Raw genomic sequence first — 57,671 nt, 5'->3', positions numbered from 1 at the left:
GCAAATTGTTGTAGGATCGGCTCTCGGGTTTTCACCCGGGAGTGCGGTAGCCGTTCTTCGGTGGGACTAGGCGCTGTCTGACGAGATCGTCTCGTCGGCGCTGATGAGAGTACGCGATATGCGGATAACAATGATTGGTGCCGGCTATGTAGGGCTCGTCTCGGGCGCCTGTTTCGCCGACTTTGGCCATCAGGTCTGCTGCGTCGACCGGGATGCGGAAAAGCTTGCCATGCTCAAACTTGGCAAGATACCGATCTATGAGCCAGGGCTCGACGACCTCGTCACCACGAATGCCGCGCAAGGTCGCTTGCGTTTCGACGACAATCTGGCCGATGCCGTTTCTCAATCGGATGTCGTCTTCATAGCCGTCGGCACGCCGTCGCGGCGTGGCGATGGGCACGCCGATCTGTCCTTCGTTTACGATGCGGCCGCCGAAGTTGGCCGCGCGCTCAAAGGATTTACGGTCGTGGTGACGAAATCGACCGTCCCTGTCGGTACCGGCGATGAGGTGGAACGGATCATCCGCGAGCAAAATCCCGCCGCCGATTTTGCGGTGGTCTCCAATCCGGAATTTCTTCGCGAAGGATCGGCAATCGAGGACTTCAAACGGCCCGACCGCATCATTGTCGGGACCGATGCCGAACGGGCCAAAGCCGTCATGGGCGAGATCTACCGTCCCCTCTCGTTGAATGTCGCGCCGATATTCTACACGAGCCGGCGTACGGCGGAGCTTACCAAATATGCCGGCAACGCGTTTCTGGCCATGAAGATCACCTTCATCAACGAAATTGCCGATCTCTGCGAGCGGTTGGGGGCCGATGTGCAGGACGTCGCGCGCGGCATCGGCATGGACAACCGCATCGGTGCAAAGTTTCTTCATGCTGGACCGGGCTATGGCGGCTCCTGTTTCCCGAAAGATACGCTGGCACTGGTCAAGACCGCGCAGGACGCGGCAAGCCCGGTGCGGCTGATTGAAACGACGGTCTCGATAAACGACCAGCGCAAGCGGGCGATGGCGCGCAAGGTGGTTGAGGCCTGCGGCGGCTCTGTGCGCGGCAAGACTGTCGGTATCCTTGGCCTTACGTTCAAGCCGAACACCGACGACATGCGCGATGCCCCCTCATTGGCCATCATTCAGGCACTCCAGGATGCAGGCGCTTCGATCAAGGCCTATGATCCGGTCGGCATGGAGCACGCGCGCAAGATGATCGAGGGCATTGAATTCGGGGAAAGCGCCTACGCGGTGGCCGACGGCGCGCACGCGATCGTCATCGTCACCGAGTGGAATGCGTTTCGGTCACTGGATCTGAAGCGGCTTCGTGCAGTCATGGCGACGCCGGTGATGGTCGACCTGCGAAACGTCTATCGCGGCGAGGACGTCGTGAGGGAAGGCATAGCCTATTCCAGCGTTGGCCGAGAGCGGCATCTTGTCAGGTGAACATCCAGGTTTTCATGGGGCCTGATTCGCGGGATTCAAATTGATCGCCACCACCATCCATTTACCCAACAAACGGCATCTCCTGCTCCGGATGCGCTTTCAGCTGCTTGGCGGATTGACATTCGCCATCCTGCTGCCGGCGTTGTTACGCCTGTCGGTTGATCAACAAGTGATCTGGCAATCGAACATGCAGGTTACGATCTTCGCGGCATTCATCGCCCATACGACAGGCTATCTGTTTTATAAGCGCATCGGCAATTTCCCGGGCGTTGCAGCGGCTGGCTACATCCTGCCAACCTTCGCCCTGACCTACGGCCTTGTGTTCGCGACGATCTTCTTTTTCAGATTCGACTACAGCCGGTTCCAGGCGGCAGCGAGCTTTATTCAGTCGACATTGTGGTATTTTGGCTTGAGCCTGGCGACGCGTAGGCTGGATGTATACCGGCTGGCGATAATTCCCGGCGGAGACGTCGACAGGCTGGAGAGTGTACCAGGTGTGAGCTGGCACAGGATTCATTCGACCAGCACGGTTGTCGAGCACGCGAGCGGCGTGGTGGCCGATCTTCGAGCCGATCTTTCGGATGAGTGGGAGCGGTATATCGCCGATCGCGCTCTCTCGGGAACGCCGGTCTACCATGTCAAGCAAATCAGCGAATCGCTCACCGGCAGGGTAGAAATCGAGCATCTTTCTGAAAATACACTGGGTTCCCTGAACCCAAACCAGGCCTATCTGAAAATAAAGCAGGCGATAGACTGGGCTTCCGCGTTATTTGTGCTTGTTGTTTTCTCGCCATTGCTGTTGTTCGTCGCAATTGCCGTAAAGATCGATTCGCCTGGACCTGCGCTGTTTAGACAGAAGCGAATGGGCTACCGAGGGCATCCCTACGAGGTCTACAAGTTTCGAACGATGATGCTCAGCGATACAGCTGTCGACGAGAAGGAAGCGGCCATCACGAAGCCCGGCGATACACGCATCACCCGTTTGGGGCAGTTCTTGAGAAAATCCAGGATCGACGAGTTGCCGCAGGCCTTCAACATCCTGCGCGGCGAGATGAGCTGGATCGGACCACGGCCCGAAGCACTTGTACTGTCGAAATGGTACGAGGCGGAGCTGCCATTCTATCGCTACCGTCACATCGTTCGGCCCGGCATTACCGGATGGGCGCAAGTCAACCAGGGCCATGTTGCAGCCGTGGACGACGTCCTGGAAAAGCTTCACTACGACTTCTACTACATCAAGAATTTCTCCCCTTGGCTCGACGTGCTGATCGTGTTTCGTACCATCCGAACCATGCTGACGGGATTTGGCGCGCGTTGACAAAGCGGCAAAGATCGCTAGTCGACACAGCCAAACCAGCACTCACGAGCGCTACAGATGGGGATAAGCACCAGCTTTTTTGAAAGGGATATTTGGAATGTCTGACGTCACGCTGATCAGCGTTGAAAATACCGTCGTATCGACCTCGGAGAAAGCACAATGACTAGGAAGACCGCGCTCATTACCGGCATCACCGGCCAGGACGGCGCCTATCTGGCGGAACTTCTCTTGGCAAAGGGCTATGATGTCCACGGCATCAAGCGGCGGTCGTCGTCGTTCAATACGGGTCGCATCGATAATCTCTATCAGGATCCGCATGAAAAGAACGTAAGACTGTCGCTGCACTATGGCGACATGACCGATGCCACCAACCTCATCCGCATCGTCCAGGAAGTGCAGCCAGACGAGATTTATAATCTCGCCGCACAATCGCATGTCCAGGTGAGCTTCGAGACCGCGGAATATACGGCGAATGCCGACGCAATCGGTACATTGCGGCTGCTCGAAGCCATCCGGCTGCTTGGCCTGACAAAAAAGACGCGTTTCTATCAGGCATCGACGTCCGAGCTCTACGGCAAGGTGCAGGAGATCCCGCAGCGGGAGACGACGCCTTTCTATCCCCGGTCGCCTTATGCGGCTGCCAAGATCTATGCCTACTGGATCACAGTGAATTACCGCGAAGCTTACGATATCCATGCTTCCAACGGCATCCTCTTCAACCACGAGAGCCCGATGCGCGGCGAGACGTTCGTCACCCGCAAGATCACGCGCGCGGCTGCCGCCATAAGCCTCGGCCTTCAAGACAAGCTCTATCTCGGCAATCTGTCAGCCGAGCGGGATTGGGGGCATGCCCGCGACTATGTCGAGGGCATGTGGAGAATTCTTCAGAACGACGTACCCGACGACTATGTCCTTGCAACCGGAGTGAAGAACTCGGTCCGTCGCTTCGTCGAGCTTGCATTCAATGAGGTTGGGACCGAGATCCAATGGGTTGGTTCCGGCATAGATGAAAAAGGCATCAATGCGAAATCCGGCGCCGTTCTGGTCGAGGTGGACCCGCGCTATTTCAGACCCACCGAAGTAGAACTTCTGATCGGCGACGCCTCGAAAGCGGAGCGCGTTCTCGGGTGGAAGGCGACGACGTCGCTGGCAACAATGGTCCAGGAAATGGTCCAGTCCGACCTCGAAACGGTAAAGCGGGAATCCGAGCACCGGCGTCTTGACGAAGATCGGATACGCGTTGCGGCCCAGTGAGCAGCCTCGGACCCGGTTGACATGAAAATCTCGGTCTTGACCGTCTGTTGGAACTCGGCGGTGACGATCAGGTATACGATCGACAGCTTCCTGGCCCAGGATCATGGCGCCAAGGAGCTGGTGATCATCGACGGCAATTCGTCGGACGAGACGCTGGCAATAGTCCGGTCTTACCCACAGGAAGAGATCCGGCTGGTCAGCGAGCCCGACAGCGGGATGTATGATGCGCTCAACAAGGGGTTGCGCCTCTATACCGGAGACGCGGTAGGCGTGCTGAATTCAGACGATTGCTTTCACGATCGTGCGGCGCTGGAGCGGATCTCGGCAGGGCTCGAACAGGCCGATATCGTGCATGGCGACCTGGATTTCGTCGAAGACCATCTGAGCAAGCGCGTCGTACGGCGTTGGCGTGCCGCGGCCCGACCCGCCAAGGGTTTTCGGGCCGGATGGATGCCGGCCCATCCAACGTTCTACGTCAAGCGAAAGGTTGCGGACGCGGTCGGTGCATTCGACCTCAGCCTCAAAGTTGCATCGGATTATGATTGGATGTTGAGAGCTGTTGAACTCCACGGTTTCCGAATCGCTGCCTCCGGCCACGTCTTGGTGGACATGATGGTCGGCGGGGCCAGCACGAGGAGCTTGGGCGCTTACATCGGGCACAATTTGGAAGCATTGCGGTCGCGACGCCAATGGCTGAGTTCCGGTCCGATCGACTATGCGCTTGTTGCCAAGCCGGTGCGGAAATTGGGGCAGTTTTTCGGCATTGAGGGTGGCAGCACCGCCAAGCAAAGCCGCGCGGAGTAAATTGAACAGTGGTTTCGTTAGATAGTTCAAATGCATCGAAGGTCGATCCAGAGGTGAAGCGCGATTACGCTCACGTCTCTGCTCCAAATGGCCATCGCCAATTCTATCGGGATCTCCTTGCCGGCCTCTTTGACCTCGAACCGGTAACAGGACGCCTTGGACCTCGGCTGTGGCTTGATATGGTTCGGGCCCGCCACCTCCTGTTTGGCACCATAGATGACGATTACGTTGGTTTTATAGCAGTTACGTTGGCAAGATCGCTGATCGGACGGCGGACGGTTGGGCTTTTTCTGAGGCCGTCCGGTTGCTTCGCGAACGGAAGGCTCGTTAGCCGCCTCAAGAGATGGATTTTCCGGTGCTTGCGGTATCTGCCTGGACTGTCGCTCTTTACGATTTTGCCGTTCAAATTCGATCGCAGATTTGCCCAGGTCGCCCACGGGTGGGTGCACGACCCCCAGATGTGGGACGTTCATGATGGCGCGGCGCTTACCGAAACCAGCCAGCTGTCACGCGACGTGCTGGCCGCGGCTGGCGGGCGCGCAATTTTGTGCTTCCTGGGCAGCGTGAGAAAATCAAAGGGCTTCGGATTCTTGGTCGATGTTTTTTCCGACCACCCAGACCTCGCTAAAGATGTTTTTGTGGTTGCTGCGGGGCGCGTCGATCCGGCCTGTGACGGGGACTGCGCTCGTTTGATTGCTGCCGGCGGAATGGTGGTTGACCGGTTCGTGTCGGACGACGAACTCCTGAGCCTGTACAAAACCTGCGATTTCGCCTGGTGCTGCTACGGGCCGGACTACGATCAGGCCTCGGGTATATTCGGGCGAAGCATACAATTGGGCACGCGTCCGATCATCCGTAAGGGCGCGTATCTTGAGAAATATGCGCAAGAAGGTGTGGTTGCGCCAATATGTCTAGCTTATGGCGATACCGTTGACGCTGCCGCCCATATTGCAACTGCCGCAGCCAATCGATCTGACAAGCCCGAGCGGCTGGGTGAAATCGTTGGCGGGTGGCGGTCCGATTTTGTCCAGAAAATCCGCGCGGCCCTTTGACCTGCAGGCGGATGTGCGTCAATACCGCTGATAGCCGGTATTTGGCAGGCTGCAATGATAAGTGCTGACGATTGAGATAAAGGCTGATCATGTTACACCTCTTGGGTCCCAAGGCGAAGATATCATTGCGTGACGTGGGGCGGCGGTTCGGGTTCGACGTGCGCCTGAATGGCATTAATTCGCGCGATGATTTGCGTCTTGTGCATTTTCTTCACATGCACGAAATCGATCTCGTAATCGACGTTGGTGCCAACAAAGGCCAGTTCGGCACGATGCTGTTTGCGGCGGGATACCAAGGTTCGATGATTTCGTTCGAACCGCTCCCAGACGCGCATTCCGAACTCATACGCACGGCCAAGGCGTTTGACGGGCGCTGGACGGTCGGACCGGCTGTTGCGCTGAGCGACACTACAGGGACGGCGACGTTCCACGTCACGGAGGCAGCGACGAGCAGTTCGTTGCACGAGCCGCGCGAGTCGTTTGTTGAGCATACTCCTCGAGTGGCCGTCGCCAAACGGATCGAGATCGAGACAGAGCGGCTCGATGCTTTCGCCAATATGATCGACCTCGCCGGTAAACGAGCGTTCTTGAAACTTGACGTGCAGGGCGCTGAAGCGGCCGTTCTTGCAGGTGCTTCCGCCGTCCTGCCGCAACTGCGAGGCGTCCTGTCGGAACTGTCGCTGGTCGAACTCTATGCGGGGCAAGCGACAGCTCTGGAGGTGCATCAACTCATTGCCGGCGGTGGGTTCGAATTGTGGGATGTCTGGCAAGGGTATCGAAACCCGCGGACGCAGCGCTTAACCCAGATTGATGCACTGTATTTTCGCGAAAGCCAGACTTGAAAGTTGAACAATGTGCAAGTTGGTTTGAGAGTGAACCCAGATCCAATCAGGAGCTTTCCAAACATCAAAGCGACGAGTGGGACGGTTGCCGCACAGATTGTTCGAATCCCATGAATGTTGTCCAGATAGTCGGCTGCGCGCTCAACACTGGTGCGGGTCGAGGAATCCGCGCTGTGCACGAAGCCTTATTGGATGCAGGAGTTCGTTCACGCATCCTAGGGAGGGTTGAGCGAGACCTTCCGGAGGACTTGTTCGCTAGAAGAGTTCCCTTGCTGCAACGTCTGCCTGTTGGTGTTAAGAACCGTTTCTACATGTGGCATTTAATGCGCCGGTTCGGCGAGATCCCACCGAATTTCCACCCTATTTCCCACGGCCTCCACCTCCACAATTCGCGTGAATATCGGAAAGCTGACGTTATCCATGTCCAATGGGCCCACGCACCGACGCTTGGGCCGGCATTCTGGCGCGCGATCAGACATGAAAAGCGGCCGGTAGTCTGGACGCTTCGCGACATGTGGCCGTTCACTGGCGGGTGTCACTTCTCTGGTGCCTGCGAGAAATATGCCAGTGGTTGTGGCCAGTGCCCACTCTTGGGTGGAGGAGGCGAGAGGATCACATCCGACGATGTTGCATTCAAAGCCGAGCACTACGGGCCACAGTCGGTATTCGTCGCGATTAGCGAGACGATCGCCGAGCAGGCCCGAAAGAGTACGGTCCTGTGCGGGCGCACTATACATGTCATCCCCAACAGTGTGCAAATGAGCCAGCTTCGAGCGATGGACAAGGCGCAGGCGCGTAGCGCATTGGGGCTCCCAGCGAACACATTCATAATCGCCTCCGGTGCTTTGAATCTGGCCGATCCGCGCAAAGGCGCGGATATTATGCGTCACATGCTCAACGTTTATCGAGGTGACAAAAAAGTTCACTGGTGTTTGTTTGGCAACGGACTTGCAGAACTAGTCGATCCGGCGCCTGAAAACTGCACAGGTCTTGGCCTCATCCGCGACGATGTCATTCTCAACCAGATATATTCGGCCGCCGACGTGTTCGTGATGCCCTCACTTCAGGAGTCGTTCGGCAAGGTCACGGTCGAGGCGATGGCATGTGGAACTCCTGTAATCGGGCTCATCAAAACGCCAGCCGAGGAGATCATTAGCCACGGGCAGACCGGGTGGTTGGCAAAGCACGGTGATGCTGACGCGGTAGTGGCTGCTGTTGAGACAGCACGCGCCCTGCCAGTTGCATTATTAAGGAGTGTTGGAGTGAGCGCACGCAGCGCCGTGATCGACAGATATTCACCAGAGGCTATCGCCCATCGCTATATCGACCTGTATGAATCCCTGCTAAGTGCCAGTTAGCGGCCGTCGGTGGCCTGAGGCGCGACGTAATAAGAACAGACTGTGCGCTGATTAGATTCTTTGTCGGAGGCTAAAAATGAATACGTTAAAGCCTTGTGGCGAGGCGAAAGGAATTTTGTGTGCCGCAAAGGCTGAGGGGTGCTAGTCAAGAGGTGGGCGGCTGTTATGCCATCCGGTGATCACGCGCGGCCCGCGTATCGCGAGACCTCGATTGTGCCGTACATAAGAGCTTCATGATGCTCCAGAAATTGTCAGGTTTTGTCGGACGATATTGGAAATACATTTCAAACTCACTCTGGTTGATTGCTGAGAAGCTGCTAACGAGTTTGATGACGCTTTTTGTGGCTGCCGCGGTGGCGCGCTATCTCGGGCCTAGCGATTTTGGATTACTTTCCTACGCATTCTCTTTGGCACTCCTCTTTGCGGTCGCCGGACAACTTGGGCTCGACGGGCTGGTCATTCGAGAAATCGTCAACCGCCCCGATGACGTGCCACGCGTACTCGGCACCGTGTTCGTTTTGAAGTTCGCTGGGCATTTGCTCGGAGCCACAGGTCTGGTCGTTTATGCGCTGTCTGTCAGCATGCATTCGACGGAGCGTATATTGTTATTTTGGGCCGCCGCCTTCATACCCTTGGCGGCGCTGTCCGCGTTCCTCGGACTCTGGTTCCACGCTCGCGTTCAGGCCCGGTACAATGCCGTCTCCTCCAGCATATCGACGCTGATGGTCGGCCTGGGGAAACTAGGGCTTGTGTGGACAGGCGCTGGAGTAGTGGCGTTTGCTGCTGCAAATGTGGTCCAGGTCTTGATCACGGCCGCGCTCTCCCTCCGCTTTTACAAGCAGCAGAAAGGTCCGCCTTTATCGGCATTGCGGTTCTCACCGGCATTGGCCAAGACCCTGCTCTCAGAGAGCTGGCTGCTTTTCCTTGGGTCCATCTTTGCGCTCATTTACCTGAAGATCGACATGATCATGCTTCGCTGGCTGGCAGGGCCGTCAGAGGTTGGCACCTATGCAGTCGCAGCCGCCCTGTCCGAAGCAGCATACTTCGTGCCGGCCGCGTTGGTCGCCAGTGTGTTTCCTAAGCTGATCGAGTCCGCGAAAACCGATCAAGATTTGTTTGACAGGCGGCTTCAGGCGGTTTTCGACGTCTTGTGGCTGGCAGGGCTTGGCCTTATCGCGACGATGCTCCTGTTGGGCGGTCCTATTATCCGCCTTTTTTTTGGAGCTCAGTACGAGGCATCGATCCCGGTGCTGCTGGTCCATGTCCTGTCTGCGCCGTTTTATTTCATGCGGATCGCATTCACGCGATGGACGATCATAAAAGGTGGCGCGACATTCTTCCTTATCACTGAAGGCCTGGGCGCGCTGACCAACGTGGCGCTTAACCTCCTACTCATCCCCCATTATGGGAGTGTGGGTGCCGCTCTTGCTACGTTCCTCTCATACGCGACGGCCTCCTACCTCACCTTGGCCATCCCGCGCCGAACGAGGCCGGTTTTCATGATGATGTCGCGCTCTGTGTTGAAGCCGTGGCGGGCTCCCAAAGAATTTTTGAAGTTTGTAAAACGAAGCGCCTATGCCTGACCGGGCAATTCCAAGACAGACCAGAAGCAAAAGCGGAGCTATGAGCGCATGACGGTGTTGAACAGAATGGCGACAAAGTGGAACCACTTTGCGCAAGCTTCGAACAATACGAGAGCCGCCGTCGAGTTATCTCGGTTGGGTCTCCCGTACATGCCGTGGTCCGATGCGTCCCTTCTTCCTTCAGCCCTGCAGGTGGTGCTCAACGAAATTGAAATCAATTCCCGCAAGACAATCGTGGAATTTGGAAGTGGTATTTCGACGGTCTACATTGCCCAAATCCTGTCACGGCTTGGGGGCCGGGTTGTCAGCTTCGAGAGCGACGCGGAATGGGCAACATTCGTTGAAGATCGGCTCGCAGCACTGAACCTGTCCGAATTCGCCTCGGTCGTTCACGCGCCATTAGGACCTTGCACCTTGAGCAAGAATGGCTTGGACTGGTATGATCAAGCGGCCGTTGCAGCGGCTGTGCAGGATCTGTCGGTCGATTGTGTGCTTGTCGATGGTCCGCCTGCCTACAAGACTGGATATGAACTGGCGCGCTACCCCGCACTTCCGGCACTCCAGGCGCAACTCGCGCCAGATTACGCCGTGTTTCTCGACGATATCCATCGCCTTGGCGAAAAACAGATATTGCGGCTTTGGGCCGATCTCTTCGGCATCAAATTTCTCTCCTTTTTTTCTAAAGGGAACATAGCCCGCGGTGTCCACGGCGTGGCACACTTCACTGTGTGATTGCTGAGGTGCGACCAGTCTCATGATTCAGAGAGCCAACCTTCGCTACGGCGCATCCGCCGGTTTCACTCGAGGAGGCATTGGTCATCGACTTGCGCACTTGAGGGGTTACGTTGACCGGCGAATTTTGTTTTCTCCAGCAGCAGCCTTCGCGCTCGCGATCGGCGGCGTGTATGCTTTCGCTGGTTTGGTAAACAAGTTTGATCCAGAAGGCAGTACTGGGTCGATCCTGGTAAGGTTGGCCATTGCTCTGATAACTATCGGCTCCTATGTACTTCTTCCAGCAAAGTTGAAGTCGTCAACGGCCGCGCTTATTCCAATGAAGTTATTTTTCGTACTGTATCTGTGTAGACTTGTGGAGAATGTTTATTTATCTTCGATAAACATTTCGCCGGGCCCTATGATGGTGTTTGGCATCTTCCTGGTAACCGGTGTCGGCTCTACACTTCTTATCGCGTCGATGGACAGGGCGATAAGAAATTCAGATCTGATTTTCGTTATGAATATTCTTTGCGTCATTTTTCTCGTTGGACTGTACCTAAACAGGGATATGCTGTTCATGAGTCAGGATGAAAGGATGTCCCTCGACAAAATCAACCCGATTGCAATGGGGCATACGGGTTTCGCATTTTTGATATACTTTTTCCTTGTGTTGGGAAAGACAAAGAAATTAACTATCCAGTCTGTTATACTTGGTCCGATGCTATTGTTGGCGGTCGTATTTTCCAAGTCTCGCGGTGCATACATTGCTGGCGCGGGGGCTCTATTAGTCTACATACTGTTGCTTAAAGGCTCAAAAAGAGTGTTCGCCGTGTTGGGAGCATTGGTTGTCGCCATGGCAATTTTGGCGACCAGCGGCGTGGAGCTCATCGACGTTGTCATAGCGAGACTTCAAACGATCAACGTGGATGCCGATCAATCGACAATGATACGCAGCCAACTGTACGCTGGGGCCTGGCGGCAGTTCCAAGAAGACCCTTTGTTCGGGCGTTATGCTGTCGAGATGCAGTTCAATTTCTATCCCCACAACATTTATCTTGAATCCCTGATGGCGATGGGGGCGCTGGGATCATTGCCGTTTGCGGCTCACATAGTTTTGGCGCTCAGATCGACGGTTGGTATCATTCGATCCGGCAAATTCCCGCTCGCTGCCGTGCTGGCTGCGGTGCTATTTATCAGGGAAGCGATCGCCGGCATGGCAAGCGGCAGCCTATGGGGAAATTCGCTTTTCTGGGTTACCTCCGCTCTGACGATATCGTTCTGGTATGGATATCAGGGATTTCTTGCCAAAACGGGCAATGCGGAGATTAGGGTTTATTAGGATTCGAGCGTCGCTGTTTCGATGGGCTGGGATTTTTTTGCAGCCAAGTGATGGAGTGGATGCCCCCACCCGACGGCATCGCAATGTGCCAAATTGGTGATGTCGGAATCATCCAACACGGAGAGGGCATCCATGAAGGAAGTTAACATTATCGCCGTTGACCTGGCAAAGCAGGCTTTTCAGGTTCATGGCGCCGCGGCTGAGGGGTCGGTTGTCTTTCGCAAGAAGCTGTCGCGTTCGCAGTTTCTGGCGTTCCTGAGCCGGCAGCCGGCCTGCCTCGTGGCTATGGAAGCTTGCGCGACGTCGCACTACTGGGGACGCGAGATCATGAAGCTGGGGCACACCGTCCGGTTGATCCCGCCAATTTACGTGAAGCCCTTCGTGAAGCGGCACAAGAATGACGCGGCGGATGCCGAACCCATCGCGGAAGCCGCATCGCGCCCGACCATGCGCTTTGTTGCCGTGAAGAGTGAGGAGCAGCAGGCCCGGGCGATGATCTTCCGCGCACGCGACCTGCTGGTGCGCCAACGCACGCAGTTGATCAATGCGCTACGCGGTCATCTGGCCGAGGAGGTCGCGAACGGTAAGGGCAAATGTCGATCAGATCGGGATCAGGAAAGCCAGTGTGATTCACGGAGCCACGAGCTCGCCCACAGTGATTTGGAACCTGATCCGCGCATCTCCATATCGGCCCGCGGCCATGTCAACGAGCCGCAATTGTGAGGCCTGAAACATGACCGCACTCGATCGCATGCTCTGCGCTGTTCAAAACCACTTGCAAAACCGGGGGCATCCACACATGGAATCACTTTGCGTCGCAGAAATGCTGCTAAAACAAAATGATAGACCGGATCGTCCGACCATCCGCCTTCGAATTTCGAAAGGGCGTGAGCGCCACGCGCAAAAGTTGCGGCCTATTGATAAAGCTCTGATTTGCAGGGATTGACTATTTTGCCATGCGGGCGTTTTTGTCGCGCTTGCGCAGACGGCGGGTTGCGTTGGTTAAGAGGCGCGCAATGATCGTTTCTCTACAATATGGCCGGGCTCTCGCGGCGTTCATGGTCCTCGTCTATCACGTCGACCTGATCGTTAGGTCGCCGAAATATTGGGGCGAAACCCCTTTCGGGGAGTGGCTGACCCAAGGGAAAAGCGGCGTCTTTTTCTTTTTTGCGCTTAGCGGATTTATCATTGCATACACCCATCGCAACGATATCGGCGATCCAAGCAGGGCGTGGAAATACATCAAGAAGCGGACAGCCCGTATTTATCCCATGTATTGGGTCGTGGCAGGTGCTACCGCGTTCGGGCATCTTTTCATGGGCGGCGGCACCGGATCAGATCATTACGGCTCAACGGCCGCTGTGGGGGGAATTTTCACTCTGATCCCGTTTGTCGGAGCCCAAGGCAACTTGGCCGTGGCATGGACCCTCTTTTACGAAGTGGCCTTTTACGCGTTCTTCCTCACGACAATCGTTTCGAGAAAGTTCGGCATGGGCATTCTGGCCGCATGGTTGGGAATTAGCGCGTTCGGAGCTTTCACGACGAGCAACACGTCTTTTATCGCTACGGTTTTTAATCCTATCAATTTGATATTTCTCTTCGGCATGGCCGCAGCTCTTTTGTTGTCCACGGCAGAGAAGAAAAATTGGGGCTTGCCCGTGGCCATTAAAAATTGGGGCTTGCCCGTGGCCATTGTGGCGACGTGTTTGTATTTCGCCACTTGGGTTGCGGCCGTTAACGGAATGACACAAGGAACTTTCTTGGCCTACGGCTTAAGCGCCGCTGTCGCGATATGGGGCTTCGCGACGCATGAAAGGAACTTCCCATTCAGGCCGAACAGGCTGCTTTGCCTTTTGGGCGACGCCACGTTTTCGATATACCTCGTCCACTATCTGGTAATCTCTGCGATCACCCGCGTTCTGATCCTAATGTCGGTTCCGGCCCTCGCCGCCGCTCCCTTCTTGGTCTGCGCCGGCATGCTCGCCGGGGTCTTTGCCCACCTTTATGTCGAGAAGCCTCTGGCGAGGCTTTCCCGGCCAAGGCCGCCCAAGAAAGTGGCCGTGGCTTGAACACCGTCGTTCCGCGTAGCTTCTCCGCGTGGAGCTCTTGAATTGGTATAGTGATGGACGATTCGACGTTGGGATATGGCTCCAAACCGGTCACTCAGCCTGCCCCACGTGACACATAATTCAGCCTACAGAGTCTTGCCCTGCTCCCGAAGGAATCTCAGCGTAGCTTGCCACCACTCCGCTTTTTCATCCCATTTCGCTGGCCGATAGGGCGAATTGCTGCCGATGGTCCCCCATACAACGATTCCGTCGGCTAGCCTCCTGCATGTATCCAGCTGGGAATACCAAAGGTCGCCCGGCAGAAAAGCAAGAGTCTTGTGAAACTGCGGCCATAGAAAACAATAGACTGGCTTCCCCCGGGCGATTCTTCGTGCTTCCCCAATGTTGGCTTGCGCATAGGCCACCCAAGCGTCCTTATCGCCGTAAAATGTGTAGAGGGAGGGGAATAGCGCGTCGACATAGGGGACGAGAGACGACGCGATCGTGGTGTTTTGCTGTTTCCAGTCATCCAGCGCCGCGGCCCCATCGTGGCCGATGGCTCTCCAATGATCCCTGATCGGCAAAACACTATAGAGCCCAATCTTGACGCTCGGGTCTGCCTTTCTGAAGTTTCTGAGCGTCTCTTGGTATTTCGCGAGGGACGATGCCTGATCCGGACCCTCCAAGGGCCAGCTTTCAATGTCTATATTGAGATATTCGTTGCTCCTCGGCCGTGCCAAGGCTTGCTGCACTTGGCCGGCGTCGGGAATATCCGGTCCTAGAACATGAGGGTCCACAATCGTAAGATGCTCGAAGCCGAACAAGCGGAAATCGGGGCCGCCAGCGAAGTTGATAGTCTCGAATAGCCTGAACGGAGCGTTCGTTTCCGCCGTCACCGGCCATGAGCTCGTTAGAAGGCATACCATCCAGAATGCTGCCTTGAAGAACACGATATTTGGTATCCGGCTTCGCCAACTGACAAATGTTTGCGCGGCGGAAATTTGCATGGTTTGAATTCCTCGTAACCTGAACTTGACGACTCGAGAAACGGTAGCGTAGCTGGAGGCTTCGAACAACGTCCTCACGGGACGTGATCGAGGTAGGCTACCCTCAGGTAAAGGCGCAGACGCTGGAGATCAATCTGTGCAGATAGCGGGAAGCTCATTCGAGAGTATAGCGACTCCAGAGGCGCTGGATGCGGAGCGTGACCAAGGTTTTTGACGCGTATTGCGCCGGTCCGAACGATAGGCCTCGGTGATGTTACATTCGGGGACGATCGACATGAAACGGCGCATCACCATCGTCCAACCTGCTATACCGAATTACCGGCGCGCTCTATTCGAGCGTATGGCGAACAAACTCGGGACAAACTTCGTTGTCTATGCGTCAAATCAGCGGGAGCTAGGCGTTCTATCTGACGTTCTATCTGAAGAAGATAGGCCAAGTTGGCAGCGCAACTTGGGCCCCATGCGGCCGCTCCTGCTCGGACTGGATTGGCAAGAAGGTGCAAGCTCAGTAGCGGTCAGGCGTGGCGATGTACTGGTTATATGCGGTGCGCCTCGCAACCTCTCGACCATTGTCCTGCTCTTCAAGGGTCTGTTGTTGGGCGCGCACACAATCTGGTGGGGGCACTATTGGAGTTCCACAAGCCGGTCGTGGGGCGCCGCAATCCGTTACGCCCTGATGCGTGTGCCAGATGCCATCGTCTTTTATACAGAACAAGAAGTTGATGAATTTTATGCTGGCGGTGGCAATCGGAGGAAAAAGCCGGTATTTGGACTAAACAACGGTATTGAAACTGGCGAAATTGTCCGCCTTCGGACGGTTTATTCGATAGCACATCGCCCGCGCGATCTTTTATTCATTGGTCGAATCACGCCAAAGGCGGAGCTCGACATTATACTAGATGCGCTCTCTCTCCCCAGTTGTCAGGGTGTCACGTTGGATGTGATTGGGAGCGGACATGACGAGGCGCGCTTGCGCAACCGATGTGCTGATCTCGGTATGACCGATCGTGTTGCATGGCACGGTGGCACTGTGGATGAGAAGCAAATCGCGGCTGTTGCCAATCAGTGCAAGGTATTCGTCTATCCAGGCAGCGTGGGACTTAGCTTGTTACACGGCCTGAGTTATGGTCTGCCGGCCATAGTGCATGACAACCGCTGGGCGCATATGCCCGAAATTGGGGCCTTAAAGCCTGGCAGGAACGGTGTGACGTTCCAGCGAGGCGAGGCTGGTTCTCTGGCAATCACCATTGCCGCCCTACTAGCGAATCAAACTCTACTGACTGAAATGTCGCGTTCAGCGGCCGATACAACCGCCCTGACATTCAATGCCGCCGACATGGCGGAGCGCTTTTGCTCGGCAATTGAGCAGGTTGTTGCTGGAAGTAAGACGGAGTCACCGTTGTGAGAGTGGCGTTTGCGACAAGTTGGCTGTCGAAAGCCGGCGGTGGTGTTTCTGTTGTGGTGGAGGCGTTATCGCGCAACCTGGCCGATGCTGGACTCGAAGTGTCGGTATTTGGGCTTGAAGATCGGCTGTGGCTTGATGGCGACCGCGAAGCCTGGTCAGGCGCCCCAGCCGTCGCACTACCGGTACTCGGACCCGCCGCCCTCGGTTATGCACCGGAGATGGCTCGCCGTGTCATCGAGTGGGCACCCGATGTCGTTCACGTCCACGGACTGTGGATGCACCCGTCGCGCTCTGTCCTGCAGTGGTCCCGCTCAACGAGCCGTCCCTACATGATCTCGCCGCATGGAATGCTAGGAGCTGCGGCATTGCGTTATTCGCGCTCGAAAAAGCGGCTCACAAGCGCACTTTACCAAAATGCGGTTTTTGCTTCCGCCAAGTCCATCCATGTTACGAGCGAACAGGAACACGCGGAAGTTCGAGATTATGGGCTCTCTCATCCAGTTGCAATTATTCCGAACGGGATTGTGCTGCCAAGCGCGGCAAAGCGTGCACACACGGATAAAGCCGTGTGCCCCTATGTTCTTTCGCTGGGCCGCGTGCATCCCAAGAAAGGGCTCGACCGCCTCGTAATTGCCTGGAAGGATATCGAACTCAGCTTTCCCAATTGGCATCTAAGAATTGTTGGACCCGACGAGGTCGGGCACATGAAAGCACTGCGGGAACTAGCTCACAGTGCCGGCCTAAAGAATGTCCAATTTGAAGCCCCCGTTTATGGTGACGCGAAGTACGCGCTGATGCGCGAGGCAGAGATTTTCGTGTTGCCGACACTCAATGACAATTTTGCACTGACGGTTGCCGAGAGCCTGGCGTGCGGAACTCCTGTTATCTCTACGAAGGGAGCACCTTGGAATGGGCTGGAGGATAACCGTTGCGGCTGGTGGATCGACCACGGCATCGACCCGCTATCTGCAACACTGCGCCAGGCTATGTCACTGACCTCGGAGCAACGGCACACCATGGGTGTCCGTGGAGCGGAATGGGTTGCCCGAGACTTTTGCTGGCCGGCAATTGCTCAGTCCTTAGTGGGTGTGTACCGCTGGCTGAACGATCGCACGGCCGAGCCGCCTTGCGTTTGCATCGATTGATCGCGTGGCTGACAGCACGTCGCCCATTCGTAAGGATAGAGTTTTTCATGATCAGCAGGATTGTTACAAAATTACGACAAGAGGGTGTTGGCCCACTGGCGAATGCTGCGCGCAGAAAGCTTCAGATTTGGTGGTATTCGCCAAAGATTGAGATTAGTCCGACAACACTAACTTTGAAGCGGTTCGGTACTCGTTACGGAGGCTGGACGGTGTTCGAAACCCCTTCATTGCGGGGCAGCAAAATCGTCAGCTGCGGGGCTGGTGAGGATATTTCCTTTGACGTCAGCATGGCCAGCGAACTTGGTTGTTCGGTCGTAGTCGTTGATCCGACGCCGCGCGCAGTCGAACACGTTACATCGGTGATACAGCGTGTTAGCCAAGATCGCCCGGGCGACGAACCGTCCGGGCACCGCGGGACCCAATCGGACGGAAACTACGATCTAAGTAACGTCTTTCCAGGCCAAATCGTGTTGGTCGAGAAGGCGATTTGGAGCAAGCGCGAGGTGGTTAGATTCTTTGCGCCTCAAGACGTTCGCCATGTTTCTCACTCGATAGTCAATATACAACATGGCCAGCGACTGGATCAGCCGGACCGCTATATTGACGTTCCTGCTGTCACCCTTCGAGATATACTTGAAGATAATGATATTGGGCAACTTGAAATGCTGAAACTTGACATCGAAGGAGCGGAGATTTCCGTTCTTCGGGACGTCATCGAAAAGGGGATTCGCCCGAAGCAATTGCTGGTTGAGTTCGACGGCCTGCTTTTTCCCTCAAGAAAAACACGGACTGATATCAAGTTCAGTGACGGTATTCTGCGGGAGGCGGGCTATGACTGTTACCACCGAGACGGACAAGCTAACTTTCTCTACGCTCTTCGTGCGGAGATCGCCAAATGGGAACGTGCGGTCGACGGGTTGTTTTGATCTTGATTGCGGCAGCGACAACAATGGGGCGAATTGTCGCATCTTATTGATGGATGATGTAGGAAGCATCAAGTGAAAAAAGGCATGGCTTCTTTCATAGATGATGAGGCTCGAACTTCTCAGCGCGTGGCGGTCCGCCTGCGGGATTTTCGTAATGCAGAATTTGAGCGTGGACGTAGCCTACCGATCGAAGTGCTATGGACGCTTCTGTCTGCCCTGTTCGTAAGTTCTTGGGTGCCGGGGAGCGCGCACCGGCGGTTTCTGTTGCGGTTGTTCGGTGCAACTATCGGGCATCGTGTTGTTATTAAACCGGGTGTGCGGGTGAAATTTCCTTGGCGACTCACCGTCGGCGCGGACACCTGGATTGGTGAGGAGGTTTGGATCGACAATCTCGCTACAGTCTTCATAGGCGACAACTGTTGCCTGTCACAGGGTGCCTATCTGTGTACCGGGAGCCACGATTGGAATTCTCCGACATTCGATCTGAAGACTCGCAAAATACAAGTCGACAACGGAGCTTGGATAGCGGCGAAAGCTGTCGTGGGGCCGGGGGTGACAGTCGGCGAGGGTTCGGTTCTGACAATTTGTAGTATTGCGACCAGCAATTTGGCAGCTTGGACCGTTTATAGGGGAAACCCTGCAGTGGTCGCCGCCAGCCGCGAGCTTCGACAAATTCCTTGATCGAGTCATGTCCTCCGAACTACGGGATCGAAGTCGCGATGCGGGGACCGAGGCTTTCCCGTGCGGCGACAGGTCGAACTGACCATACGCGGACGACATCCAACATTGTAGGAGCCACTACGGCATCACGTCACATTTCGAAGTCGCGGCTAAACCCTTCCCACTTCGAGGGGGCTTCGAGGGGTGGTCAACGACGGTCGAGGAGAGGCGAAGTCGGTTGGCACGCCGATGTTGCTGTCCGATATTCCACTGCATCGCGAGCAGGCATCGGAATCGCTCTTCTTCGCACCCGATCGTGCGTAAGCACTGACGGAGCGGCTCTTTGAAGCCGGGCAGCGCCAACGCTTCGTCCGCGACAGTGTCGCCGTGCTGGGGCCACAGACCCGCCGACGGGACTATGCGGCGGCACTCGCAGCCTTGTTCGAGAAGACCAAAACTGCCGCGCATTGATCATTGAAAGGGGAGTAGGGCCTTTGTCGATCGGGAAGGTAGCAGCACTTGGGTTCATAGCGTTGCTGTTTGCGGGCGGCTTTCTGTTCATCGTCATCAACAAGGGAACGAATATTCGCGCGCAGGCGCCGAAGCCGGCGGCAGCTCTCACATCGTTCGATGGCAAGCTTGACGTCCAATCAATCGACGATCTGCGGGTCGCCAGCCGCAAGATCGTGCTGTGCGGCGTCGCATTTGCCAAGCCCCCGTCAATGCGGGTCATGGTCACCGAGTCCATGCGCCGGGACTATCAAGGACTCGCATTGACATGCAAACCCGTAGGCTTGGGGACACCGTGCGACGGCAATGTCGCGCCGAAATTCCGTGACGCCGTCGTCGTGCAGTGCCTCACCTCCGACGGCACGGATCTGGCTGCAAAGCTCGTCGAGGCAGGCATTCTGTGCGGGCAGCCCGCGCAGGCGGGCTCGACCTACAAGTCTTGCGCGCCAGGCTCGTAGTTCTTGCCTCGAATGGAAGAAGGCCGGCTGGATAGCAAATCTCCACTTTGCAACGAAGTGGTCTGGCTGTTCTTTCAGCTCCACAGGCGGCGACAGTATCCTACTGCTGGCGGAAACAGTACGGCCCTGGAAAACTGCTATGCCTACAACTGCGGCGAAGGTGAAGTCGGCTTCAGTATCGGCGGTCACGCCACGGTCATTGAGTGTCTTGCCTGTGATAAAATTACAGGTAAAAATTATATTTTTCGCTTGGTGGCGATCCTTTTTACCGGCACAACTGCCTGGCTATGGTCGCCCGCGCTACTGGAACCTTTGTCACAGCAATCGAGATCTTGAGCGGAACCGGGTGCAACGTCTGGATACGTGGCAACACCCGTTTTACAACCAAGGGGGCGACCCGAAGCGGCAATTCTTATATTCAACGTACCGGCGGTTCGTTCCTCGTTGAGAACAACTCCAATACGACGACAGGGGCGTTCCCGGACTTCTATAATACATCTTCGCTGCTTACCGACATCGATATCGAGTAAGCGCTGTTGTGGGACCACTCCCGAAAGGTGGTCCCACAACAGCGCTTACGCAAGTATAACGAACGCTTGAAGTCGTTCCACTCAAACGGCTTCATCAACGAAAACAGCTTCTACGGCGGCGACTACGGAGAAACGTCCGTTTCTAATGCGCTTGGCGTGGCTTACGGCACCCATATTACAGTAGCGCCAAACGCCTATGACGGCCACAACAACAACCGTTGGATTTCGCCGAACTACGAGATGGGCGGATCGGTAGGCGTCAACCGCGTTCCAATCTTCTTCGACGGAGCAGGCGGGCTCAATACATGGCATGATGCTCGGGCAGAAGCCTGCTTCGGTCCACTGGTGATATGCAAGGGCTCAAGTGTCCTGTTCAATGAAATCGGCTTCTCCTTCGCATCGACGGCCGTCGCCGGGCAATTGAACACCATTCAGGAGACCAACGGCGCCAACAGCAACCGTTTGACAGGCCGTTACGGTGTCGAGGTGCGAGCGTCATTGAACAATCTGCATCGGTTGCTGTCTTCGAATGGCGGGGCCAATTCCCCTTATTTGCGCGGGGATTTGTTCCTCATGGCGCAAGCCGGCGGAACGGCGCTGCGCACGACTACGCTTTCGAACGTTCTCCGCTCCAATGCGCTTGCCTTGGACCTCAACGCCGCCTCCGTCATGGTCGCTGTGGACACGACCAAAATCAAGCAGTGGCGGGTCAATATCGGTTATGTCGGCGCTCTTACCGGAAGTCTTCTGGCAATTGCCTTCGATTCATCAGGAACCTTGCTGACCGGCAATTCCCTCGATATCGACGGGACAGCGTGGGCGATCAGTACGGCGTATTCAACGCTGAACCAGGTGGTGACGAACGATACTGGCAAGCTCTATCAGCTGGTCACGGCAGGCACGTCAGCCGGGGCTGGCGGCCCGACAGGAAGGGGCTCTGCCATCGCTGACGGAACGTGCGTGTGGAACTACGCCGGGACCGAAAAATACATCAAGAATTCCAGTGCCGCATGGGTCGCTACTACGACTTATGGCGGGGGCTATTTAGGGTCAGCGTTTGTTGGCGGGATGGTCAGTGTTCGCCCCGATGTGGCGACGATGTGGATTGGAATAGCCTCCGGCGCTCCCCGATCGATAGAGATCATCGGCTATTCGACGCAGGAAACCATCGGCAACATCAACGGCCTCACGAGCATTATCCCTTCGTTCCGCTGGACGATGATGGTTCGGTCAGGCTGGCGACTGCAAAGCCTGACACCGCCGGCACTCACGGCCAATATTCAGTCGGCCATGTCGTTTATAATTCCGGGGCTGCAAGTGGACAGCCGATGGGCTGGCAATGCACCACAGCAGGCTGGTTGGCGGCGGCATGGGCAATCAGCACCGCATATTCAGTTCCCGGCCGCATCGTGACAAACGATACAGGAAAGATGTATCAGTTGGTCACGGCAGGCACGTCAGCCGGGGCGACCGGGCCAACGGGAACGGGATCTGCGATCACCGATGGAACCTGTGTTTGGAACTATGTCGGCGTCAAAGCGGTGTTTGCTGCTCTGGCAAATCTTGCTTGAGCGGCACGATCCGGATGGCTCGTGCAATAGCCGCCTTGATGAAGGTGCGCACCGGCTGCGTGTCTAGAAATGCCCCTATGGCGAGGGCTGCAATCGTTATGACCACCATGCTCGAAAGCAGGGCGACGTAGCGTCCAGCCCATGCCATGAGCGTCATGATCCATGCGCCGGCGATGTCGTGAAGGAGGTAGAGCGGGTAGGTTGCCACGCCCATCCTGGCGATGTTCCGTTTCGCTCTGTCGCTTAGAAATTCGGAGATCCTCGCATCGAATGTCACCGCCAGCATCATCAGAAGAACACTCGCCACCCAGACCGTCTGCGGCACCAACGAGGGGATGCCGATTGTTTCCCGCGCCTGGAACGCTATCGGCAGGACACCGCCGGCAAGGAAGACGGCACAGAATGCAGCCCGCCATTTTGTCAGTCCATTGGTGTAGGACGCGCACAAGACGACGCCGAGCGCGAAATGCATGCCGTGGTGCAGGAGCAGAAGCTGCATGTAGCGGGTTGGCAAAAGGGCAGGCGCCGCAGCGCCGCTGCCGATCCATAGCGCCATACTCACCAGACCTATGCCGATCATGACAGGTTCGATGAGGTTCTTGCGTCGCAGGCACAGCAGCAGAAACACCAGCGAGTAGAAGGAAACCTCTATCCCGAGCGTCCAGTACACGCCGTCGATCCACGGCCCAAGCGGATAGAACAGGATCGACTTCGCATATTGCTTGGCGATCTGGAACAGAGGCAGCGGCGTTGCGACCAGACAGATTGCAGCCGTGATCGTTGCGCAGATGACGGCGGATGGCAGAAGCCGAAACACGCGCCCGGAAAAGAACGATGCCGGCGTTGCCTAGGAAGCCGAAAAGGCGATGACGAAGCCGGAGATGACAAAGAATATCTCGACGCCGACCCAGCCCCACCAGCTGAACGGGATCAACTCGGGGTATTGCAGCGCGCCGCCGGTGATGGATTTCGGGGTGCTCGCCACGGTCGGGGCCCACGACCAATAGGCAAAGTGAAACAGCATTACTGAAAAGGCGGCGAAAATCCTGAGTAGGTCAAGCCCTACAAGCCGGCCGCTCTGACGCATCTTATCCCCTCTCGCTGCTCGCTGCCCAATAGCAGCAAACCGGCGGCATTCCAATCCATCAACCAAACCTGCCCGGAAGGGTAGAAAACCATAGGAGATACGCAAATGCCCATGTCGGAATCCGCTTACGACGCCATCTTCGGCTCGGCCTGACACGTCGATGGCAAGGACATCAAGGATAGTTTGACCTTCTCGACCAGCGCCGCGTCGCCGTCTGGCGTGGTGACGCCAACCTTCATCGGCAAGTTCCATTTCGATACCGCCTTGGCCGAGTGGTACATGTCGACCGGGCTGACTGTCAAACGACTGGAAAAAGGTCACAAACTGATCCGGCGAAAAGGAGGGACGCAGTCATGACCCTTAGCAGTGGAACGGATCGGTCCGGCTCGATCACCATAGGCGGCACCGCACAGGTCCTGGCTGCGGCCAATCCCGATCGCCGTGGCTTGAACGGCCAGAACATTTCTGCCGGCGATATCTGGATCAATGAGACCGGTGGCACCGCTGCGGTCGACGGCACCGGATCCTACAAGATTCCGACCAACAGCATGTTCGAGATCGAGACGGTCTTCGCCATCTCGATCATTGGGGCCACTCCGTCGCAGAAGTTCACTGCGACGGAGTGGTAGGCGATGAGGATCTGGCAACTATTCACCGATCTGGCCAACCTGCCGGCGATCGTATGGAACAATATCGCCACGACCTTCACTGCCCTCAAGGTCAGTGTGACGGACACGGCGAGCGCCGCCGGTTCGCTGCTCGCCGATTTCCAAATTGGCGGCGCAAGCATGCTGACAATTTCCAAAACAGGAAGCGTGCGCGGCTGGTCAACAACAACCGCTGGCACGCCATCCTTCTTCTACCGAGGCACGAGTGGCAGCGCCAACGGATATTCTGCAGCGCAGACGGTATGCTAGGTTCAGTGCAACTGGCATCGAGCGTGGTCGGGTGAATTCAACCGGCTTCCTCACTCACCTCGCTTACCAGTTCTCAGCGACAGCAGGCGCGGCTGTTGATCTTGGGCTAGCGCGTGATGCTGTCTCTCTGGCTCAGCGCAACGGCGCGAATGCGCATAATATCAGGCCGTGGTCGACTGCAAGACCCTGCGCAAAGCGTTGGAGCGATGATGATGTCGGCGGGCGACAATGAACGCTAGTTGCGGCTTCTGGCAACCCGCTCTTGCGGCCGACTGTAAAGACGATACGTTTCGATATTCTAATGGTGTGTTTAATCAACCACACCGAAACCAAAAATTATCTCGCATATGCGAAGTGGGTTGGAATTGGCGCAAAAAGCTGTTACGCGCTGATGAGTAGCTTGGTGGTTGGGCGGGCCTCAGGTAACGTGGGACAGAAGGATTGATGCGGATGAACCTAGTTTTGAAAAGTGCGTTGGCCGGAGTTGTTGTGTTGGCCGGCTTCGCCCCGGTGTCGTCTTTCGCGCAGGACGGGTCGTGCACCTGTGCAACCGCCTATAACGGCGTAAATCCGATTGGATCGCTCGGCCGCGTCAATGGCGACGTAATGGTCTCGCAGGTGGCTGGCTACGGCCCGGGGCAAGCGGGCGGCGCGCTGGATTTCGGCAGTCGTGTCGTGGTTGGCGCCAAGGGCTCGGCTTCGGTTCAGGTCGGTGGCTGCAATCTGAGCGTTCCGGCGAATTCGACGCTTGATATCTCGCGGGTCGAGAATAAGATTTGCCTCAATGTCCTGGGTTCTGAGAAGACCGCCCAGACGGGCAATCCTAACACAAACAACAACACGCCGCTCTTCATTTTTGGCGGCATGGCTCTTGGGGCTGGTGTTCTAGCTGCAACGGCGGACAAAGATCACGGCCACGCCGTTAGCGACTAAGTTGACCGCGTAGTTAAATAAGGCAACGGCAGCAGAGGCGTGTGGCGCTTCTGCTGTGTCTGTTGTTGGCGACAGAGCGACCCTGGCGTGTATGCTGGTATCGCGACTGCCGCATCAGTCGGATCGCGTAAGCCAAGGCGAGGCTGGCGAACACGCCGGGATGAGGGGCGAAGTGCCGGTCTATCCAGGCAAATTTGTTGAATCGCAATCTTTTGCTGCTGCGTGTTGGTGCAAGTTTCGGATACTTCGGATACGACGAACACGACGGTCAAGATCAATCCTGCGGAGGGCGGCATGTGTCTAGCGCTCGAAACATCAGGCGCCGCCTTTGCCGCCGGTGCGGCGCTGATCATCGGCCCGCATGATGACGACGACTCTGTCCGCCAGTAGCTGGGACCTGGCATCCATCGCATCGCGTGAACTTGACAAATGCGTCATTCGCCGTTTTGCGGGTGACGCATTTATACTTTTTGGGGATGACGTCGCCACGTTGCTTCGTTGCAGTCACAAACGCCCATGATCGATCTGCATTCCCATATCTTGCCCGGACTCGACGACGGCTCGCCTAGTCTTGCCGAATCGCTGGAAATGGCTCGACTGGCGGTGGCCGACGGAACGACCCACATGGCGTGCACGCCGCACGTGACGCCGGGCGTATATGAAAACGGAACATCGAACATTGTTCGGGCGGTTCAAGAGTTACACCAGGCGCTGCGTGACGCCGCCATACCACTTGCTCTCTACGTCGGTGCAGACGTTCACATAGCGCCGGATCTTCCGGGCCAATTGGCGGCGGGCAGCGTGCCGACCTTGAACAGGTCCCGCTATTTTCTGTTCGAGCCGCCGCATCATGTCTTACCTCCACGAATGGAGAATCTTGCCCTACGCCTGATAAATGCCGGCTTTGTCCCGATTCTCACTCATCCAGAGCGTTTGACCTGGATCAAAACGAATTACGAGGTTATCGAGAGGTTGAATGCAATGGGCTGCCTGATCCAGCTTACTGCCGACTCGATTGTTGGTGCTTTTGGGCGCACGGCACTTTATTATTCGGAAAAGCTGATTGACGAGGGCAGGGTGGACATTATTGCATCGGACACTCATAGCGCTACGCGCCGGCGTCCTGGGCTTTCGCAGGCCGTCGCTGCCGCTGCCAAGCGATGTGGGGAAGACGAGGCCCGCAACATGGTGTTGAAACGTCCAGGCGAAATATTGGCGAACCGACCCGTTGAGCCGGTCGGAAAAGCACGCCCGCAAAAACCAAACGCCGGCAACGCCGGCCGATTTGGAGGATTGGGCCGTCTGTTCAAGGGCGGGACAGCGTGATGGGCATTTTCCGTTTCGCAAGCCATATGAGCACGGCTTTGGTCCTTCTCGTTTCACTCGCGATATCCGCATGCACGAGCACTTCGTCGACGACACCATCTTCGTCCGTTGATGCGCTGCAATTGACATCATCGTCCACGCCACTTTCAGGTGGCGGCGCTCTGCGGGTTGTGAAGGAACTGCCTGCGCCGCAAAATACACAGAACGGCAGCGAGCAGCCTCTATCTCCGAACGATGTGCTCGAGGTGAACGTGTTTCAGGTCGACAACTTGAATAGAACGGTTCAAGTGGACTCTGCTGGCCAGATTTCGCTTCCGCTTATTGGCACCATTACCGCGGCAGGGAAGACCGTCCGTCAGTTGGAGCAGGAGATCGAGACCACTTACGGCGCCAAATACCTGCAGTCGCCTGACGTGACGATTTTCGTCAAGGAATCGATCGGACAGCGCATAACCGTCGATGGCGAAGTCAACAGGGCCGGTATTTATCCGGTGTCGAGCAATTCTTCTCTCATCGATGCGATCGCCCTTGCTGGAGGGTTCAATGCCGTTGGGGATGCAAAAAAAGTCTTTGTCTATCGCACTATCGGCCCAACCACATTGGTCGCCAATTACAACGTCGAGGAGATTCGTGGTGGCAAGAGCGGCAATCCACGGATCTATGGTGGCGACAAGATTGTCGTCTTCGCCTCGAAGTCGAAAATCGCGATGAACAATCTCAAGGACGCCCTCGGTGTTGCCTCAAGTGCTGCCCGAATTGCCGTGATCCCAGGACTATAAATCGCGGTCGTATTTCGGAATACAGACGAAACCTAGGATTACCTCGCACCATGCTCGATCGTAACAGACAGCATCAAATTGCAGGCCCAGGACATAGCCAGGCGTTGTCCGCGGACCTCTATTATGACGGTGCGCAAAACTATAGCCCCTATGGTCGCGACCACTCGGAGCAGGATGAGGGCTTCAGCCCGTTAAAGCTGCTGTTTTACGCTGTCCAGTACCGCTGGTTGATCGTCATGATGGCGGCGGCTGGACTTGTCGCCGGCGTCATCGTTACCATGATGCAGACGCCAAAATATCAGGCGACCACGCAATTGGAGGTGCTTGTTCCTTCGGCCAAGGTCTTCCAGGACATCGAGGTGGTTTCTGAAAACGCGGACGTCCGGGCCTTCCTGACGGCCCGTGAAAAGCTCAAAAGCCGTGCATTGGCCCAGCGCGTTGTCTTCCAGTTAGGGCTTAGTGAAAAACCGGATTTCCTGTTCCCCACGCCGGATTTTTCCCTCGGAAACATCTTCTATCGCGCGTTTGGAATTTCCAAATCGGCCTCCATAGAGGAGAAAACGCCGGAGCAACGCGAGGCGATTGCGATCGGGCGCATTCTAACTGATCTCACCGTCAACGTTGTTCCCAACACGAGCCTGCTGTCGATCACGTTTGTCGATCAGAAACCGAAATATGCAACCGATGTGGCCAACCAGGTCGCGCAAAGCTTTATTGACCAGCGCCTTGACCAGACAAGCGAAACATCCGATCTGGCACGACAGTTCATCCAGGAACAGGTCCTGCAGGTGAAGCAGAAGCTTCAGAAATCGGAAGAAGAACTGGTTGCGTATGCGAAGGATGCCGGCATCACGACAACCGGTGACGACAAGTCTCTAATAGGCTCGAATATCGAGGCGCTGAACACCGCCCTTGCGACAGCGATCCAGGATCGTCTCGATGCAGGGCGGGTGGTAGACCAGATAGATAAAGGCCGCGGTTCGAGCTTGGCCCCCGTCCTGGAAAGCGAAGGTCTGCAGAAGCTCAGTGAAAAGCTGGCGGATTTGACCAGCCAGTACCAGCAGAAACTGGGTATTTTAAAGCCTGGTTTTCCGGAAATGCAGCAGCTCCAGTCGCAGATCAAGGAGTTGCAGCGGCTCTATAACAACGGCGTCCTAGCCATAACGGATTCGCTGCGGTTGAAATACCAGGAGGCACAGAACAAGGAGGCCGATTTGAAGGCCAAACTTGTCGAGATGGAAAAGCAGCAGGTTATCTTCAACGACAAGAACATCAAATACACGATCCTCAAGCGCGAAGTGGATTCAAATCGTTCTCAATATGACAGCCTCATCGCCAAGCTGAACGAGGTTGGTGTCAGCTCCGAACTCAAGACCCAAACCGCCGCAATCGTAGATTTTGCCACCCAGCCGAATCGCCCATATTCGCCGCGCCTAGGCATCAACGTCGCCATAGCGCTGGCGCTTTTCCTGGCTCTGAGCGCGTCTGTCATTTATGTCATCGAACTCCTTAACAACACCTTCACCAATCCCGAGCAGGTTGAAAAGGAGCTCGGCTTGGCGATGCTCGGCATCTTGCCGCTCGTCGATGACCGGGAACTCGTGGCCGCTATTGCCGATCAGAAATCCGGCCTGTCGGAGGCCTATCGTTCGCTTCGAACATCGCTGCAGTTTTCCGGTGCGGAAGGCGCGCCACGATCGCTGGTCGTCACGAGTTCGGAGCCTTCGGAAGGCAAGTCGACCACATCGTTCAAACTCGGCCAGGATTTTGCCGCGCTCGGCGCAAGGGTTCTCATTGTCGACGGCGATCTCCGCAAACCGAACCTTCATCGCCTGTTTGGTCTCGACAATACGATCGGACTGAGCAATCTGCTGACAAACACCGTTCGCAAGGAGGATCTGGCGAGCATTTTCAGGGCGACGAAATATCCCAACGTCACCGTTCTGACCTCTGGCACGATCCCGCCAAACCCAGCGGATCTGCTCTCGTCACCGAAGATGGCTCTTATCATAACCAATCTCGGCAAGCGCTTCGATCTTGTCATCATCGACGCGCCGCCGATCGTTGGCCTTTCGGATGCTCCTATTCTCAGCCGGCTCGCTGAGGGCACATTGATGGTCATCTCTACCAATCAGGTGACGCGCAAGTCGGCCAAAGCGGCGTTGAAGCGCATGCGAGCCGCCGGTGCCAATGTGGTTGGGGCCGCGATGTCCAAATTTGCGGTGAACAAGTTCGACTACAACTACGCCTACAAGTACATGAACTACCAATATTACAACTACGGCGCGGATACAGCGAAGATTGAGGGCAACGTGGATCATGGAGCAGACCAGCCCGCTTATGCGAAATCTCCGGCGTTCAAGCGTTTGGTTCGTCGCATCCGTTCTAGTATTGGCGGCTTCGTCGATCGGGCTAAGTCGGTTACTTGAGACGGAAACGCCAGCCGTTTCTCTTGCGCTGGATCCGCTGAACGTCGATGCGCTGATAAGCGAGATCACCAGCGATCTGAACGACACGAATAACGCTCCGGACCTTGAGGCCTTGCTTGCCAGGGCCAAGGATGCGCTTCGTTTCAATCTGGCCGACGCACGTCTCTACAGCCTGATCGGTGAGATCAAATATCGGCAAGGCGAGAGAGACGAAGCCTATAAGCTTTTCGATCAGGCCCTAGGATTGTCCAAGACGGAAATCCATGCGCTCCAGAGGTCTATCGGCCACTCGACCGAGACAGGTGATCTGTCAAGGGCTGTCGGCGAGATCGACACATTGCTGCGGCGATGGCCAGACCAATTTCCGGCGATCTCCGATGGCCTACCGAAAATTCTCTCAGATCCCGACGGATACCAAGCCGTGCTGACGGCCATCAAGGCGGAGGCGCCCTGGAGGGTCAGTCTGATCTACGCACTTAGCAAAACCTCCGAGGGGCTCGATTTCGCAAATCGGCTGCTGCTCGACTTGACCGGATCAAACGCGCCACCAAATTCGGGCGAACTCAGTGCCGTCATCAACGGCTATTTTCGCCAGAGGGAATATGGACCGGCATATCGGCTATTTCTTTTCAGCCTGTCCGATCAAGAGCGGAAGCTGGTTGGATATATTTTCAACGGCACGTTTGAGCCGGTCGCCGGCGGCAAACCGTTCGATTGGCAGACTCGCGATCAATCGGGCCTGGAAATTACATTTGCGAAATCCCAGGATGCGGTGGAAGGCGAGAGTGGCGCGACGGTCCGGTTTTTGAACACACCGGTCAAGAACACAGCCCTTCAGCAGTACGTCGCGCTGCCCCCAGGCTCCTATAGGATTTCGCTGTTCGCCTCTGCACGCAACCTGAAGCTTCCAAAGGAGTTGTTCTGGTCGATCAGATGTCTGGGGCCGGCCGGTGAGATCGCACGGTTCAACATTCCTGAGGGCACATTCAACCGACAAAGTCTGAGTCAGGATTTTTCGGTCGGGCCGACTGACTGCCCCATGCAACTGTTGACGCTGCAGACGGCCGCCATTGCCGAGAGCTGGCGATTTCGATATGTCGGCACCTTGGTAATGCACAAATTGAGCATCGAGAGACTTCCATCTTGAATGACCGTTCGTCGGAATGGGATAAATATTTCCTCGGCTCGGTCTTGTTCGTATCGCTGCTGATCGGCGGTGGTACTGCGAGCGGCCTTTACACGGACACTCTGATCGAGGTTGCGGCCATTGTTTCGGCGGCGGCCGTCTTTTCGAAAACCCCCGGCCAGAGAATCCCCCGGTTTGTTCTGTGGCTGCTGATCTTCGCCGTGGCGTTGACCTTTCTGCAAATCGTCCCACTGCCCGCGGCCATATTCAACGGGTTGCGGCCGGAACGGCTGCTCGGAGATGCCTGGGTTGGAGAAAGCCGTTTTCGCTTCATCAGCGTTGGGCTCGGCCGCACGGTCGAATGTCTGCTTTACCTTTTGGCCGCGACGGCGTTTTTTTTGGCGGTATTGCGTTTGCGTGCCGAGCAGGTCACCGCGCTCCTGCCGTTTTTCTTCATGGGCGTTATCTGCAACGGTCTGGCGGGAGCAATCCAATATTCGCTCTCCGACGATGTCGCTATTGTCGGGCTGTTGCCTTTTACGATCAATGCCGGGCTTTTCGCCAACGTGAATCATTTTTCGGCGTTGCTTTTTGTGTCTATCCCCTTCGTCGTCTATTACGGTCTGTTCCGTGGACATCTCTTGGCTGGATCCTTCGGCCTGATCGCGCTTTTGTTGCTTCTTTTGGCCGCCGGTTCCCGCGCCGGTGTTCTGATCGGGTTGGCGATCACCGTGTTATCCGTGGTCTTTCTCTCAGCCCGTTCGAGGGTGAGTGGACACAGTGTTCTCCTGATTTTTATCGCGCTTTCGATCTACACGATAAGCGCCTGGACCAAGCTGGATGCACAGGCCCTTGATCCGGCGTTCGGGCGAGGAGAATTTGCGCGAACCACAATCGAGGGCATCAAAGACAATTGGGCGACAGGCATTGGATTCGGGAATTTCCAGAAAGCCTACCAGATATACGAAAGAGCAGGCATGATTTTCAGGGAGTATGTGAATCATGCTCACAATGAATATCTTGAAATTACCTTCGAAGGGGGAATTCCTGCTATCCTGCTTATGGTAGGCTATTTCGTATTGCTTTTGATTGCATTGGCCAGGATTCGCCGTGACCCACTTCAGAAGGCCGCATTCCTCTCGGTATCGTTTCTGCTCATTCATTCCCTCGTCGACTATCCGCTGCGGACCGAGGCGCTGGCCATGACCTTTGCCTATATGAACGCCATCATCTTTCACAAAGGATTTGCGGAACGCCTGAGCCGTAAGAGCGAGATGATCGAGATCGACCACAACGGTGACAAGCTACTTGTTCCCATCGGAACGTCGTCTTAGCGACCTCGTCGCCACGGCTCGTCGCCACGGCTCGTCGCCACGGCTCGTCGCCACGGCTCGTCGCCACGGCTCGTCGCCACGGCTCGTCGCCACGGCTCGTTGCCACGGCTCGTCGCCACGGCTGGTCGTCGGCTGAATGAGGCGGACGACTGGCAGGCAAGCGCCCTGACTGCCGGCTCCTGCTCTCAGCTTCCTAAGCCCAGGCAATATTTTCCTGCCCATTTCAAGCGGCATCCGTCGCTGAGCAGAAATTTCCCGATTTTGCTGGCCGTACGGAAAATTCATTCCCGAACCATTCGGCCGCAAGCCTGTCTTGCATTGTTCTGGACCGGAACGATCTGCTAGAAAGCCCGCACGAGAATAGATTGTCCGGAAGTGCAGTTTGAATCGGGCGGCTGAAGGTCGCCTCCGATGCAGGCCCTTCCGTGGATCGGTACGAAAGAACGCTCGCAGTCCATGAACATCGCACTTACGCACCTTCAGCGGCTTGAGGCCGAATCCATCCATGTTTTTCGCGAGGTGGCCGCGGCTTTCGCCAAGCCGGTGATGCTCTATTCGGTCGGCAAGGATTCGTCCGTGCTCATGCACCTGGCGATGAAGGCATTCTATCCGGCCAAGCCGCCCTTTCCCTTTCTCCATGTCGACACGACCTGGAAATTCCGCGAAATGATCGCCTTTCGCGACCAGATGCAGCAAAAGCTCGGTTTCGACCTCCTGGTCCATGTCAATGAAGACGGGGTGCGCGACAACATCAATCCGTTCGACCATGGCTCCAACACCCACACGCATGTGATGAAGACGGTGGGACTGCGGCAGGCGCTAGACAAATACGGGTTCGATGCAGCCTTCGGCGGTGCCCGCCGCGACGAGGAGAAGTCGCGCGCCAAGGAGCGGATCTTCTCCTTCCGCAACGCCCAGCACGTCTGGGATCCGAAGAACCAGCGGCCGGAGATGTGGAAGATTTTCAACACCCGCATCGCAGCCGGTGAATCGATCCGGGTGTTTCCGCTGTCGAACTGGACCGAGCTCGACATCTGGCAATACATTCTCCAGGAAGACATCCCGATCGTGCCGCTCTACTTGGCCAAGCAAAGACCGGTCGTCGAGCGCGACGGCATGCTCATCCTGAGGGATGACGAACGCATGCAATTGCGGCCTGGTGAGAGGGTGCAGAACCGGATGGTGCGGTTCCGCACGCTCGGCTGCTATCCACTGACCGGCGCGATCGACTCCGAAGCCGACACTCTGGAGGCGATAGTCGGCGAAATGCTCACGGCGCGCACTTCCGAGCGGCAAGGTCGCCTGATCGACCGCGACGAGGCCGGCTCAATGGAAAAGAAGAAGCGCGAGGGGTACTTCTGAAAATGCGCCACATCATGGCCAAGAGCCTCGCCCCGACCGACGGCGTCCGCGACTATCTGGCGGCGCAGGAACGAAAGTCGCTGCTGCGCTTCCTGACCTGCGGTTCGGTCGACGACGGCAAGTCGACGCTGATCGGGCGTCTGCTTTCCGATACCAAGCAGATTTTCGAGGACCAGCTGGCGGCGCTCGAGCGCGACTCGCGCAAGCACGGCACCACCGGCGACGACGTCGACTTCGCGCTGCTGGTCGACGGTCTCGAGGCCGAGCGCGAGCAGGGCATTACTATCGACGTCGCCTATCGCTTCTTCGCCACGCCGAAGCGCAAGTTCATCGTCGCCGACACGCCCGGCCACGAACAATACACCCGCAACATGGCGACGGGGGCATCGACCGCCGATCTCGCCATCGTGCTTATCGATGCGCGCCAGGGCGTGCTGCGCCAGACAAGGCGGCATTCGATCATTGCCTCGCTTCTGGGCATTCGCCACATCGTGCTCGCCGTCAACAAGATCGATCTTGTCGGTTTCGACGAGGCGGTTTTTACACGGATCGTCGCGGATTACGGGCACTTCTCGCGCGAGCTCGGCTTCCAAACGATCATGCCCATACCGATGTCGGCTCGCTATGGCGACAACGTTACTGGTCGTTCCGAGAGGACTGACTGGTATTCCGGCCCGACGCTGATCGAACATCTCGAAACCGTGTCGGTCGACCAGGCCGCGGTCGAATTGCCGTTCCGGTTCCCGGTCCAATATGTGAACCGTCCCAATCTCGATTTTCGCGGTTTCGCCGGCACCATAGCCTCCGGGTCGGTTGCGCCGGGCGACGAGGTGGTCGTCGCCAAATCGGGCAAATCCTCCCGTGTCAGGCGTATCGTCTCGCATGGCGGCGATCTTCAGCAGGCTATTGCCGGCCAGGCCATCACCCTTGTCCTCGACGACGAGGTGGAAGTCTCGCGCGGCAATATGCTGGTATCGCCGGCGGCGCGGCCACAGGTCGCCGACCAGTTCGCCGCCAACATCGTCTGGTTCGACGAACATGCGCTGCTGCCTGGCCGCTCCTACATCCTGCGCACCGAGACCGACCAGACTAGCGCCACTGTCACCGACCTGAAATACCGGGTCAACGTCAACGACTTTGCCCATGAGGCGGCCAAGTCGCTTGAAATGAACGAAGTCGGCATCTGCAATATCTCGACGCGGTCGCCGATCGCCTTCGATCCGTTTGCCGAAAACCGCACCACCGGCGCCTTCATCCTGATCGACCGCATCACCAACGCCACGGTCGGCGCCGGCATGATCCTGCATTCGCTGCGCCGCGCCGAAAACATCCACTGGCAGTCGCTCGATGTCGGCAAGCGCGCCCGCGCCGATATGAAGAACCAGCGGCCGGCCGTGTTCTGGTTCACCGGGCTTTCGGGCTCGGGCAAGTCGACCATCGCCAATCTGTTCGAAAAGAAGCTGTTCGCCACTGGGCGCCATACGTACATTCTGGATGGCGACAACGTCCGTCACGGCCTCAACCGCGATCTCGGTTTCACCGACGCCGATCGTGTCGAAAACATCCGCCGCGTCGCCGAAGTGGCACGCCTGATGGCCGACGCCGGGCTGATCGTCATCGTGTCGTTCATCTCGCCGTTCAGCGCCGAGCGGCGCATGGCGCGCGAACTGATGGCCGACGGCGAATTCGTCGAAGTGTTTGTCGACACACCCTTCGAGGAATGCGCCAGGCGCGATCCGAAGGGGCTCTATGCGCGGGCATTGAACGGCGAGATCAAGAATTTCACCGGCGTTGATTCACCCTATGAGGTGCCGGAAAAGCCCGAAATCCATCTCAAGACCCTCGGCAGATCGGCCGAGGAGATGGTGGACGCCCTGGAACACTGGCTGAACGAGCGGGACATTGCCGAAGACCAATATGACAGCGGCGGCGGTATCTGACGACGAAGCGATGCTCGCCGTCTTCGAGCACCTTGCCTTGGCGGCGGGGCGCGAGGTGATGCGCGTCTTTCGTGCCGGCTGTGCGGTCGACAGCAAGTCGGACAGTTCGCCGGTGACGGAGGCTGACCGCGAGAGCGAAAAGATCATCCTTGCCGGGCTACGCGCCGCATTTCCAGAGATTCCATGCGTGGCAGAGGAGGAAGCCTCTGCCGGCATCATAGCGCCGGATCTCGGCGACGCCTTTTTTCTTATCGATCCGCTCGACGGCACCAAGGAGTTCGTCAACCGGCGGACCGATTTTACCGTCAATATCGCGCTGGTTCGCCATGGCGTGCCTGAGATCGGCGTCGTCTTTGCGCCTTGCACCGGCCGCTTCTTTTCCGGCCGGCCGGGCAAAGCGGAAACGATCGAGATCAATGGCGACTACGAGATCGTCGATCGCCAGCCGATTTCGGCGAGGGCCGGTATGGTGCCGCTGACCGTCGTTGCCAGCCGCTCCCACAACACGCCGGAAACCGACGCCTATATCCGCGCGCTTGGCGCCGCCGAGATCGTCTCGGTCGGCTCGTCGCTGAAATTCTGCCTTGTCGCCGGCGCCGAGGCGGACGTCTATCCGCGCTTCGGACGCACCATGGAGTGGGATACGGCCGCGGGTGACGCGGTGCTACGCGCCGCCGGCGGCATGACGCGCACGCTGGATGGTGAGCCGCTCGCCTACGGCAAGCGCAACCAGAGCGATGACGAGGATTTCGCCAATCCGCATTTCATCGCCAGCGGGGCTAACGGACGCGCCCGGACAAGGTCGCGCACGAGCGCGTAAGTCTCATAGCTGAGGCAGATGCCGCCGGGCTCGGCAATCGACTGCAGCCGGGCCGCCAAGTTCGCCTCGGCTCCAATGATCGTGTAGTCCATCCGATCATCGGAACCGAAGTTCCCAACATTGCAATAGCCCGTGTTGATGCCCATGCGAGCTCGGAAGGGCCGTTCAACTCCGCGGTCATGCCACACCCTGTTCAACTGCTCCAGCCGACGCTGCATGTCGACAGCCATGCGCAAGCAGGCTCTCGCGTCTTCCTCGACGCCTTGCGTCTCGGGGTCTCCGAAGAACACAAGAAGCGCGTCGCCGATGAACTTGTCGACGGTGCCGCCGTGTTTGAGCGCGATCGTCGACATCTCGGTGAAGTACTCGTTGAGGAGAAGCGTCAAGTCCTCGGGCTGGAGCCGTTCCACGATCGCGGTGAAATCCTTGACGTCGGAGAAAAAGATTGTGAGCTTCTTGCGCTCGGTTGCGATGGTGACGTCCTTCTGGCCGCTGAAGATGCTTTTGTAGATTTGAGGCGAAAGGTATTTGGCGATCTTCAATGAAATCGCGGCCAGGAAGTCGTTTGCCTCGGAAAGCTCCTTGTTGATGCCCTGAATCAACGCGGACTGCCGACGCTGCAGGAGAATGAACGCCAGGCCCGCCGCCGCCGCGAAACCGAAATATAGGAGCAGATACTTGAAGGTCAGCACGTTCGCAGCGATAGGCTGATTGACTGATATCTCCTGGATCCCGCGGACATCCCCTACCTTCCAGTCCGTCTTGGGGCTGTCCGGGTGTGAGTTATGGCAGGTCACGCACACTTGTCCCATTATGACAGGGGCCGCGGCGCGGACCTGCCGGTCAAACAGTGAACCCGAGACCTCGATGATCGGCTCCTTCGGGTTGGCGCGCAAAGCCAAGATTGCATTCCGCTCGAACGCATCGAGCTGGTGGGGCGCGCGACCTTTGAAAGGCAGATCCGAGACGAACCGATATTTGACCGACCCGTCGTGAGCGCTGATGCGCTTGCCGAGTTCGATCGAGAGGGTTGCTGGAATAGGGATCGCGCCTGGCACGTCCCGGTAGTTGTGCGTCGCAGTCACGGCGCCGTTAGCTTGCAGCACGCGTCCCACGACGTCGCTGCCGTAGAATCCGCGCATCTCGTCGATGATGCGGCTGATTTCGCTGGCTTGCCTGCGCAGCATCCGTTCCGACAGGTCTCGGAGGTCGAGCCAGGCTGCGACGGGCAGACCGATAAGGCCGATGACCACTGCCGCCACCAGGAGCGGTCCCATGGTGCGCTGCTGACGCGCAATCTGTTCACCCAGTCCAGCCATTGTGCAAGCGCCCGGCCGTCGCAGTATCTGAACTATAGCTCATTCCCAGCACGGTACCAGAGTCAGTCTTGGCTCGATGAAAACATGTCACCCCTGCAACGTCGGACCGACCTCGAGCGGTTGTTGCGAAGCCCCGACCCTCACAGCGGATTTCGCATTCTGGCGCTGGACGGGCAGTGAATCAGTGAAAGGGATGTCGCAACGTCGGTTGTGGCCGGAATGCGCTCTGCGATAACCGCTCAGGGGTCAAAATTCGCTTCTGGCAAAGTTGAGACTTCTGCGGCCGGAGAGCGCGTCGGAAAAGAAAGTGTCCCGCGAAACGTATCCGCGTTTCGGCCACACTAGGGAATGGGACACCGCGGCCGGTGACGCGGTGCTGCGCGCTGCCGGCAGTGTGACGCGCACCTGGATAGTGCGCCGCTCGCCTGCGATAAGCGCAACCTGAGCGAAGACGAGGATTTCGCCAATTCGCATTTCATTGCCAGCGGCAACGCTGCCACGGCCGCTTAGGCATCATAATGAACTCCAATCCCGTCCCGGCTCGTCGCCCCCAATGACGCCGTCGCGGATGCGACGCCTGAGTGAGGCACTTGTTTTCAGGCGAACGCTCGTGGCAGGGAGTAACCATCCGGTGTGGATCGTGGCAGAGGCCCTTTCGCGTGTTGCTTGCATGGAGATCGACACCGACAAGATCGACGATGCGGTTCTGGGCCTGCTTTGGCTGCTGCATGAAGAGAGGCGCGCCTGGAAGGGGTTGGATTGGAATGCTCTGGATCGCTTGCACGAGAAGGGGTTGATCGCGAATCCGGCAAACAAGGCGAAGTACGTGGTTCTGACAGATGAAGGACTGCGGCGTGCGGAGGAGCTATTCCGAACCCTGTTCACCCTTCCGGCGCCATGAGCCATGAGCACTGGGCGGGCGCCGAAGAAATGATGGCGCACACGGCTGAATTTCGATAACGGCGGCGCCCTGACCGCAGGCGGGACGCGCAGTGCTCTCGCCGTGGCGGACGAATTCGTCTTCGTCAGCTAGGCCAACGGGGGCATCCTATCTTTTAAGGCAGTGGCAGAGAACACCGTAGCCGCGAGATGCTTCTCCCGGCGGAATGGGCGCTCCGGGCCGAGTTGCAGCCAGCAGCGGGTCGGCGCCGCTGCTGACACATGGGATGTTGGTGGGGCAGATTGCCACTGGCGATGCGAAATCTCTATGGCTGCGGATTTCCGAAGGCAGGTTTCTCAAGCACCAGCACATGACTACCAAGAGGCGATGTGTGAGTGCTCTTGACCTGGAATCCTTCGTCAGAAAGCGTTTCGATGAATTCGCCATCCGTTCCAGGCGGAACGCGGGCAACGACGTTCGAGGTGCGCCTCACAATATTGGAAAGCACCCTTCGCGCCTTGCCTGGGCCGATGTTGCGCTGCATGTGCTGATAGACGGCCAGCAGCAGGACGATATCGTATTTCGGTAGAAGGATATTGCCGAGGCGCCGGCTGCCAAGATTCAGGCGATCGAACCGGGCATGTACCGGGGAGCCGCTCAACAACATCTTTGCAGTCTCGATATGCGGCTTGGCAATGTCGATCCCATGGATCGAACTGGGTTTCAGCTTGGATATCTCATAGGCGACAACACCCATATTGCAGCCAACATCGAGAATGGATTTTCCGGCGTAGTCGACCTTTGCGGAGAATAGCCCGTCAAGTCTGTCGTCCCACGTTCCGGCAAAACCCCTTTTGAATCTTGACCACCACAAATCATCAGCTCCTTTGAGAAGAGCCCCCTTGAGCGCCTCCTATCACGAGAGAATTAACGGTCGATACCCGTTCAACTGGAATTGATGACATTGACGAACCAAGGCAGGGACGTGTGCGGCCGCCTCACAACCCCATCACCTTGAGTGCCGCGGGAACCGGATAGCGGTTGCCGTCATAGCGCAGCCGGTAGGTCCGCTTCACAGACTTGGCGGGATGGGACTGGCATTCGCCATTCTGGTCGGGGGAGGGATTATCGGTATTCGACCGCTCAACCGCGGTGATATCGTGATAGCCATGATGGCTCGCCGGGCTTATCATCAGGCTGACTTGACTGGAATGAAAGTATCCGGCGCAACTACCATCGCTATCGCCGCTATGGCCGGCCACCACGAGGCCGTCGAGCACCACGCGTAGCGTATCGCCGGTGATAGCGTAGAGCCGCAGGTCGGTTTCAGTGAACGGAGCGGTCAGCGAATGGTGCGCCATTTCGATGCGCAGGCCGAATGCGCTGACATCGGGGGCCAGTGCGTAACGGCCGGTGTCGAATTCCACCTTTTCAATGACAATCATGTCATCGGTCATCAGACCGGGCTGGAGCAGGCGCTGGCGCACACGCAGCGTATTCGTGTCGACGACCAGAAGCTCGATATCGCCGACATGCAGGTGGTCGCCGTTAGCCCTGTCAATCAGCGGCACTGCGACCAACAGCAGGTCGTCATGGGCGGGCCAAATCTTGCAAATCAGACCGAATGGCGCATCGCTCTCCGGGAGCGTTGCGGCGATGCTCGTATGGGGTGCAACCGTGAACGAGGCGCCGTCGGCGCTCTTTCGGGCCTCTGGATAGGCCTGCTGCAGCAGGGCGGCAGCGTCGCCGCAATCGCCCGCCCCGGCGCGGGCGGGCGACAGGCTGGCGAGGGCGGCGCCGAGCAACAGGACAGGCAACACTATTCGCATGGAATTCTCGCCTCGCAGGGCCAGGTTCGGCCAGTGACTTTCTACGCGAGATTGGTGGCGGCGCACAGGGTGCAGGGAAGTGACGGCTAGCTCCACCCGCTGCGTCAGGACCATAGGTATCCTGGAAAGTCGTAAAGTTCGAGCTCGCTTAGGGACGGCGATCATGAGAACGCCGCCCGCGCGGCCAATTTTTGCCAAGGCTGTTCGAGCTACCTGAAACAGATACTGACAATGTGACCTCGATTGCCTTGTCGCGCTCCGATTAGATAAAGAAGCGCTCCGACAAGAAACCTCTACAAAACCGGACCTTGCCGATCCGTCAAGCACACCTTCTAGGGTGTACATTCCAAAATTAACTCGGCATGACCTCCGTTTCTGACCCCCTGAGCCGGTCGCGTTCGCTGTCGGCACGGTATCAAAGCAGAACCAATGCCGCGCCTGCTTCGGCTTTCCGAAACCGCAGCGTGTCTTTCCTTGAGACTTGGCAGCACGGCGCGTTCCATCGGAACCGTGCTGCCTTCAATGTACAGCCAGTTGTCCAATCAGCCGGCGGGCTTGTAAACGCCGGCAGCCTTTTTGGCAGCTGCGAGCGCCGCATTCATGTCGAGTTCTTCGAGGACAACCAGGTCGTTTATCCAGCCGCTTGCCCGGATCGCCAGTGCTAAGTCCATCCCATCGGCTTGGTCCGGAACCTCAGCATTGATGACAATATCATAGGCTTCTGACCAGTAAGACTAGATGGCAGTTGTGCAAGTAGTGACCAGTGATGGTGTCGGGAACTATACCTATTCGGCCGATCAAGGTGCGAAACGCCATGCCGATCTCCTGCATGCCCATCAGGTTGAGTTCGGGCTTTTTCTCCCGGTCTGGATGGCCGAACCACCAGCGCGTGTCGTATTCCCGAAGCCAGTGGCTTTGATGAGAGCACTGCTTTCAAAGACGAATGTGTTCGGCCTGGCTTGGCCGAGTATGTCGAGGGTCACGGTTTTGATCCGCTATTGCGCGCAACAGTCCTAGCACGCTGCCGGGCGCAGGCCCCTTCAGGAATTGGTAGTCCTGAAACGCTGGTTCGCGCCGCCTCATCCAAAAGGAGTATGCCCGCCGATGGCCGAAAGGAGGTCTCGTCCAAGCATGCCCATTTGCAGGCTCCAAGATGCGTTTTGCTCGGGCGCCAACGACAAGGATGGGCTGCAAGCTGCCGCTGACCTCATTCAGGTTTTCCCTTCCCCGAGAATGTCGAAGAAAGGTGTTTTGGACGCCTGGCTCAGCTCATTAAAACATTCCGGTCGAGAGCTATCCGCCGAACTCCGCCCGTCCGGAGAAAGGATGATGGACTGTGCTGCGTTCGTCTTGGAAGGCGATGGGAACACGGCGAAACCCCGACCGCATGTACACGACCATAAATACCCTCGCGCGGAACGGTCCGCGCACGCAGGTCTCTCTGGGACAGCAGATGTCATTCGTCGACAGGACGAGAGTTTTTCGAGCCGATATCGACGACTATGATCTCCGGCGACACGCCGAAACGCACCGGCAGCCACGATACGCCCAAACCCCCGGATACGATAATGTGCCGCCCACCCTCGACGACATGCCCGTAGGCGAAGCGCTGTCCGTAGGCTGAGTTGATGATGGGTGGGCCGATGAATGGCAAGCGCACCTGTCCGCCATGCGTATGGCCGCATAACGTCAGGCTGACACGGTCAGGGACAGTAATGAAGATGTCCGGTTCATGGGCAAGGAGCAATATCGGATTGCCGTCGTCCGGTATTGCGGCCAGTGTTCCAGGCAGATCGTTGACGCCCTTATACACGCCGCCAGACAACTGCACGGCCCACTGGTCGCCAAGACCCGCGAGCCAGAATGCTGGGCCATCCTGCTGACGGATAAGCGTGGCAGTGTTCTCGAGGACCGGAATGCCATTGTCGACGAGAGCTGCGCGGACGCTATCGACACCGTGCCACCAGTCGTGGTTGCCGAGAATGGCGTGGCAGCCGAGTGGCGCGGAAAGTTTCGAAAGTGAATTGCCCCAAACAGTGTCGGGCACGATCCCGGTGGCATAGCGCGGAAGCACGCCCATCACATAGTCGCCAAGGAGAAGGATGATGTCGGGCTGCAGGCTATTCGAAACACCGACGATCTCGTCGATTCTGGAAACCGGCATCCAAGGCTCGCAGGCGTGGATGTCAGCGATCACGACGATGCGCAGGGGCTTGGCAGTGGTCGGCCAGCGCGGCGGTAGGACCTTGTAGCGAGTGACACGCAGTCGAAACCGAGGTTCAATCGCGAGCGCATAACTCGCCAGACCGAATGTCGCGAGCGACACGGCGCCAAAGAGCTTCAGGAATGAGCGCCGCGACGTCAGCACTTGTATTTCCCAGCACAACGAGGTCGGTTTTAGAGATCGCCACGAATTCAGCTGCGGCAGCCTGAACCCCATCAACCGCGTGAGAGGCCTAGCAGGTCAATAGTTTCCCAAATCGGCGTCACCTGCAAGCATTGGTCTTTATTGCGCAGGGGAGGGAGCTGGCTAGGGCCCGTCAACTGCTCCGATTTGCCACTGATCTCGGGCGGATGGTGTAGTCCCACCGGATGAACGCGTCGCCTTAGATGGCGAGCGCCTCCATCTCGACATCGTTCACTTGTTCCCTTTTTTCGTCGCTCGCGGAATCGACCGCGCGCCCAACTTCAGCCCCGTTTGGTTGTCGTTACTGCGATCAGCTCGACCCGCGCGATCGAGGAGGGCGCCGTCCGTGATGCGGCAGAACAGGGGTGTTCGATGTTGCTCCACGTCGATGTGCCCGTCGGATGGTGATGCAATGTGGAGCGCGAGGCCTGTCTCGCGAGCGAGTTGTTGCAGTTCGACCTTCCACACCCGGCTTTGGTCATCCAGCTTCGAGCCGACCGCTTCCCGTCTTTGACGCATCGCATGCTTTGGCTGCGCCTCGACAAGATTGCGGCGCTCTCGAGTTGAAACCGGAGGGCGAACTTTCGTCGGCTGCAAACCGGCTGCTTACCGCTCTCGCAGTGTCTCCTGCTTGTATTGCATCATTGGCGAGAGAAAGTAGCTGATGATGCTGCACGTGCCAGTCTGGGATGTTCATTCGGACCCGAAGCTTGGTAACTCCAGTCTCCTCGGTTCGGTCTGAATGGACAACCTACAGCAACCAGAGCCTGTTCCATCCCGATCTTATCGGGATGGAACCCCATCTCTTTTGCTTGAGCAGATCTTCTCCGAAAACCGGGCTCCCGCCTTTTACTACGCTGACTTCGGTTCACAGGTGCTGTTATCCAGTCCTTATTTGGCCACGGCAGCCCCGCGTTCCTTCAGGTCACATAGAATGAGGCTGCGGTGAGCGACAGATGTGGGGAAAGAGTGGCGAACTGTATTTGAGATTCGCCGCCGGCCCCGTCACTGTCGAAAGAGAGCGCCCCAGTTTCACTGTTGTAGATGATATGATCGGAACTGTCATGCGCGGCTGCACCAACAAAGAAAGCTTTGGATGGAAGCCCTCCCGGCTGAAGCCCGGCAAAAACGGTATCGCTGAGATGGAACGTGTCCTGGGAGCGCTTGAAGTCCGTGATCTTATCGACATTGCCGGCTCCAAGAGCAGTATTGAACGAGAAGACATCGTGGCCTCCGTAACCGGTCAAGACGTCGGCGCCGAGCCCACCGTTGATGACATTGTTGCCGGCATTGCCCTCAATGGTCTGGGCGAACTCGTTGCCGGTGAGGGTCATCGTCTTCGTGCCGGACGGGTTGTTGGTGGCGAGATGCTCGATCTCCGAGCCGGCCGAAAGCGCATAGCTCACCGAGGCGATCACACTGTCGTTGCCGCCGCCCACTGCCTCAACCACCTTCTCGTTGGCATTATCGACATAGTAAGTGTCGTTGCCGCCATAGCCGATCATCGTCTGGCCAGTGGTTCCATGCAATACATCGGCGCCGCTGGTGCCGTACAAGGTGCCATCGCTGGTGTCGCCGGAAGGAGCGACAGTCCCGGTTCCAGACCCAGTCTCGGTCGCGGTCGAGCCAGTGATTGGGGGAGCGACGTTCGCCCCCGTGACAGTGTCGCCGCTACCTATCTTTTGATAGAGCTGCACCTCGTCGATCTGCATCTGCATTGACGATGGGGTCGAGCTGTCGAGAGCCGTACGCCATCCGGTCGCGTTCGAATTCGCGACCGAATTGCTCATCATCAATTCCATCGGTTCATCCGGGATCACTGCCTGTGCGCTGGTCACTTGCGCCATCTGCTTCCCGTCCAGATACCAGGTGATCGATTCACCGGGCACCCAGTTGATGCCGTACGTGTGGAAACCCGCCGTGAGATCGACGCCGCTGTCGACGACGCCACCGGTCGCCCCTGACGGCCCGTGGAGGTGCCAGGCGAAATTATGGTCTGTGGGCCCCGAGCCGGTAAAGCCACCCTCCTGTATATCGATCTCAAAATTGTCGCCGCTGCTGCCCGCGCCTTGGCCGGGCATCATCCAGAGGCCTGGCCATGCGCCGTCGCCGCTCGACGCCTGCATGCTGATCTGAAGGTAGCCGCCGTTGAATTCGAAGTTGCCATAGCTGCTGACGGCGCCGGACGTGATCGGGAATGTTTGTGCCGTCCCCTGAACCACGCCGTTGACGGGCTGTTGGATTGCCGTGAGATTCAACAGCCCGTTGCTCACCGTATCTTGGCTCGGCATAAAGTATTCGGCGTTAAACTGGTTGCCCATCCCACTTCCGCCCGATCCATTGTCGTTCCACGGCCAGCCATTAGCGGCATTGCTGGTGATGTAGGTGTGCCAGTTGCTGTCGAGCGCCGTACCGGAGAAGTCCTCCTCGTAGACCAAGTCGCTAGAGGCAAAGCCTGCAGGTGTGGAAAGTGCCATTCGGTGATCCTCTTTGAGGTTGAAAAAAGGGATTTCTACTGCCGCGCATCGCCGAGGCGCGCGACATGAGCATGCCCGCAGCTAGGCAACGCGAACGGATTGCAAAGTAGCGGAGATTTGGAAGTCCTCGCCCCAGACATATTGTCGAGCGAGCTTAACGTTGAGCCCGCCCTCGAAGGTGAGTTTTGTCAACGGGAATGCCCATCAGGGCCTCCTCCTTGAACCATATACGGTGTCGCTGCCGACGCCCCGCAAGGTGTTCAACGGTTCCAGCCGCAGCCGGATTGAAGTGAGGGCAACTCTTCCGGCAGGCGTACCGCCGAGCTTGTCGTATAGTGTAAGTACCGTATACCATTAGCTCATTGCGTTTTTTTGTTTTAATTAGACCCGCGTCCCTAAGTAAAACGCAGGTATTTTCGTTCTCTAACTTATTCACACACGGCATTGTACCTGCGTGAATTGATCATTCGAGGACGATGTACGTAACCCAACCTGCCATTTGCGGCGAGAATGAGGCTAGACGATAACTTATTAACACCTTCTAATGTAGGCAGTGTGTCGAACGGCCGCACCGAAACAGCCTTCCGGACGCCCTACCAAAACCGTGTCCTTCGGCTGAAATGTTGCGCTGGTTTGGGCATCCGTGGCTCGAGCGCACCGCCCGTGTCCATGAGGTGATCGAGAGGGGCAGCCGGAATATCTGCCGTTGCTGCGTGGCGGACTAGCTGACGTGCTTGTGGCTGGAACTGCAGGCCCGGATGTTCGACCGTGCCGTTTGCGCGGATCGAGGTGGAAGGCTGGCACCGTCATCGAGCGCAGCCCCTACAGCACCGGACAGGCCGTTTGATCGCCACGCCAGCGCGCCTGCATCAGGATCGAATTTTTCAAGATCTGAACAGCGCGAAGACCCAAGGGAAGTATGGTCCTTAAGTGGCTCTTTGAAATGGCTGAAACGTCGCCCTCGGGCGCGAGGGCGCTTCGTAGCCGCGGGCCGGTCCCGCGGATTGTCAAATTTGAACTGCGCAACCAGGCGCCGAAGCTCCACCTTGCGGCCGTCTGCGAACCGCCTGGCCTGCTCTTTCGCCGTATCGTCGTATGTACAGGCAAGGTTGACCCCGCCTATAAATTGGCCGCGTTCGTCCAACTGCGGCATGGCTTGTTCTCGATCAGGGTTGCCAAGCCGTCTCGGCGCCAGCTCGATTTGAATTGAGAGCCTGACTCAAAACTCGGTTACGCACGACGCGGAGCTGCCATGCGGCGAAGCATGAGGCGGATCGAGGCGATGAAGATCCATGCCTCGGCGCTGGCGATGGTCGCCTCGAAGTCCTTGGCGAGCCGGCGACAACGTCCCAGCCAGGCGAAAGTTCGCTCGACGACCCATCGTCGTGGCAGCACCTCAAAGCCCTTGGCCGCGTCGGAGCGCTTGATGATTTCGATGGTCCATGTGCCGAGATTGGCCAGAGCCTGCGACAGTTTTTCTCCGGCATAGCCGCCATCGGCGAACAGATGGCGCAACCAGGGATAAAGCCGTCGAACGGAGGCGATGACGCCGACTGCCCCATCCCTGTCCTGGATGTCGGCCGTGTGCACCGTCAGCCCGACCAAGTGTCCCTCGGTGTCGGTAATGATATGGCGCTTGCGGCCTTTGACCTTCTTGCCGGCGTCGTAACCACGCAAACCGGCAACGTCCGTGGTCTTTGCCGATTGGCTGTCGATGACACCGGCGCTCGGGCTCGCCTCGCGACCAAGCGCCAGGCGTGCCGCAGCCACCAAGTGGAAGTTGATGGTCTTCCACAGCCCGTTGTCCCGCCAGGCATAGAAATAGCGTTGAACCGTCGAAACCGGCGGGAACCGGTCCGGCAATGCCCGCCACTGGCAGCCGGTCCAGGCGATGTAGAGGAGCGCGTCCACGACCGCTCGAAGTTCTGTCGTCCGCGGTCGTCCCGTCGCCTTCGTTCCCGGCAGGAACGGCTCGATCAACGCCCATTCCCTGTCCGTCAACGCGTTTGCATCTCGCTGCCCCGCGCGGCAATATCGCCGGCGGGTGGTCTCCGTCCAACCCAGGTCGTGATCCCGTTCAAGTCTAGACAACTCAAACGAATCACAACGGACGGGGCCACTCAACCGCTTCCACCCCCAAAGCCGAGTTTCGGGTCAGGCTCTGAGGCCTCCAGCAGCGCTGAGCCGTTGTCGCCAATCGCTCCACTGTTGTGTACTTCCAAAACAAAGACGCTGCATAACGACATGCCCGAACATAGAATGTATATCTTCCGCTAGTTGCATGTCATTCACATTCGCCCAAACCACGTGTTGGACGATCTGCTTGAGCGCTCCTCCACTATATCCACAAAGACCCAACGTGACTGCGCTATGATCATTAGCGTATCGAACAGCGCGCAAAACGTTTTCCGAGTTCCCGCTGCCCGAAATGGCAATGACCAAGTCGCCATCGTTCAGGATGTTCTTCAGCTGCTCGACGAATACATCCTCGAAAGAAACATCGTTGGCGTAGGCAAATGTAAGGCCCACATTGTCGATCAGCGTCCGACCACGAAACGGGCGCTTCGTAGAGAGATAGATGCTCTTGTTCCAGTCCGTGATAAAGTGTAGCGCTGTCAGTGAACTGCCACCATTTCCAAGGGTGATTATTTGCTTGCCGTCTTCCTGTGCCTGCGCGACCAAGGCTACTGCGTTATCAAAGCTCTGGTGATCTAATGAAGCCAGAACGGTCTCGAGCTTCTCGAAATATACTTGAGCGCTGCCGCTGAAGTCATTCATTGGGTGGCCTCCGATGTCGGTTGATAATGAACGATGCGACTCCCGACGAAGTCGAACTTCGCAGGGATATGCTTTAGCTCCCCGAGGGCTACTTTGATTGCGTCGTGGCGATCGAGAGGCGCGAAGAACATGAGAAAACCTCCTGCACCTGCTCCAAGTAACTTGCCGCCCGTGGCACCTGCTCGCAACGCAGTTCGGTACCAGCCATCGATTACATCGTTCGTGATTTCTTCAGAGAGGCTCTTTTTTAAGAGCCAGTTCTCATGGAGGATTTCGCCGAAGGCGTCGAGGTTGCATCGATGCAGTTCATCACGAAGGTGATACGTGAGCTCGACCATCCGCCGGAGCGCTTTCCGCTTGTCCGGTGCTCTTGCGATGCCCTCTGACTGTCGGACGAGAATGTCTGAAGCACTACGCGTAATGCCGGTGTAAAACATGAGAACTTGTTTCTCAATTGAAGCGATAAAATCACCTGGGCATATGATTGGTGACACCGAGACGCTTTCATCAGGGTGAAACTCGATAAGATTCAACCCCCCAAAAGCGGCGGCGTATTGATCTTGCTTTCCAATGGGAGCGCCACAAAGTTCGATCTCAATGCGACAACTATCAGCGCCGAGCCTTGCCTTGGAGACATACTGCCCACGAAACGCGTTTAGTGCATGCAGAAGGCCAACGGTAAAAGTGCTTGAGGATCCAAGTCCTGTTCCCTTCGAAGGAATATCGGCAATAGTTGTTATCTCAACTCCTCCAGGGATCCCAAGATATCCCATCGTCGCCCTTACAATCGGATGCTGGATGTGCTCAACACTGTCTACTTCTTCCGTTTTCGAATAAGCGATTCGAGTGCCACTATCGAACTTGCGGTTCACATTCACGTAGACGTACTTGTCGATAGCAACGCTTAGGACGGCGCCACCTTCCTGCCGATAGAAGGCAGCAAGATCGCTACCACCTCCCACAAAGCTGACTCGAAACGGCGTCTGACTAATGATCATTGAACTGCCTCTGTCAGCTCAATCGCCCGCAATTGGACGCAATGTTCAGCTTGCGCCCGCGATGCCAACACGATCGGTGTCTCGTCCTCTTGGCGCGAACTGTAAATACTGGCTGCAGTCCCCCAATCCATACCTCGCCGCAAGTATTCTCGCGCTACTCTGGACATTCGCACCTCCTCATCAATATCAACGAAAAATGTGTGTGCACGACCGCCCAAAACCAGATCGGACAGCCAAAGAGCGACGGTTCCTTCCACGACCAGGACGGTTTCCGGAGAAACGGTTATCCTTTCCGATCTTGGATGCGATATGCGGCTGAGCTTTTCGTAAAAGGGCAGTTCGTGCGTCTCGCGAGAGCGAACTCCCACTAAGCGGCTTAGAACCTGCCTGATCTCGTCCACATTGGTGCGACCCATCACGGTTGGTTCGCGATCCGCGACGGACCGTATCCAGCGATCAAGAGCAACGATTTCCGTCTCAAAGCCGCGCCCGCGAAGAACCTCCGCGATAGCGCTGGAAAGAAAACTCTTTCCGCTCCGGGAGAGGCCCCCTACGAAACAAACATCACCTGGCTTCACATGGGAGATCAGATCAGATGCTGAATTTATCAAGGGTGGATGAACGGCGAGAATGAACTTAGCTGCCTCCAACAAGTCTGAGACAGTATAGTCAGGCGTGACATGATACTTGCTATCCAACCCGCCCGCGCCCGTCTCGACGAGGATCGATCTGATGCCAGACCGCTTTGCAAGAGCGACATCCGTAGATGAATCGCCGATGACCCAGGATTGGCTGCGATCGATATTGAATGCCTCGACGGCCTCATTAATCAACCCAATAGAAGGCTTGCGGCATTCACAGCGGATCTTCAGCTCTTCCACCTCACCGATAAAGCCGCGATCTGGATGGTGCGGGCAGAAATAGATGGCATCAACAAAAGCTCCACAGCGGCCAAGCTCAGTCTCCATCTTGTTATGGATCATCCGCAAGTCTCGTGCAGAGCAATTGCCTCGGGCCACAACGGGTTGGTTAGTGACGACAATCGTCCGGTATTCGGCTCGGTTGAAACAAGCGATCGCGGCCGCAGCTCCGTCAATCAGTTCGAAGCGTTCGGGACGATCGATGTGTCCATAGTCAACATTGATGCACCCATCCCTGTCCAAAAATACTGCTTTCTGCGGAGAAGTGAGGGAAGCTCGGGCTATGCAGCCCGATTCAAAGTCGGCGCAAACCTTGTCAAGTCGCGCCGGGGTCCCAGCGTCTTTTATGTACTCAGGGCTGTTGTAGCTTCTAATTTTCATACCGGCCCGAAGCATTTCAGGAAAAAGGTCTTTGCCAAAGTCGAGCGGAGTTACTGTGGCGCGCCACCGGAATAAAGCGTGTCTTCGAATATAGTAAAGAGCCGCGCTGACCTTGTTGGGGTAATAGCAACCGGGATCGTGTGGATATGGATAGAACGCGGTAACCATGCCGTCTTCTGACGTGTCTATCAGATCGGAATCATGCGGGTGATCATTCGGATGGGTGAAAACTGTTGCGGCTGCTGCCTTGTGTTTTTCATGGAAGCACTTGAAGCGGGTGAGATCGATGTCGAGCATCGTGTCGCCATAGATCGTAAGGAAGTCGTCGTCGAGCAGATCCAAAACGGACAGAACTGCTCCAGCAGTCCCGCGAGGCGCACCGTCATTTACGCAAAGAACGTCAATCCCCCAATTCTCGCGCTGATTGCAAAACTCCACGATTTGCTCGGCAGCGTGGTTCACCAGAATCAAGATCCTCTCGATACCGTGTTGCTTAGCGAGGACGATTTGATGCTCAAGAAGTGGCCTGCCGCCAACGTTGACCAGCGACTTAGGCAAGCCACTTGTCCGGCTCCTGAGCCGCGTCCCTCGACCGCCCGCAAGTACAACCGCCTGCATCACAGGTGTCCTTCCTGTCGCACGATTTCTACGACGGCTTTTCGAACAGCATCAGCCGAACCAAGCTGGGGCCGCCAACCGAGTGCACTGATTTTTGCTATGTCATAGGAAAATCGGGGAACATCCCCCGTCCAACCGCGGTCTTCAACTCCATATTCGATCCCCGCGCCCGGTGCGACAGCCCCGACAGTCGTCTCCGCTATGAAGCTAACGGTTACCCCGTTGTCCCCGGGGCCGATATTGTAATAGCCAAGCCGCTCGGATGCGTTCGCACGCAAGTATACAATTGCATCAATCAGATCATTGACGTGAAGATATGCTTTCTGCTGTCGCCCCGATCCCAAAACATTCAGCTTGTTTGGCGTGATCCGAAGCTTTCTCACGAAATCTAGAATGACACCGTGTGTTGCTGGGACGCCGATCACGTTCGGAAAGCGAAAGAGCAAAGCCCGAGCTAGCCAGTTCTCGACGGCAGCGCTGATTAGCGCCTCCGATGCGAGCTTCATAGCACCGTAATTGGAAACGGGCAGCAGCGGCCCGACATCCTCTCTAATCGGAGCCTCTCCCAAATCGCCGTATACTGCTGAACTGGAAGCGAAAGCAAGGAACGGAACCCCCGCCTCCTTCATCGCGTTCAACACGTTGAACGTCGATAGAAAGGTGTCGCGTAGATCAACAGAGGCATCGGCGATTCCCGCAGCAATGTCCGAATTGGCAGCCATGTGCCAAACTTCGGAAATCGGAATGCGACTGTGACAATTCATAAAGCGGCTTCTCACTGCACCGGCGTCTGAGAGATCCACCTTCTCAAAAATGAACCTCTCATGCGTGAGGAGGCCACTTAGGTTTTGCCGAGAACCTCGTGACAGGTCATCAAAGCCGAAGACCGGATATCCACGATCAACAAAGAGCCTTGCGAGCTTGCTTCCTACGAAGCCCGCAACTCCCGATACAAGAATAGCGTGCGGTTCACCCAATCGGATTTGCCCTATTCGTGCGTAAGCTTTGGCGCCTTAAGTCTTCGGGATTGCAATGACAACTTCCATTTACAAGCCTTGACCGCTGGAGAGCCGGGAGTTCGACCGGGCTTGGCGTTAAGCTCTGCGCTCGTCGTTAAGGTCATGCGTCTCATGCGTCATTCTGAATTCATCGCATGGTTTTCTCCGATCCGCGATCGTTCCTCAGGGGTAGCCCCATTTTGCTGATCCGGACTGAATTGCACCGCGCTCGCCTGTGCGGCGACGCCAACGGCGATCCCAAGAACGGTCAAGGCGCTCCGCAGCCTGATCCCGCGAAGCGCGTGCGTGGCGATTCGCAGGCTCTCCAGAAGACTCATGGGAGCAACCTCATGGCGTTCAGAAGCGAATTCTTGCCCGATGCCACATCGTCGTTGAGGATTCGTGCAGCGTGATCTGTCGGCCCGCGCGATCGGCGAATTCGGTGGCATGCGGAACCGGATGATGGTGTGACCGTCGCGATGAAGGCCCCCGAACAGTGATAGGTTCTCATCGCTGGTACCACTGTCCAGTGAGCCGGTTGGCTCGTCGGCCTCGCGACCGGCCATGTCGGCAAGCCAATCGAGTCGATCCGCCCCGCAGGAACTGATCGAAGTCCGTCGCGCCTTCGCGGAACCGATCGGCGCCGCGGAGACCCTCGCACAAGCTCACCGCCCAACTTGCGAGGCGCTTCAGCTGAAGGCGTCGGGCGCGCGCCGCATCAATCTCATTTGCCTCCGCGTGGATAACCGCCGCCGTGCGGGTCGACGAACCGTGCCGATCGAACCGCTGCCATGATCGATCGCAGGTGATCGAATGGGACAAGGATGACATCGACCTCCTGAGGTTCATGAAAGCATGAAAGTCAATGTGCTCGCTATCGGCATGCTCACCTGCGGGAAGCGCACCGTTGAGGCCGAGTTCGTGAAGCACGTCGCGCCGCTAGGGTGAGAGCATGTCGGTCTGACGGGGGACTACGTCTGGGGCGCCGATCCGACGCCCACCGACGGCTTGCGGCCGCTGCGCCGGCCAGTCTCGCTACTCGCCGCTTAGTTCCTGCTCCGTTCTACGAGCAGTACGCAGCGCTCACTTTCGTATCGTCACCCCTCGATGCTGTCGGTCATGCTCAGGTGGTAGACCTGAACGTCGGTCACCTCCAGTTCGAGCGTTGCCGGGGTCGAACTGTCGTAGGCCGTGTGCCAGCCAGACGCGCTGCTGTTGGCGATACTCAGATTAATGAGCAGGGTCATGGCATCGGTCGGCACGTTCGTAGTGACGGTTCGCTTGAGCACACCATCGAAATAGAACTTGATTGAGACGCCCGGTATGTACTCCATGCCCCAGACGTGGTAGTGGGCCGACAGGTCCACACCAGCATCGAAGAACCGCTGCTCGTTGGTGGCAGCCAACAAAGCGTTTGCCAGCACTCCGTTGCTCGACACGGAGCCGTTGAGGAACCCGCCCTCCTGCGTGTCGATCTCGGCCCCGCCCTCGAGATGCCAGAAGCCTGGCCATCCGCCAGTGCTGACGTCCGGCTGCTTCATGCGTATCTGGGCGTAGCCACCGGCAAACGTGAACTTGCCGTGCGTGCAGATGGCGCCCGACTTCCACGTGTACCCGGCGAACCGGTTGCTTCTCGTCGCAACGATCTTCAAGCCTGATGGGCCAGTGCTGATCTGAGCCGGGTCGAAGTACTCGGCGTTGAATCCGCCAGCGTTCACCGCGGAGTACGGCGACGGCACGCTCTGCTGCCAGATACCGTTCTGGTCCGCGATCGCCGGTATCCACTTCGTGGAGTCGAGCGAGTGCCCCGTGAAGGTGTCCTCGAATATCAGCTGACTGGTAGTGTACCCAGCCGGCGGTAGCAGCGACGATCCACCACCTCCACCACTCGTGCAGCACGTGACGATCATGAGCGCTGTGAAACAAATGTACTTCGATATACTTTTCATATTGCCCTCCTCGTAACGAGGGGCTTGACCAAGATGCGATTGCAATGGTCGCCGCCGCTTACCGATGGCACAGCCAAGCTTATAGTGAAACGACGAGGACTGGTTACCCCGACTTTATTGCGGCGCGGCAGGTGGGCCTCGATGCGACCATAGGGCACCGGGTTATAGAAGTCTCAGTCGGTCTAAGGCTGCTGCCTGACCCTCTTGTCCTCGCCGCGCATTACAATCTTCAGCCCATCATCCGGCCGCAGCAACGCCGTCGCCTCATCCCATGTCGCACGCACATCCAAACGTCGTGCTCCTCATCCGTGGTGTGATTACGGCATGACCTTGGGATGGATCGGCTCGTTCGGCGCCGGCGTGAGGAAGCCATAAACATAGTGCGGTCCGGGCAAGGGTTTGGACTTCGTCCGTCGGCCGCCGTTGAATGCCGTCCACATGCCTCAGGGCGAACCAGACCACGTTTTTTTGGGTCGCCGGGCTGGGCTCGGGAGCGTACTCAGCGAAGCTGTTCGCCGGGACCAAACAATGGTTTTTCCGAGCTGAGCCACGCCAGCCGGTGATGCGAGGAAGTGCTCCTGATGTTCGAATTTGGAAACCTCCCGGCTCGTGGCGGTGGCGGCATTATCCAGCCAGGTGGTCTTGGGGCGGTGTGTCGACGCCGATCCTCGGGAGGTAGCTCCTTATTCCCGCGATCAGGCCTTGATCGAGTGATAAAGTCTGCATAGCCGAACGAAGATCGTTGCGATGCGGCCCTCCGAGCGGGGCCCCTCGACAAGTCACTGTCAACAATCCTGCATCGGTGTCATGGATGGTTCCTGAATGCTCAAAGTTTTCCTAAGAGATTCGGCTATCAGGCTATACGTGCTGACCGCCAAGCTCGGCCTGCAGAGTCTTCCGCTTTTCCACCGGGCCTATCTTGCGCTTTATCCCCTGTACAAAAGGTATTTTGAAGCAGGCCCAATCGATCAGCTCAGGGAATTCGTGCCAGACGGATCGCTGGTCATCGACGTCGGCGCCAATGTCGGCTTCTTCTCGCTCCGCTTTGCTGAATGGGTCGGTGATGGCGGAAAGGTGATCGCCATCGAGCCGGAGGATCAGAATTACAGCGGCCTGATTTGCGCGCTCGAGCGCGCGGGTCTCCTTGGCCGCGTCGAGGCGCTGAGGGTGGTCGCCGCCGCCGAGCCCGGCACGACCTTTCTCGAAATCAACCCGCTTTATCCGGCCGACCACAAGCTTTCCCAGAACGGTACCGGCGTGCCGGTCACCGCCGTGACGCTCGACGGACTGCTCGCGGACAAGGGACCCCGGCGCCCGGCGCTCGTGAAAATCGATGTGCAGGGTGCCGAACTGCTGACGCTTCAGGGCATGATCGAGATCCTGAGGTTCGCCCGCCCGGCCCTGTTCGTCGAACTTTCCGACCAGGGATTGAACAAGTTCGGGGCGTCGGTTTTGGTAGTCCTGCGCCTCTTGTCGGATAACGGATACGAGGCATACTGGCTGACCCGGACCGGGCGCCGAAAGGCAAGCCAATCCGAGATTGAGGCCAGAACAACCGGCACCAAATCTGCCGATGTGCTGTTTCTTCCTGACAGGTCTGCGAGCCAGCGCTTCGCACAGCGACTTGAACTGAACGCCGTTCGTTAGTCTCTTTCGGAAAACCGGCTCCCCGCTGCGAAGCTTCGTCGTACTTCTGAGCGACGGAGGACTCGCGCATCAGGTCGTCCGAGAATTTCATCGCGACTTCCACGGCGGCCTTGGCACAAACTGCGCAACCAGTCGCCAAAGCTCCACCTCATGGCCATACTGCTAACCGGTTGGCGTGCTCTTTCGCTGCATCGTCGTCCGTGCAGGCGAGGTTGACCCCGCCCATAAATTGGCCGTGTTCGTTCAGAACGTAGACGCGATAATGCTTTCCTATGAGCTACCTCCGATAGGCCGCGTGCCGAGCGAGGCTGCATGAAGGTCGTTGGCTCGACGCGCTGACGGCGTCGCGAGGGCCGGCCGCCTCAGCTTCCTCAGCGATCTCGCCGGCCTCGCGCATCCAGACGCCTTCGCTACCGCGCCGACCGCACAATTTCGCTGTTTGCGGGTAATGTCTCTTGGCGCATCGCGCCGGTCTTCGACTGAGAATATCCACGCAATGTGCTAGAGTAGCCATCCACCCGGCAAAGCCGGGGGCCTTCAGACTTGAGCCTCTCAAGCGGCTCAAGCGTGGAGGCTCACGAAGGCGAAAGTCGTCGACGCCCGGAAACGTCAAACTGCTAGTGTCACACGGCAAGGCCGTGGGATCTCCCATACTGTTTAGGGCTCCAGCGAGAAGCTCCGAAACTCGATTCCGAGTTGCTTGAGCCGCTCTACACCGGGAACCTCTGCCGCCGGGTGCACGAGCCCAAGGATGGAGTCGGATCGGAAGGGTAGGGGGACATGCAGGGCCTCAGCTGCCTTGAGGACGCCACTGACAAGCTGCCAGGGCACGGCGACGGCGCGCAGTGTTCTGCCTTGTGATGCGGCGATCTCTTTCATGAGCCGTCGGAACGGTACCGGTTCGGGGTTGGCCAGCCCTACCGGTTCCGGCAGGGGCATGTCCGACTCGGCAATACGCACCATGGCGGCTGCCATGTCCGCCTGATGCACGGTGAACTGATGGGAGCGCGCTCCGATGAGAGGTGTGACTGGCAGGTTGGTGAGCTTGCGGAGCGCGCCTGCCATCCCGCCCCAACCGGGGCCGTACACCAGTCCGAGGCGGGTGGAGACACCTCCCAGACTGCTGGCGGTGCGCTCGCAGGCCAGCTTCGCCTGACCGTACAACTGTCGGGTTCCCTTACAGGCGGACATCGAGGAGATAAAAATGACCCGGCGAACCCCTGCGTCGGCGGCATTACGCAGGAGGTGCTGCGAGCCGGACACATTGACACCCCACACATCGCCGGCGCTGACGAGAGCCAGGTCCCATGCACCGTGGATGAGCACATCTAGGTCGCTCAATGCGGCCCCCGACGGCGGGCGCTTGATCTCGTATGGGCGCCACTCGGCGACGCCAACCATTGCGGCGGCAGAGTCGGAGGTCACCCGGTTCGAACGGGCGAACGCGATGACCTCATGCCCTTCTTCGGCGAAGGCGGCACGCAGGATGGTCCCGACATATCCGTTGGCTCCGGTGATACCGACACGCATAGAACGCTCAACCCGTCAGCTGCATCGCTTCGCAGGCGATGCGATGAGAATTGGCCATCACAGTCAGGGTAAAGGTAGTAGCTGGAACATTTGGGAAAACCGACCCGTCGATGAGATGGATACGGTCCCAGCGCGCCAGCCGCCCGAGGCGGTCTGTCGTCGCACTCCCGGTATCCGGCTCACTGGCGTGGGGAAAGCTGCCGCCAAAGTGGTAGCTCTTAGCCCCGCCCGACCACAGCATCCGCGGCGTGACTGGCCACAAGTCAAGGTAAGGTGCCGCCCTGCGGATCCGCTTTATTACGTCAGGCAGCATCGGAGGCACGTCTTTGCCCCTGACCCTGGCCTCGCCGAAGCCCTCTGAAGTGAGGGTGATCTTGGGTAGCTCATCAGGAGCTGCGGACACCTGGGCGGTGACCCGGACCTTGGGTGATGCCCAGGACGGCAAGTAGCCCAGGCCTACCGTCAACCGGCTCAGGAGCCGATCCGTCACGAAGGCGGCGGCGCGGTGTTGGAGGAAGCCGGGAAGCGCATCGTAGTATGCCTGGTTGAACGGATAGAAGTGAATCTGTGAGACATCGAAGCCTTCGTCGTCCCGGACGATGACCATGTTGAACTGGTTGAGTGTGAACTCGCGCCTTGTACGTGGGTCGGGGGTCGGCTTCATGGACATCATTGGAAGAACGAATTGAGCCGATTCCGAAAGATATACCGGCTGGTCCGATCCGAGCGAGCCCAGGATCAGCCGGGTGGTCCCGACTGCTCCGCAGCCCACGAAGACCCGGTCGGCGGTGAATCGCTGGATCCGGCCGCTGGACAGCTCCCGGGCCTGCACGACGGCCGTGTCGCCCTCCTGGTCAACTCGCACCGCGAGCAGCCCGCTGTGGTAGGCGATCCTCCCGCTGCGCCTGAAGCGATCGAAGCTGTG

Annotated in this window: 49 protein-coding genes and 5 pseudogenes (1 of these 54 cut by a window edge); 34 read left to right on the top strand and 20 right to left on the bottom strand. The window is 57.5% G+C overall.

From position 1 onward, the window contains the following. The first annotated feature begins 118 nt into the window (after positions 1–118). The 13 genes and pseudogenes from NKI97_RS07745 (at position 119) to NKI97_RS07685 (ending at position 13,771) form a co-directional block, all read left to right on the top strand. Positions 119–1,438, top strand: coding sequence for a UDP-glucose dehydrogenase family protein (locus NKI97_RS07745; protein ID WP_352833376.1), 1,320 nt, complete (start codon positions 119–121; stop codon positions 1,436–1,438). A gap of 40 nt (positions 1,439–1,478) precedes the next feature. Continuing rightward, entirely contained in the window at positions 1,479–2,756 is a 1,278-nt protein-coding gene (locus tag NKI97_RS07740) for a sugar transferase (RefSeq protein WP_352745415.1), read from the top strand. 159 nt (positions 2,757–2,915) lie between these two features. Next, positions 2,916–4,035: pseudogene (gmd, locus tag NKI97_RS07735) on the top strand (GDP-mannose 4,6-dehydratase). After that, positions 4,032–4,814: a glycosyltransferase family 2 protein gene (locus NKI97_RS07730; protein ID WP_352745417.1), complete on the top strand. Its 783-nt coding sequence runs from the start codon at positions 4,032–4,034 to the stop codon at positions 4,812–4,814. The pseudogene gmd and the gene NKI97_RS07730 overlap by 4 nt, the downstream one beginning before the upstream one ends. A 359-nt stretch (positions 4,815–5,173) precedes the next feature. After that, positions 5,174–5,866 (top strand): glycosyltransferase family protein, encoded by a 693-nt coding sequence (locus NKI97_RS07725; protein WP_352833373.1) that lies wholly within the window; start codon positions 5,174–5,176, stop codon positions 5,864–5,866. Between the two features lie 134 nt (positions 5,867–6,000). Further along, the gene (locus tag NKI97_RS07720) at positions 6,001–6,708 is read left to right on the top strand and encodes an FkbM family methyltransferase (protein WP_352745472.1); all 708 of its coding nucleotides are present in this window, start codon (positions 6,001–6,003) and stop codon (positions 6,706–6,708) included. 269 nt (positions 6,709–6,977) lie between these two features. Further along, the gene (locus tag NKI97_RS07715; protein ID WP_352833370.1) at positions 6,978–8,066 is read left to right on the top strand and encodes a glycosyltransferase; all 1,089 of its coding nucleotides are present in this window, start codon (positions 6,978–6,980) and stop codon (positions 8,064–8,066) included. A gap of 233 nt (positions 8,067–8,299) precedes the next feature. Continuing rightward, positions 8,300–9,649 (top strand): flippase, encoded by a 1,350-nt coding sequence (locus NKI97_RS07710; protein WP_352745428.1) that lies wholly within the window; start codon positions 8,300–8,302, stop codon positions 9,647–9,649. Between the two features lie 48 nt (positions 9,650–9,697). Continuing rightward, positions 9,698–10,381: a class I SAM-dependent methyltransferase gene (locus NKI97_RS07705; protein ID WP_352833367.1), complete on the top strand. Its 684-nt coding sequence runs from the start codon at positions 9,698–9,700 to the stop codon at positions 10,379–10,381. Between the two features lie 22 nt (positions 10,382–10,403). Next, positions 10,404–11,702, top strand: coding sequence for an O-antigen ligase family protein (locus NKI97_RS07700; protein WP_352745434.1), 1,299 nt, complete (start codon positions 10,404–10,406; stop codon positions 11,700–11,702). 132 nt (positions 11,703–11,834) lie between these two features. Further along, positions 11,835–12,272 (top strand): annotated as a pseudogene (locus NKI97_RS07695) (IS110 family RNA-guided transposase); the annotation flags it as partial. 163 nt (positions 12,273–12,435) lie between these two features. After that, positions 12,436–12,648, top strand: coding sequence for a hypothetical protein (locus NKI97_RS07690; RefSeq protein ID WP_352833364.1), 213 nt, complete (start codon positions 12,436–12,438; stop codon positions 12,646–12,648). Between the two features lie 70 nt (positions 12,649–12,718). Next, positions 12,719–13,771 (top strand): acyltransferase family protein, encoded by a 1,053-nt coding sequence (locus tag NKI97_RS07685; RefSeq protein ID WP_352833361.1) that lies wholly within the window; start codon positions 12,719–12,721, stop codon positions 13,769–13,771. Between the two features lie 125 nt (positions 13,772–13,896). Here NKI97_RS07685 and NKI97_RS07680 read toward each other — a convergent pair whose 3' ends face one another. Continuing rightward, the gene (locus NKI97_RS07680) at positions 13,897–14,757 is read right to left on the bottom strand and encodes a hypothetical protein (protein ID WP_352745439.1); all 861 of its coding nucleotides are present in this window, start codon (positions 14,755–14,757) and stop codon (positions 13,897–13,899) included. 274 nt (positions 14,758–15,031) lie between these two features. On the opposite strand from NKI97_RS07680, the gene NKI97_RS07675 reads away from it, so the two are divergent. The 7 genes from NKI97_RS07675 (at position 15,032) to NKI97_RS07645 (ending at position 21,804) form a co-directional block, all read left to right on the top strand. Beyond that, complete coding sequence (locus tag NKI97_RS07675) at positions 15,032–16,162, top strand: glycosyltransferase family 4 protein (RefSeq protein WP_352833358.1); 1,131 nt, start codon at positions 15,032–15,034, stop codon at positions 16,160–16,162. Further along, positions 16,159–17,307: a glycosyltransferase gene (locus NKI97_RS07670; protein WP_352745444.1), complete on the top strand. Its 1,149-nt coding sequence runs from the start codon at positions 16,159–16,161 to the stop codon at positions 17,305–17,307. The genes NKI97_RS07675 and NKI97_RS07670 overlap by 4 nt, the downstream gene beginning before the upstream one ends. Before the next feature lie 47 nt (positions 17,308–17,354). Further along, positions 17,355–18,233, top strand: coding sequence for an FkbM family methyltransferase (locus tag NKI97_RS07665; protein ID WP_352833355.1), 879 nt, complete (start codon positions 17,355–17,357; stop codon positions 18,231–18,233). A gap of 72 nt (positions 18,234–18,305) precedes the next feature. Then, positions 18,306–18,914: a WcaF family extracellular polysaccharide biosynthesis acetyltransferase gene (locus NKI97_RS07660; protein WP_352745447.1), complete on the top strand. Its 609-nt coding sequence runs from the start codon at positions 18,306–18,308 to the stop codon at positions 18,912–18,914. A gap of 512 nt (positions 18,915–19,426) precedes the next feature. Further along, on the top strand, positions 19,427–19,861 hold the full coding sequence (locus tag NKI97_RS07655) for a hypothetical protein (protein ID WP_352745450.1): 435 nt from the start codon (positions 19,427–19,429) through the stop codon (positions 19,859–19,861). Between the two features lie 12 nt (positions 19,862–19,873). Continuing rightward, complete coding sequence (locus tag NKI97_RS07650; RefSeq protein WP_352745453.1) at positions 19,874–20,197, top strand: calponin homology domain-containing protein; 324 nt, start codon at positions 19,874–19,876, stop codon at positions 20,195–20,197. A gap of 260 nt (positions 20,198–20,457) precedes the next feature. Further along, complete coding sequence (locus NKI97_RS07645) at positions 20,458–21,804, top strand: hypothetical protein (protein WP_352833353.1); 1,347 nt, start codon at positions 20,458–20,460, stop codon at positions 21,802–21,804. A gap of 120 nt (positions 21,805–21,924) precedes the next feature. Here NKI97_RS07645 and NKI97_RS07640 read toward each other — a convergent pair. Next, a pseudogene (locus NKI97_RS07640) lies at positions 21,925–22,782 on the bottom strand (acyltransferase family protein); the annotation flags it as partial. 27 nt (positions 22,783–22,809) lie between these two features. Further along, positions 22,810–23,301, bottom strand: a complete 492-nt coding sequence (locus NKI97_RS07635) for an acyltransferase family protein (RefSeq protein WP_352833351.1) — start codon at positions 23,299–23,301, stop codon at positions 22,810–22,812. A gap of 101 nt (positions 23,302–23,402) precedes the next feature. Between NKI97_RS07635 and NKI97_RS07630 the strand changes: the two genes are divergently transcribed. The 11 genes from NKI97_RS07630 (at position 23,403) to cysQ (ending at position 36,015) form a co-directional block, all read left to right on the top strand. Continuing rightward, positions 23,403–23,678: a hypothetical protein gene (locus NKI97_RS07630; RefSeq protein ID WP_352749100.1), complete on the top strand. Its 276-nt coding sequence runs from the start codon at positions 23,403–23,405 to the stop codon at positions 23,676–23,678. A gap of 3 nt (positions 23,679–23,681) precedes the next feature. Then, a complete protein-coding gene (locus tag NKI97_RS07625; RefSeq protein WP_352833348.1) occupies positions 23,682–23,966 on the top strand; it encodes a hypothetical protein in 285 nt (94 codons plus the stop codon). Between the two features lie 450 nt (positions 23,967–24,416). Then, positions 24,417–24,899 (top strand): hypothetical protein, encoded by a 483-nt coding sequence (locus NKI97_RS07620; RefSeq protein WP_352749094.1) that lies wholly within the window; start codon positions 24,417–24,419, stop codon positions 24,897–24,899. A 516-nt stretch (positions 24,900–25,415) separates the two neighbouring features. Further along, on the top strand, positions 25,416–26,225 hold the full coding sequence (locus NKI97_RS07615) for a tyrosine-protein phosphatase (RefSeq protein WP_352833345.1): 810 nt from the start codon (positions 25,416–25,418) through the stop codon (positions 26,223–26,225). Further along, positions 26,225–27,004, top strand: a complete 780-nt coding sequence (locus NKI97_RS07610) for a polysaccharide biosynthesis/export family protein (RefSeq protein ID WP_352749090.1) — start codon at positions 26,225–26,227, stop codon at positions 27,002–27,004. The genes NKI97_RS07615 and NKI97_RS07610 overlap by 1 nt, the downstream gene beginning before the upstream one ends. 50 nt (positions 27,005–27,054) lie before the next feature. Next, positions 27,055–29,433 (top strand): GumC family protein, encoded by a 2,379-nt coding sequence (locus NKI97_RS07605; protein WP_352749087.1) that lies wholly within the window; start codon positions 27,055–27,057, stop codon positions 29,431–29,433. Next, a complete protein-coding gene (locus NKI97_RS07600; protein ID WP_352749084.1) occupies positions 29,396–30,580 on the top strand; it encodes a tetratricopeptide repeat protein in 1,185 nt (394 codons plus the stop codon). Before NKI97_RS07605 ends, NKI97_RS07600 begins: the two co-directional genes overlap by 38 nt. Beyond that, positions 30,577–31,893, top strand: a complete 1,317-nt coding sequence (locus NKI97_RS07595; protein WP_352833344.1) for an O-antigen ligase family protein — start codon at positions 30,577–30,579, stop codon at positions 31,891–31,893. Before NKI97_RS07600 ends, NKI97_RS07595 begins: the two co-directional genes overlap by 4 nt. Positions 31,894–32,349: 456 nt before the next feature. Then, complete coding sequence (cysD, locus tag NKI97_RS07590; RefSeq protein WP_352749080.1) at positions 32,350–33,255, top strand: sulfate adenylyltransferase subunit CysD; 906 nt, start codon at positions 32,350–32,352, stop codon at positions 33,253–33,255. Positions 33,256–33,257: 2 nt separating this feature from the next. Continuing rightward, the gene (cysN, locus tag NKI97_RS07585) at positions 33,258–35,195 is read left to right on the top strand and encodes a sulfate adenylyltransferase subunit CysN (protein ID WP_352833342.1); all 1,938 of its coding nucleotides are present in this window, start codon (positions 33,258–33,260) and stop codon (positions 35,193–35,195) included. Positions 35,196–35,205: 10 nt separating this feature from the next. Continuing rightward, positions 35,206–36,015, top strand: coding sequence for a 3'(2'),5'-bisphosphate nucleotidase CysQ (cysQ, locus tag NKI97_RS07580; RefSeq protein WP_352833454.1), 810 nt, complete (start codon positions 35,206–35,208; stop codon positions 36,013–36,015). On the opposite strand, the gene NKI97_RS07575 is transcribed toward cysQ, so the two are convergent. Continuing rightward, positions 35,910–37,334: an adenylate/guanylate cyclase domain-containing protein gene (locus tag NKI97_RS07575; RefSeq protein WP_352833340.1), complete on the bottom strand. Its 1,425-nt coding sequence runs from the start codon at positions 37,332–37,334 to the stop codon at positions 35,910–35,912. The genes cysQ and NKI97_RS07575 overlap by 106 nt on opposite strands. 316 nt (positions 37,335–37,650) lie before the next feature. Here NKI97_RS07575 and NKI97_RS07570 point away from each other — a divergent pair. Both NKI97_RS07570 and NKI97_RS07565 read left to right on the top strand, forming a co-directional pair. After that, positions 37,651–37,844: pseudogene (locus tag NKI97_RS07570) on the top strand (3'(2'),5'-bisphosphate nucleotidase CysQ); the annotation flags it as partial. Between the two features lie 160 nt (positions 37,845–38,004). Continuing rightward, entirely contained in the window at positions 38,005–38,235 is a 231-nt protein-coding gene (locus NKI97_RS07565) for a DUF6429 family protein (RefSeq protein ID WP_352822887.1), read from the top strand. A gap of 304 nt (positions 38,236–38,539) precedes the next feature. Here NKI97_RS07565 and NKI97_RS07560 read toward each other — a convergent pair whose 3' ends face one another. The 14 genes and pseudogenes from NKI97_RS07560 to NKI97_RS35460 all read right to left on the bottom strand — a co-directional run. Beyond that, on the bottom strand, positions 38,540–39,088 hold the full coding sequence (locus NKI97_RS07560) for a class I SAM-dependent methyltransferase (protein ID WP_156948240.1): 549 nt from the start codon (positions 39,086–39,088) through the stop codon (positions 38,540–38,542). A gap of 124 nt (positions 39,089–39,212) precedes the next feature. Further along, complete coding sequence (locus NKI97_RS07555) at positions 39,213–40,157, bottom strand: PA3715 family protein (protein WP_352833337.1); 945 nt, start codon at positions 40,155–40,157, stop codon at positions 39,213–39,215. Positions 40,158–40,585: 428 nt separating this feature from the next. Next, positions 40,586–40,714, bottom strand: coding sequence for a hypothetical protein (locus NKI97_RS07550; RefSeq protein WP_352821920.1), 129 nt, complete (start codon positions 40,712–40,714; stop codon positions 40,586–40,588). 785 nt (positions 40,715–41,499) lie between these two features. Next, on the bottom strand, positions 41,500–42,411 hold the full coding sequence (locus NKI97_RS07545) for a metallophosphoesterase (RefSeq protein WP_352749702.1): 912 nt from the start codon (positions 42,409–42,411) through the stop codon (positions 41,500–41,502). Between the two features lie 270 nt (positions 42,412–42,681). Further along, the gene (locus NKI97_RS07540) at positions 42,682–43,047 is read right to left on the bottom strand and encodes a hypothetical protein (RefSeq protein ID WP_352749699.1); all 366 of its coding nucleotides are present in this window, start codon (positions 43,045–43,047) and stop codon (positions 42,682–42,684) included. A 323-nt stretch (positions 43,048–43,370) separates the two neighbouring features. After that, complete coding sequence (locus NKI97_RS07535) at positions 43,371–44,927, bottom strand: family 16 glycosylhydrolase (RefSeq protein ID WP_352749697.1); 1,557 nt, start codon at positions 44,925–44,927, stop codon at positions 43,371–43,373. A 1,230-nt stretch (positions 44,928–46,157) separates the two neighbouring features. Next, positions 46,158–46,991: an IS5 family transposase gene (locus tag NKI97_RS07530; RefSeq protein WP_352833452.1), complete on the bottom strand. Its 834-nt coding sequence runs from the start codon at positions 46,989–46,991 to the stop codon at positions 46,158–46,160. A 90-nt stretch (positions 46,992–47,081) separates the two neighbouring features. After that, positions 47,082–47,705: an SIS domain-containing protein gene (locus NKI97_RS07525; protein ID WP_352833335.1), complete on the bottom strand. Its 624-nt coding sequence runs from the start codon at positions 47,703–47,705 to the stop codon at positions 47,082–47,084. Then, complete coding sequence (locus NKI97_RS07520; protein ID WP_352821909.1) at positions 47,702–48,703, bottom strand: GHMP family kinase ATP-binding protein; 1,002 nt, start codon at positions 48,701–48,703, stop codon at positions 47,702–47,704. Before NKI97_RS07520 ends, NKI97_RS07525 begins: the two co-directional genes overlap by 4 nt. Continuing rightward, on the bottom strand, positions 48,700–50,622 hold the full coding sequence (locus NKI97_RS07515) for an HAD-IIIA family hydrolase (protein ID WP_352833333.1): 1,923 nt from the start codon (positions 50,620–50,622) through the stop codon (positions 48,700–48,702). The genes NKI97_RS07520 and NKI97_RS07515 overlap by 4 nt, the downstream gene beginning before the upstream one ends. Continuing rightward, positions 50,622–51,599 carry an NAD-dependent epimerase/dehydratase family protein gene (locus NKI97_RS07510; RefSeq protein WP_352450570.1) on the bottom strand — a complete coding sequence of 326 codons (978 nt, stop codon included), beginning with the start codon at positions 51,597–51,599 and terminating at the stop codon, positions 50,622–50,624. Before NKI97_RS07510 ends, NKI97_RS07515 begins: the two co-directional genes overlap by 1 nt. A gap of 158 nt (positions 51,600–51,757) precedes the next feature. Beyond that, positions 51,758–52,186 (bottom strand): hypothetical protein, encoded by a 429-nt coding sequence (locus NKI97_RS07505; RefSeq protein WP_352450571.1) that lies wholly within the window; start codon positions 52,184–52,186, stop codon positions 51,758–51,760. Between the two features lie 531 nt (positions 52,187–52,717). After that, positions 52,718–53,569 carry a glycoside hydrolase family 16 protein gene (locus tag NKI97_RS07500; RefSeq protein ID WP_352833330.1) on the bottom strand — a complete coding sequence of 284 codons (852 nt, stop codon included), beginning with the start codon at positions 53,567–53,569 and terminating at the stop codon, positions 52,718–52,720. Positions 53,570–53,751: 182 nt separating this feature from the next. Continuing rightward, positions 53,752–54,200: pseudogene (locus NKI97_RS35460) on the bottom strand (SOS response-associated peptidase); the annotation flags it as partial. A 233-nt stretch (positions 54,201–54,433) separates the two neighbouring features. On the opposite strand from NKI97_RS35460, the gene NKI97_RS07495 reads away from it, so the two are divergent. Next, complete coding sequence (locus NKI97_RS07495) at positions 54,434–55,216, top strand: FkbM family methyltransferase (protein ID WP_352746481.1); 783 nt, start codon at positions 54,434–54,436, stop codon at positions 55,214–55,216. 657 nt (positions 55,217–55,873) lie between these two features. Here the strand turns inward: NKI97_RS07495 and NKI97_RS07490 are convergent. Both NKI97_RS07490 and NKI97_RS07485 read right to left on the bottom strand, forming a co-directional pair. Then, a complete protein-coding gene (locus NKI97_RS07490; RefSeq protein WP_352833327.1) occupies positions 55,874–56,746 on the bottom strand; it encodes an NAD-dependent epimerase/dehydratase family protein in 873 nt (290 codons plus the stop codon). Positions 56,747–56,753: 7 nt separating this feature from the next. Then, on the bottom strand, positions 56,754–57,671 hold the 3' portion of the coding sequence (locus tag NKI97_RS07485) for a Rossmann-fold NAD(P)-binding domain-containing protein (protein WP_352450575.1). The gene runs 699 nt beyond the window's last position; only the last 918 of its 1,617 coding nucleotides appear in the window; its start codon lies off the right edge, out of view; it ends in the stop codon at positions 56,754–56,756.

This window comes from Mesorhizobium sp. M0296 (assembly GCF_040321675.1).
Classification (GTDB): domain Bacteria; phylum Pseudomonadota; class Alphaproteobacteria; order Rhizobiales; family Rhizobiaceae; genus Mesorhizobium.
Note: the sequence above shows the minus strand (reverse complement) of the source record. Positions and strands in the feature narration are given on the sequence as shown.

Bases quoted from the DNA above. Each gene is read 5' to 3' on its own strand.
- NKI97_RS07745 (WP_352833376.1), top strand. From the start codon at position 119: ATGCGGATAACAATGATTGGTGCCGGCTATGTAGGGCTCGTCTCGGGC.
- NKI97_RS07730 (WP_352745417.1), top strand. From the start codon at position 4,032: ATGAAAATCTCGGTCTTGACCGTCTGTTGGAACTCGGCGGTGACGATC.
- NKI97_RS07710 (WP_352745428.1), top strand. From the start codon at position 8,300: ATGATGCTCCAGAAATTGTCAGGTTTTGTCGGACGATATTGGAAATAC.
- NKI97_RS07705 (WP_352833367.1), top strand. From the start codon at position 9,698: ATGACGGTGTTGAACAGAATGGCGACAAAGTGGAACCACTTTGCGCAA.
- NKI97_RS07700 (WP_352745434.1), top strand. From the start codon at position 10,404: ATGATTCAGAGAGCCAACCTTCGCTACGGCGCATCCGCCGGTTTCACT.
- NKI97_RS07690 (WP_352833364.1), top strand. From the start codon at position 12,436: ATGACCGCACTCGATCGCATGCTCTGCGCTGTTCAAAACCACTTGCAA.
- NKI97_RS07685 (WP_352833361.1), top strand. From the start codon at position 12,719: ATGATCGTTTCTCTACAATATGGCCGGGCTCTCGCGGCGTTCATGGTC.
- NKI97_RS07680 (WP_352745439.1), bottom strand. From the start codon at position 14,757: ATGCAAATTTCCGCCGCGCAAACATTTGTCAGTTGGCGAAGCCGGATA.
- NKI97_RS07675 (WP_352833358.1), top strand. From the start codon at position 15,032: ATGAAACGGCGCATCACCATCGTCCAACCTGCTATACCGAATTACCGG.
- NKI97_RS07665 (WP_352833355.1), top strand. From the start codon at position 17,355: ATGATCAGCAGGATTGTTACAAAATTACGACAAGAGGGTGTTGGCCCA.
- NKI97_RS07650 (WP_352745453.1), top strand. From the start codon at position 19,874: ATGGAAGAAGGCCGGCTGGATAGCAAATCTCCACTTTGCAACGAAGTG.
- NKI97_RS07635 (WP_352833351.1), bottom strand. From the start codon at position 23,301: ATGGAACTTGCCGATGAAGGTTGGCGTCACCACGCCAGACGGCGACGC.
- NKI97_RS07630 (WP_352749100.1), top strand. From the start codon at position 23,403: ATGACCCTTAGCAGTGGAACGGATCGGTCCGGCTCGATCACCATAGGC.
- NKI97_RS07625 (WP_352833348.1), top strand. From the start codon at position 23,682: ATGAGGATCTGGCAACTATTCACCGATCTGGCCAACCTGCCGGCGATC.
- NKI97_RS07620 (WP_352749094.1), top strand. From the start codon at position 24,417: ATGAACCTAGTTTTGAAAAGTGCGTTGGCCGGAGTTGTTGTGTTGGCC.
- NKI97_RS07615 (WP_352833345.1), top strand. From the start codon at position 25,416: ATGATCGATCTGCATTCCCATATCTTGCCCGGACTCGACGACGGCTCG.
- NKI97_RS07610 (WP_352749090.1), top strand. From the start codon at position 26,225: ATGGGCATTTTCCGTTTCGCAAGCCATATGAGCACGGCTTTGGTCCTT.
- NKI97_RS07605 (WP_352749087.1), top strand. From the start codon at position 27,055: ATGCTCGATCGTAACAGACAGCATCAAATTGCAGGCCCAGGACATAGC.
- cysD (WP_352749080.1), top strand. From the start codon at position 32,350: ATGAACATCGCACTTACGCACCTTCAGCGGCTTGAGGCCGAATCCATC.
- cysN (WP_352833342.1), top strand. From the start codon at position 33,258: ATGCGCCACATCATGGCCAAGAGCCTCGCCCCGACCGACGGCGTCCGC.
- cysQ (WP_352833454.1), top strand. From the start codon at position 35,206: ATGCTCGCCGTCTTCGAGCACCTTGCCTTGGCGGCGGGGCGCGAGGTG.
- NKI97_RS07575 (WP_352833340.1), bottom strand. From the start codon at position 37,334: ATGGCTGGACTGGGTGAACAGATTGCGCGTCAGCAGCGCACCATGGGA.
- NKI97_RS07565 (WP_352822887.1), top strand. From the start codon at position 38,005: ATGGAGATCGACACCGACAAGATCGACGATGCGGTTCTGGGCCTGCTT.
- NKI97_RS07555 (WP_352833337.1), bottom strand. From the start codon at position 40,157: ATGGTCCTGACGCAGCGGGTGGAGCTAGCCGTCACTTCCCTGCACCCT.
- NKI97_RS07550 (WP_352821920.1), bottom strand. From the start codon at position 40,714: ATGGACTTAGCACTGGCGATCCGGGCAAGCGGCTGGATAAACGACCTG.
- NKI97_RS07535 (WP_352749697.1), bottom strand. From the start codon at position 44,927: ATGGCACTTTCCACACCTGCAGGCTTTGCCTCTAGCGACTTGGTCTAC.
- NKI97_RS07525 (WP_352833335.1), bottom strand. From the start codon at position 47,705: ATGAATGACTTCAGCGGCAGCGCTCAAGTATATTTCGAGAAGCTCGAG.
- NKI97_RS07520 (WP_352821909.1), bottom strand. From the start codon at position 48,703: ATGATCATTAGTCAGACGCCGTTTCGAGTCAGCTTTGTGGGAGGTGGT.
- NKI97_RS07515 (WP_352833333.1), bottom strand. From the start codon at position 50,622: ATGCAGGCGGTTGTACTTGCGGGCGGTCGAGGGACGCGGCTCAGGAGC.
- NKI97_RS07505 (WP_352450571.1), bottom strand. From the start codon at position 52,186: ATGGCCGGTCGCGAGGCCGACGAGCCAACCGGCTCACTGGACAGTGGT.
- NKI97_RS07500 (WP_352833330.1), bottom strand. From the start codon at position 53,569: ATGAAAAGTATATCGAAGTACATTTGTTTCACAGCGCTCATGATCGTC.
- NKI97_RS07490 (WP_352833327.1), bottom strand. From the start codon at position 56,746: ATGCGTGTCGGTATCACCGGAGCCAACGGATATGTCGGGACCATCCTG.